This window comes from Rouxiella aceris (assembly GCF_012933545.1).
GTDB lineage: Bacteria > Pseudomonadota > Gammaproteobacteria > Enterobacterales > Enterobacteriaceae > Rouxiella > Rouxiella aceris.
This window is the reverse complement of the sequence record NZ_JAADJU010000003.1, coordinates 288,125-345,795: the sequence shown is the minus strand read 5'-3', so window position 1 is coordinate 345,795 and position 57,671 is coordinate 288,125. Positions and strand designations below refer to the sequence as shown.

The window sequence follows — 57,671 nt, the reverse complement described above, 5'->3', positions numbered from 1 at the left end:
TATTAATACGCCAACAGCCTGGATCAATAATGCTTTTGAAGCCATGCCGACGCTGATTGCCCGCAGCAATACCTTGCGTCAGATTGATGCTTTTCTGGTTATCACCAACAGCAATAATGGTATCAGCCAGGTACTTGACTCGCGGACGGGGAATACCGTCAACCCGGCTATTGCACTGCAGGCAAATCGTCCGCTGTTAGTGGTGCGGCAACAGCATAACCATTATGACGCCTGGCTAAACCACCAGCATAACGTCACTTTTCTGCCGCCGGATATGCAGCATGGCTATTACCGGGTGAATGCTGCCGCTAACCAGTTATTGCCAATAGGCAAGACAGGGTATTGCATGACTGAAGCAGTGGCTGCCGGATTACTGTCAAGAGAGGGAGGCAGTCTGGCGGTGGGCAATATCCAGGAATATGGCAAAAATCTGCGTAATGATATCAGTGCATTAATCCCCACGCTTAGTCAGGCAGAACAGCAAAGTATTTTGGCCGTCACCTGACATCCGCTGATTCAGGAAAATAAATCGTAGAACGCCAGCCACGCGCGCGATAAATATTTCAGATAACCAGTCAGTTATCAAAAAATATTAGCCAGGCAATTGACAGCCCGGCTGGCGAAGGATATAGCTTTTAACAGCAGCGCAGGCAAAAACTCGCTGCTGCCCTTAAGCAGTCATCTTCCACACCAATAAAGTAACACCACCGCAGCTGACAAGATCCAACGGGAGAATAAAAATTGCCTCCCAAACCTCCACAACATACAGATTGAGCTACGATTAGAAGTGGATGCATTTTTAAAACACGTTGATTTATATACAACTGAGTTTGTAAATCCGAATCAAACCGTATGTTGCGTCCGTAACTGACTGAGGGTGCGCTGATGACGACAAAGACCCAGGAACACAAGACTGAAGACAAACGTTTAAGTGATGGACCGGACTGGACGTTTGAATTACTCCAGGATTATCTGGAAGAAATTGACCGGGTTGCCAAAAGCTATCGGCTCGATACCTACCCGCATCAAATAGAAATTATCACCTCCGAACAGATGATGGATGCCTACTCCAGTGTTGGTATGCCCATCAACTATACCCATTGGTCCTTCGGTAAGAAGTTTATCGAGACCGAACAGCGTTATAAGCACGGCCAACAAGGGCTGGCCTATGAGATTGTGATTAACTCCAATCCCTGTATTGCCTATCTGATGGAAGAAAATACCATTACCATGCAGGCGCTGGTTATGGCTCATGCCTGCTATGGGCATAACTCCTTTTTTAAAAATAACTATCTCTTCCGCAGTTGGACCGATGCCAGTTCTATTGTCGATTACCTGCTGTTTGCCCGCCGCTATATCAGCCAGTGTGAGGAGCGCTATGGCCTGGAAGAGGTAGAGCGCCTGCTGGATTCTTGCCATGCGCTGATGAACTACGGCGTTGACCGCTATAAACGTCCGCAAAAGATCTCGCTGCAAGAAGAGAAGGCTCGCCAGGAAAGCCGTGAAGCTTATCTGCAAAGCCAGGTCAACGAGTTGTGGAAAACGCTACCGCGTCGCGATAAAGAAGATGCGCCGGAACAAGTGCGTCGCTTCCCGTCTGAACCTCAGGAAAATATCCTCTACTTTATGGAAAAAAATGCCCCGTTGCTGGAACCCTGGCAGCGTGAGATTTTGCGTATCGTACGTAAAATCAGTCAGTATTTTTATCCACAAAAACAGACGCAGGTAATGAACGAGGGCTGGGCGACCTTCTGGCACTACACCATTTTGAATCATCTCTATGATGAAGGAAAAGTCAGCGATCGCTTTATTCTGGAGTTTTTGCATAGCCATACCAATGTGGTCTATCAACCGCCGTACAATAGTCCTTATTACAGCGGTATTAACCCCTATGCCCTGGGTTTTGCCATGTTCCAGGATCTGAAGCGTATCTGTCAGTCTCCCACCGAGGAAGACAGATATTGGTTCCCGGATATTGCCGGATCTGACTGGCTGGATACCCTGCACTTTGCCATGCGGGATTTTAAAGATGAAAGTTTTATCAGCCAGTTTTTATCACCCAAAGTAATGCGCGATTTCCGCCTGTTTACCGTACTGGATGACGATCGCAATAATTATCTGGAGATCTCCTCGATTCATAATGAGGAAGGCTATCGCGCGATCCGCCAGGAACTTTCCGCCCAGTATAATCTGAGCAATCATGAGCCAAATATCCAGGTATGGAACGTTGATCTGCGCGGCGACCGTTCGCTAACGCTGCGCTATATTCCGCAAGACCGTGCTCCTCTGGATAAAAGCCGTCGCGAAGTGATGAAACACATTCATCGTTTATGGGGGTTTGATGTCTATATGGAACAACTCAATGAAGATGGCAGTATTGAGTTGCTGGAACGCTGTCCGGCACGTCCGACGCCGCTGTGAAAGGCAGTGTTCTGATTAAATAACACCGCACCTGATCAAAAAGAACCGGCAAGCAAAATGCCGGTTGAGTTTGATGACAAAGTCGTCTTGATGATCGAGATACCCGGGCATAGCACACCTAGGGGCGCTCCGGCGGGCAAGCCCGCTACGACCCCAACGGTGCACTCTCCCTAATAACGGACTTTGTCAGCCGTCTGAACCGGCAAGTAAAATGCCGGTTCTTTTTTTTTTGCACAAAACGCAGCCGGCAGCCGCCTATTTTACTAGCGACGCTTATCCGCCAGATCGCTGGGCATGGTACCCTGCATGCTATGCCAAATAGCGCCACTCTCTTTACCGTAATTGCGCACACATTCGACAATCTGCTCAAACTGTTTTTCTTCACAGATTTGTGACAATTTCAGATAAAAATCAATGGCCAGTTTACGTGCTTGCGGATTAGAAAAATAGTAACGCCCAACGCGGGTATAAAGTCCGCGCAATCCATTAATAATCAGCCCATAAATTGGATTGCCCGAAGCAAAGGCCAAACCGCGAAAAATACCGTAGTCGAGTTCGGTAAAGGCTTCGGCGCTGTCTTCGGTGACCGTTGCCTGGGCGAGCACGCGCTGCGTCTCTTCTGGATTGGAACGCATCGCTTTGCGAATAAAGATAGTGGCGATATTGGTGCGCACTGACAGGAGGTTATCAATCAGTTGCGGAACACTGGCGTGATCAAGACGAGCCAGCGTTTCCAGAATATTGAGGCCAGAGGTTTCCCAAAAATTATTCACCTTGGTGGGTTTGCCATGCTGGATTGTTAACCAACCGTCACGGGCCAGACGCTGCAATACTTCACGTAAGGTGGTACGTGTCACGCCAATCAGTTCAGAGAGTTCCCTTTCTGCTGGCAGGATAGATCCGGGAGGAAAACGACTATTCCAAATACTTTCAATGATATATTCTTCGGCAAAACCGGCAGGACTCTGTGCCTTAATAACCATGGTTGAGGCTTTCCGTTACAGCTTCGACAAGCTGCCTTTCAAGAAGTGATAATTCTTCTCATCATACCAGATGAAAATCTCGCGTTACAGCGTCGCTGCGGTACTTATGTTGAAAATGTGCATGGCCTTGCATTTTTTTATAAATCAAATAAAACCAGGCAAGTTTTAACGCCGGGACGCCGCGTGCGTGATAAATTCCGCCGCACTGATGATTGCATAAATTGTATGTTAAACGATGGCAGCAAGTGACCTGCCGCTCGGCGAACGAATTGAATAGTTTTGGCGATCGGATTACGATTAGGTGAATAAAAAGCCATGACTCTTTCACAGATGTTTAGGCGTTGTTGCTAAAGTGGCATAAAAAGTAAGAAAGCACGCAAGACTACGAATTTACGTGCTATTTTTTGCGGATTTTTTCCTTAACTTGCTGGCAGTTCAGATGAATTGGTTTACACTGCCTGTCGATAGCTTACTGCATGGATAATAAACCTATGTTGCAATATCTTAACCGTTGCTCGCAGGGGCGCGGTGCTTGGCTCTTGATGGCATTTACCGCTCTGATCCTTGAGCTGGTAGCACTTTATTTTCAACACGTTATGTTGTTAAAACCCTGTGTCATGTGTATTTACGAACGTTGCGCACTTTTTGGCATCCTGGGAGCCGGTTTGGTGGGCTCTATTGCTCCGTCCAGCTCATTGCGCTATGCCGCTATAGTGATCTGGATTTATAGTGCCTGGGAAGGAATACGTTTGTCATGGCAACACACGATGATCCAGCTTCACCCCTCTCCTTTTGCTACCTGTGATTTTGCCGCCCGCTTCCCAAGCTGGTTACCTTTGGATAAATGGTTTCCAGGCATTTTTGTTGCATCCGGTGACTGTGCAGAAAAGCAGTGGCAGTTTCTAAGCCTGGGTATGCCACAGTGGCTAGTGGTGATTTTCAGCGTATTTATGCTTATTGGCGTTCTGGTGGTTTTTGCCCAGTTTGTTAAACCAAGACGTCGCGATTTATTTGGTCGTTGATACATCCGCTCTCCCGTTTTGAAAAAGCTCCTTTCCTATAAGGAGCTTCAGACTGCTGACAAAGTCTGTTATTAGGGAGAGTGCACCGTTGGGGTCGTAGCGGGCTTGCCCGCCGGAGCGCCCCTAGGTGTGCTATGCCCGGGTATCTCGATCATCAAGACGACTTTGTCATCAAACTCAAGCTCCTTTCCTATAAGGAGCTTTTTTATTGCCTGTTAATCGGCAATTATCTTCCCGGCAGTCTCTCTGCGCGTTATATCCGGCGGTAAAAATCGGCAGATCCTCAGGAACTGTTGCCCCGGCCCGTCCACCCAACTTGTACACATCCCCCTGCCAGGCCAATAACTATTAGGCCACCATCAAAAAATATGAGGGCTTGCCATTATGCACATTACCACTTCTTGTCAACCTGCCCTGACGGCGAGGTTTTCTTCTTGCATGCCTTTACTGTTATCCGCAGATTCAGGTCATCAGAATGGGCAGCAGATGCTTAAGCTGAGTAATGTCAATGTGCTGGATTTGGCCGCGATGAAAAGGTCTCAGGAGTTTGAACTTGAATTACTGATGCAGTTGATCACCGAGCTAACCTTATTGCTGTTTGCTTCTTTTAATCATAATGCCAATCCTGCTTCATCCTGTACGCTCCCCGCCGGGTACTTAAACAACACAGTAAACCCGGTTATCAATTTTGCTACCAACAACCGGTTATTATCTGCTAAATCAGCGCTGGCAACAGCAAATAACCTGTCTCCCTCTGAGAGTAATAAGATCTCTTTTGAAAACCGGTCTACAGAACAGCCAGAAAAACCGGTCATTCATCAGAGTATCACCAAAGTGTTTAATGGATTCAGACAGTCGTATGGCTCACTAAACTGTATCACGGTGTCGGCAATTAAAGCGGCGATGATCAAATTTGGGCAAACCCCGGCAGAGGTTTACCAGCAGGTTACCACTGATAATGAAGGCTTTAACATCACTATGCGTGACGGTTTTACTCTGCGTTTATCGCCAGGTGAACTGCAGCAGGCGACGCGAGCGTCAGGGTTTATCGGCGAGGACAAGAAGATGATCGGCGACGCTAACTTTATGTACGCCGTCAGCGCCAAACGCGCACAGCTGGAAAATAATGATGGCCATGCCAACCGTAGTTATGCCAATGCATTACGCAGCCTGGATGATACCGAGCATAGTGGTGAGGGATTAAAACGCCTGGGATTAACGGCATATATGAGCAAAAGCAGTGCCCAGGCATTAGCTAATGGCACCCTGGGGACACTGGAGCGCAACGGGCACTCCGTGGCGGTGATCAATGGCCGGGAAGAAATCTATGGCACAGTAGGCAATGCGCCCCGCCATGGCTACGCCATCGCTCTGGGTTAAGATCCCCCTGATATCCGGCATGCCTTAAATAAACTCATATAATTGCTGATTAAAGACCCATTGCTTTTATTGACATTTGCTACGCTCTGGCTAACAAACTCCGCGTATCTATTTAAATCTTGCCTACTCATCAGGGAATAAACGCCATGACAGACTATCCTAAGCTCCTTAAGCCGGAAGAGATCAAAATCCACCGTTTTTTCGTGACACCAGTGGCACAAGTTGCCCATCCGGCGGCAGAGATCCTCAATCAGGTATTGAAAGAAGAAATTGCACAAAACCAGGCAGAAAATAGCAATGGCGTACGGCATAGCAACGAGGGTGGATGGCAGTCCACTGCGGATTTCAATCAATGGCCAGGTGAAGGCGCCGTGGCACTGACCGCGTTTGCCAAAGAATTAGCCTACGAATTAACGGCGGTATCGCACCCGGAGCATGGGCTGGTGATGCCGGAATTTGACTGGAATATCAACGCCTGGGTTAATATCAATTATACTGGCAATGCCAATGCACTGCACGCGCATCCGGGGGCATTTTGGTCCTGCGTGTATTGGGTAGATGATGGCAGCAGTGAAGAAGAACCCAATGTTGGCGGCGAACTGCAGTTTCGTGACCCGCGCGGTGTATTGCCGTCAATGTACAATCCGGAACTGAAAATGCGCATTGAAGGCTGCTTAAGTGCCGGTCTTACCACCTCGATCACCCCAAAAAGTGGTTCCATCGCCATGTTCCCTTCATGGCTGCTACACTCGGTCAATCTGTATACCGGAACGCGACCGCGCATCTCCATCGCCTTTAACTTTAGTCTGTAATACTCAACTATTGGCACCAGGCTCTGAGGCGCTTATAGCGCCCCTGGGTGTGCTATGCCCGGGTATCTCGATCATCAAGACGACTTTGTCATCAAACTCAGGCGCTTATAGCGCCGTCAAGTTATTTCACCCAGCCTGGTGCGTTGAGAACAGAGGGATATGGCAAAATCCGCTTCCATGCAGAAACAGAGTTCCGGCATGATCTTGACTCATCTAAACGGAGGTTGTTCAGGTTAATTAGCAGGCGAGTAAGACAGGGGTTATTGGGATAGATTAAAAAAAATACATAACCATATTGAGTGAGTGGGTATTGCCTGCTACAGTTTTGTCGTCATTGTATTTGGCTGTAGTGACTCACATTCTTATAAAAAAGGAGCCTCAGTATGCATATTTCGTCCGTATTACCCGAAGATGCACCAAAAATGCATGACAACACAATTTTGTCTCCAATAACTGAATCTCACTATAAAGCGATTTTACCAGAAGTCTATAAAACAAATGTCGCCACTGTTAATAGCCTGATTAGCAGTATTTTAGACTATAGATTGCCCACGATGACATTACCTCCTGATAATTGGGCTCGGTTTTGTAAGACTTATATTGAGGCGCAATCTGATGCTCTCGTGTGGATAAATCAAGTTATTGCTCGATTTGATAATATCCCACAGGATGTCCAAAGCTACCACCAGGACATTACTATTATACTTGCTGATGCCATTACCATGGCTCAGTGCATGATCGATAATCCAGAACGCCGTCTTATATATGCATCACTGCTCAACCAAGATTTAACCATCATCGCTAATAAATTAAATATGGTACTCGGTTTTGTGAAAGGGACTATTGATGCTTTAAATGATTTTCAGAATGCATTGTCCAAAACAGCAGGAAAATTACACAACCTGGCTACTATAGCAAGTCAAGATGCAAAAGTTGATCAGCAAAAAAACACTGCATTAAAAAAATCAATTAATGATTTGAATGAGAGCGTTATGGGACTCACTACCAGCATTGTTTGCCTGGGTATTGCCGATGCCGCGGCCATTGCTATAGGCAGTCTTGCCACTATACTCGCCTTCCCTATAGGAGGTTTGGCGTGGCTTTTTTGTGCACCCGCAATAATCACCGCATCCGTGTTCATTGATTTAAATTCTAAAAAAATAAAAGCAGAAAAAATTCTTATTGAAACAACACAGAGAGAAATGGATCAACGAGCACAAAATGTGTCAACGCTACATCTATTGGCTCAAACTTATACGGGTTTAGCTAAATCATCTTCCTCTGCCAAAGATAATCTGTATCAGATTTTAGAAAATTGGCATACGTTAGCCAGTGATTTTTCTGAGTCTATAAAGGATATTCACAAAGTCGTGTTAGATGTAAAAAATTGCAATGACCAGGACATTGTTGAAGATTTAACACTGGCAAATGATTGCTGGCAAAAGGCTTACAATGATGCGGGAAGCTTAACGATTAATCTTGACCATTCTGATGCTGAAATTGATATAGGCATGAATGAGCATGATATTAAAAAAGCTTACCAATCAAGTAATGTTGTCGATATTGTCACTTATTTTAATTAATTTTTTAATGGCCGAGCGATATGAACATAATGCAAAAACTCTCAAATAAGCGCCTGACGAACTTTAAGTTGAAAAACCAACAGGACCCGCAAGCGGGGCACTAACGGAACAGATGGGGCACACACCTGCCCAGATAGTTTATCGAGCGTATAAGAAAGTAATAAGAAAAAACAGCAACACAATGAACATGCCGAACGCGGGATTTACGACCAATGCCCCGTATATACCCCGCACAGTATCACAGCGATGAAATTTTTCTTTCACTTCATGCGGTTACTTCGCCCAGCTTGGTTTATTGAGGATATGATCCTGCCAGTCATCCACATCGTCTTCGCGCACGGCAATATTGCGGACCGAAATACGCGCGGTATGCATCGCTGACTTGGAGGCGTTGTGGCGTAAAGGATGCCACGGCAGCAGATCTTTGCCTTCACCAATCAGACGGTAAGCACAGGTTGGCGGCAACCAGTCGAAGGTCGTAAGATTTTCGCGCGTTAACTTGATACAGTCTTCTTCCAGCGTGAAACGCTTTTCATAATTGCGACACTGGCAGGATTTTATATTCAGTTGGTTGCAGGCAACGTTTGTGAAGTAAATTTCTTCCGTGTCTTCATCAATTAATTTGTGTAAACAGCATTGCCCACAACCGTCGCACAGTGCTTCCCATTCGTCATCGGTCATTTCAGGCAGCGTTTTTTGCTGCCAAAAAGCGAGTTGAGACATAGTGACATCCGGTTTTAGTAAAATCAGGCAGACTATATAGACGTTTTAGCGGTCAGATGCAAGCAAAGCCGCCGGCAAAGCACCGGCGACAGCGGCTCAAATTACTCGCGTGGTTAATAATTTCCCGTTAAGGGATATCTCAATCTGATCGCCGGCCAGCATCGGCCCTACCCCGGGAGGGGTACCGGTAATAATAATATCGCCCGCACGCAGCGTAAAGAAACGGCTCATATAGGCAATCAGCGGCACAATAGGCGTAAGCATATCCCGCGTATTGCCCTGCTGGCGTACTTTACCATTGACCACCAGCTTGAGCTCTGCCTGCTGGGCATCGCCAAACTCGGCGGCAGGGATAAATCTCGAGACCGGGCACGAGCCATCAAACCCCTTGGCTTTTTCCCACGGCTGCCCTTGACTGATAAAACCGGCCTGCAATTCCCGCAAGGTAAGATCCAGCGCCACGCCATAACCGGCAATGGCCTCCACGACCCGCTCTTCGCTGGCCTGTTTTAACGGTGAGCCGATGAGGATCGCCAGTTCAATTTCGTGATGGACCACGCCAAACTCGGTCGGGATGGCAATGGGTTGATGAAGATCGCACAATGCCGTTTCCGGCTTGATAAACAGCAAGGGTTCAGCCGCCCTTGCGCTACCCATCTCTTTAATATGTTCTGCATAATTATTACCGACACAGACGACTTTACTGGCCGGAAATTCCAACAGTGCACCTTGCCAGTCACGATGTTGATACATGGGATCCGCTGCCTTATTCGATAGGTTTAGCCGGGTTATCCGCAATACCGTCGGCCATCATGCCAATGCTGATAGCAAAATAGTAAGAGCGGTTCCAGTGCATAAGGGTTCTGAAGTTATCGTAAACCAAAAATGCCCGGCCTTGTTGATCATCTGGGGTGATGATCCAGGCACGCGTCACAGAAGTGGGTAAAGGTTTGCCGTCGGCCGAGACTATTCCCTGTTGCTGCCACTCGCTGACACTGTGCATTTGCGGATTTTTCAGGCCCAGTTGACTGGCATCAAACCCGGACGGCAGTTTGACTTCCTGGCCCCACCCCTCTGCCGATTTCCAGCCTTCGGTAGAGAGGTAATTGGCCACCGAGGCAAACACATCGTCGGTATTGCTCCAGATATCGATCTTGCCATCATTATTGCCGTCCGCGCCATAGCGCAGATAGGAACTGGGCATAAACTGTGACTGGCCCATGGCCCCCGCCCAGGATCCTTTCATCATATCGCTGGTTGCCTTGCCTTGATCAACAATGGTCAGGGCAGCAAGCAGCTCCTGGGTGAAAAAGGCTTCCCGGCGGCCTTCAAAGGCCAGGGTAGCAAGAGCGGAAAATACATCTTCTTTGCCCTGCAGCTTGCCGAAATTACTCTCCATGCCCCACAGGGCGACAATATATTGCGCGGGAACCCCATAGCGGCTGCTGACCTGCTGCAACGCCGTAGCATTTTGCTGATACTGAACTTTGCCCTGCTCTATTTTCGACTCCGGCAGCACACGTTTGAGGTAATCGTCGAGGGTGATTTTGTTTTCCAACTGATTACGATCAGAGCTAATTACCCGATCGATAAAATGAGCGTTGGCAAAGGCCGTATCGATGGTGGCCTGACTGATGCCTTGCTGTCTGGCCTTGTCTTTGAGCTGTTGCACATAGGCAGGAAACTCATCCGGATTGCGCCCTTGTGCAGCCAGGGTGGTTTGCCCCGCCTTTGGCACCAGAGGAGCGGCAGTTGGCGCGGGTAATGGCGCCGGATGATTTATATCACTGGCACAGCTGGTTAACATAATGACACCCATCGCCAGGGTGATAACCGACAATCTCATCGCATGCTTCCTTTTCATGACTGGCAGGTTTTACAGCAGGTGGTATATCCGGGTAGTCAACACCGCCTTGGCCTATGCAAAGTGTACTCTGTCGGATGCCGAGGGTGAATGCCTGCCTGCTGCGGATTATCTTAAAAACGCGCAATCTCGGATTTTGCCTAAAATCCCGGGTTATCGCGCAGGCAACCGCAGCAGCTAAGTGAGTATGAGAGCTAACTCGGTGCAAAAGATGAATAAAAACCGACATCAGCTCGCAAATTTACCGGCTAAAAAGGAGTAATCTGATTAATTATTTGCGGTGTTCAGATGCATATTCAGTAAATTTTCAACAGGCGGTGGAACCTGCAGGTAATATCCTTGTTCAGTCAGCTCTTGTTTAACTTTTTCAATATCTGCAGTGGCCAGTTTTTCTCTGGTTCCCAGATTGACTATCATTGAAAAAATCGGCTGACCAAAACTTTTCATCAGTTCTTCAGGAACCTGGGTGAAATCGTCCTTTTTTTCGACATAAAGGTAGGTCTGGTCGCGTTTGGTACTTCTATAGATCGCACAAAGCATTTTTTTAACTCTATTTTATTGGAACGGTGGCTTGCCTAGATATAACTGTAACTATACCATGCATAACGTACATCGGAATATCGCCCCCCGTGTGGTATTCCGGGGATTTAAAGTTGCTGAGACTGAGTCAGGATAGATGTCACAATCGCCAATAGAACTAAAAGGCAGCAGTTTTACCTTATCCGTTGTGCATTTATATAGTGCACAACCCGAGGTTATTCACCAGGCATTACAGGAAAAAGTGGAGCAGGCTCCGGCTTTTCTGAAAAATGCCCCTGTTGTTATTAACGTTGCAGCACTGAACAGTGATGTAGACTGGAAGAACATTCAACAGGCTGTCATTTCTGCAGGCTTTCGCGTCGTCGGCATCAGTGGTTGCAAGGATGAGCAGCAAAAGCTCGCGATCTCACTTACCGGTTTACCGCTGTTGAGCGAGGGTCGGGCAAATCGTACTGCTGCTGAACCTCCTGCTGCCCCTGTGGTGCCAGATGATGCACCCGCCAAAACGCGGATTGTCAGTACGCCAGTCCGTTCAGGTCAACAAATTTACGCCCGTAACAGCGATCTTATTGTAACCAGCAGCGTGAGTGCCGGTGCCGAGCTTATTGCCGATGGAAATATCCATATTTACGGCACGATGCGCGGCAGGGCATTGGCTGGCGCTGCCGGTGATACGAATTGTCAGATTTTTTGCACGCATCTGGGGGCTGAACTAGTCTCTATCGCAGGGCAGTATTGGTTGAGTGAGCAAATCCCGTCTGATTTTTTTGGACAGGCAGCAAGACTTAGCCTCCTGGATAACGTGTTAACCGTTAAACCTCTATATTAAGTCTCTGCCCGCATGGCTAAAGCGGACAGTCACTACGACCTTTGACAAGGAATCCTTACATGGCACGCATCATTGTTGTTACATCGGGTAAAGGGGGCGTTGGCAAAACCACATCAAGCGCTGCCATTGCTACCGGCCTTGCCCAAAGAGGCAAAAAAACCGTGGTCATTGATTTTGACATCGGTTTGCGTAATCTCGACCTGATTATGGGTTGTGAACGCCGCGTTGTGTATGATTTTGTCAATGTTATTCAGGGTGATGCCACGCTGAATCAGGCGCTTATCAAAGACAAGCGCACCGAAAATCTCTTCATTCTGCCCGCCTCGCAGACGCGCGATAAAGATGCGCTGACCCGTGAGGGTGTCGAAAAAATCCTGACTGAACTGGGCGAAATGGAGTTCGATTTCGTGGTCTGTGATTCACCGGCTGGTATCGAAACCGGCGCGCTGATGGCACTCTATTTTGCCGATGAAGCCGTGATTACCACTAACCCGGAAGTCTCTTCTGTTCGTGACTCGGACCGCATTTTGGGTATTTTGTCATCAAAATCCCGTCGTGCCGAACTGGGCGAGGAACCGATCAAAGAACATCTGTTGCTTACCCGCTACAACCCTGGCCGCGTTAACCGCGGTGATATGCTGAGCATGGAAGATGTGCTGGAAATCCTGCGCATTCCTTTAATTGGCGTGATCCCGGAAGATCAGTCGGTACTGCGCGCATCCAACCAGGGTGAGCCGGTTATTCTGGATCTGGAGTCTGACGCAGGCAAGGCATACGATGACACAGTAAGTCGTTTGCTGGGTGAGGAACGTACGTTCCGTTTTATTGAAGAAGAGAAGAAGAGTTTCCTGAAACGCCTGTTTGGGGGATAAACCATGGCATTGTTAGATTTCTTTTTGTCCCGCAAAAAATCGACAGCCAACATAGCCAAGGAACGGCTACAGATTATCGTAGCTGAGCGGCGTCGAGGGGACAGCGAACCTGCTTATTTGCCGGATTTGAAACGGGATATTTTAGCGGTGATCTGTAAGTACATTCAGATTGACCCTGAAATGCTCCACGTTCAGTTCGAGCAAAAAGGCGACGATATATCGGTGCTTGAACTGAACGTGACCTTACCGGAATCAGAAGAAGCACCTAAATGACCGAGCGGGTTTGATCCTCCCTGTTTCTGACAGGGAGGATAGGCTATGCCTGTAAAACCCGCAGGTTGTTCGCTGTTAATATTGTTGCAGGATAGCCGACAGACGGTCCGCCAGTAACTCACCGCGCCAACCACTGACCAACTCCGGCGGCTGTTCTTTGCTTTTCAGTTGCCAATGCCAGTTCAATACCTGGTTAATTTGCCGACGTGAAGCCAGCAGTTCCACGCTCAAACCTGTTTCTTCGCTCACTGTCTGAATCAACGCCTTGATATCTTTAAACACCTTTTTGTAACCCGGGCGGTCGATAAGATTTGCCAGCGGTGCCGGCAAAGCGGACTCTTCCAGCGCTTCGGCTTCGGCCACCAGAGCCAACAGCGTACGTCCATGATAGCGAATTTCCGGACCGCTCAATCCCAATGATTCCAACTCACCCAGTGAGGTCGGCTGGTAGCGAGCAACCTGCAACAGGTTTTCTTCACGCACCACAAAGTTCACCGCCAAATCGCGCTGACGTGCCTGAGTCAAACGCCATGAGGCCAGTTTTTGCAGGCAAGCGAGTTGACGGGGACGCAATTGCCAGGCGTTGCCAATCTCCAGATAGGCCAGTTCAGGCTGCAAGATTTCGCTACGGCGTCGGCACAGCGCCAGGCATTCATCCAGCGCAGCATCCATCCAGCCAGCATCGCGGGTTTCCTGCTCAAGTTGACGAGCAAGCGGCAACAGATAAAGCACATCAGCGGCGGCATAATCGCACTGCTTTTGTGTCAGGGGTCTGGCCATCCAGTCGGTGCGCGACTCACTTTTATCCAGTTCAATCTGCGTCGTTTCTGCCACCAGCCGGGCAAAGCCGCAGGATAATGGACGTCCGCTAAATGCCGCCAGGATTTGACTGTCGATTAATGGCGTCGGCATCACCCCGAACGCATTAAGAAAAACTTCAAGATCTTCACTGCCAGCATGTAGAAACTTGACCACATTGGTGTTGGTCAGCAAATCGATAAAGGGCTGCCAGGCGGTGATGGGTAAAGGATCGATCAGCGTCAGGGTTTCACCATCAAAGAGTTGGATAAGCCCCAACTGCGGATAGTAAGTACGGGTTCTGACAAATTCGGTATCCAGGGCAACCTGTGGGAATTGCTGCGCCTGCTGACAAACGGTTGCCAGATCTTCATTGCTAACGATCAACTGATAATTCAAAGCGTTTTCTCTTTTCACTGTTAGAAACCGAGTCGGCCAGAGCTCAGCCGCCGGACATAAGAAGGATAAGTATTACTGCTTCGCATAGCGTGCATTATAACGTGAAAACGCCGGACATAGTCCGGCGTTAAAACATGACCCGCGAAAATAGCACGATGACATTAAGCAGCGTTCTGTGCGTCGTCGCGTGCTTTTGGTCGGTCTTGCTGCTCGCGCAACTCACGGCGCAGGATTTTGCCCACATTTGACTTGGGCAACTCGTCGCGAAACTCAATGATTTTCGGTACTTTGTAGCCGGTCAGATTACGCCGACAGTGGTCAAGCAGTTCGTCGGCGGTTAATGACGGATCCTTTTTCACTACGCAGATTTTTACTTTCTCACCGGAAGAGTGGCTCGGCACGCCAATAGCCGCAACTTCCAGCACCTTGGCATGTTGTGATACCACTTCTTCAATTTCATTAGGATAAACATTGAATCCGGACACCAGGATCATGTCTTTTTTGCGATCGACAATGCGCAAAAAGCCTTGTTCATCCACGGTAACAATATCTCCGGTGGAGAGCCAGCCATCTTTTAATACTTCATCCGTCGCCTCGGGACGCTGCCAGTAACCGAGCATCACCTGTGGCCCCTTGACCAACAGCTCGCCCGGCTGTCCCCAGGGCACATCCCGCCCGGCATCATCCACCAAACGGATCTCGGTGGAGGGTACCGGCAAACCAATGCTGCCACTGTAATGTTTGAGATCGTAGGGATTCCCGGCTACCAGCGGCGAGCATTCGGTCAGGCCATAGCCCTCCAGCAGATGCTTGCCTGTCAGTTGTTCCCATTTATCCGCCACGGACTTCTGCACCGACATGCCGCCACCCACCGACAGCCGCAGAGTAGAGAAATCGAGTTTGTGGAAATCCGCATTATTGAGCATGGCGTTAAACAACGTATTGACGCCGCTTATTGCAGTAAAGGGGTAGCGCGCCAACTCTTTGACAAATCCGGGGATATCCCGTGGATTGGTGATCAGCAGACTGCGCCCGCCCAGTTCGATAAACAGCAGGCAGTTCACCGTCAAGGCAAAGATATGATAGAGCGGCAGTGCGGTAACAATCAGCTCTTGCCCAGGTCGCAGCAGCGGTGCATAGGCGGCTTTGGCCTGCTCCAGATTAGCCTGCATATTGCGATGGGTCAGCATGGCGCCTTTGGCCACGCCGGTGGTACCGCCGGTATATTGCAGAAAGGCCAAATCATCGTTGATCACATCGGGTTTGACGTACTGCATGCGCCGTCCCAGCTGGATCACGCTACGAAATGAGATGGCATTGGGCAGATGGTATTTGGGTACCAGACGTTTGATATATTTGACGACAAAATTTACCAGCGTAGCTTTGGCTGGCGAAAGCTGGTCGCCCATCCGCGTCAGGATCACATGCTTGACCTGGGTGTTATAAACAATTTTTTCCAGGGTATGGGCAAAATTGGAGACAATCACAATAGCGCTGGCCGCGCTGTCATTTAATTGATGTTCCAGTTCACGCGGGGTATATAGCGGATTGACGTTCACCACCACCATTCCTGCACGTAATACGCCAAACAGCGCAATAGGGTATTGCAACAGATTGGGCATCATCAGCGCCACGCGATCGCCTTTTTTCAGTCCAAGCTCATTTTGCAGATAAGCGGCAAACGCCCGGCTGCGCTCTTCAAGCTTGCGAAAGGTCATCACCTCGCCCATATTGATAAACGCCGGGCTGTCTGCGTAGCGCAGAGCCGCGTTCTCAAACATCTCAACCAGCGAGCTGTAGCGATTGGGGTCGATGTTCTCGGGAACATCTGCCGGGTAACGTTTTAGCCAGACCTTTTCCAAGGTATTACTCCTGATATCATTATCCAGTGCACACTCAATCACGCAGTTTTACCCTGCGCTTAACAATATTTTAACTCATCTTACCAGCTAAGTTTTAAACAATGCTTAGGTTGAGAGGCTGGTCACTAATTTTTTCCGCTTTCCATAGCGGCCCAGTAAAAAAGACAGACAACGCTGCCAAATAGAGTTACTTCAGACTGCTGACAAAGTCCGTTATTAGGGAGAGTGCACCGTTGGGGTCGTAGCGGGCTTGCCCGCCGGAGCGCCCCTGGGTGTGCTATGCCCGGGTATCTCGATCATCAAGACGACTTGGTCATCAAACTCACTTACAACATTTTGCAGTTGAATCCTCGGTTACGTTGCCCCCATAAATTGCCGCAACCTACCTAAACCTAACGGCAATAGAAATAACAAGGCCCCAAATTGATATCCATCAATCCGAGGCCAGGATAACTTGCGACAACTATTTTTTTACCGATGGCGGCGGTAGCCGCGGATGATCCGGCGGGTGCGACACCGGTGCCCTGCCCGCTGGTACTGTCTGCACAGCCGGTGGCGGTGGACTATTCCGTGACGACGGTCTCGACCCGTGCCGGGCCGGCATCATTCCAGCCGCCCCACTCCGGGCCAAACCCTCGCCCCCAACGTGGATCATAAGGGCCTCCGTATCCCCAACCCCATGGTCCCATGGGTTGAGGTGGCATCACCACCTCTTTGACCTCACGCCAGCGCTTGTAGCTGTTGACGTTAACCGTCACATAGCGGTAATCGCTGTTACCAATGGTGCCGTTTTCCGAACCGCTAATCGGCCCGACGACGGTAACCAGCTGGTTTTTAAAATCAACCGGATCCAGGAAACCGTGGTAATAGGCAGCAATGCGGCCTACAGAAGGTTGTCCCAGAATAGGTGCGGCACTTGAATCAAGCGGCACAACCGCGATTTCAAGACGCGTACGATTTTTATCGTTGGTTACCGCAACCACACGGCCACCAAAGCGTGCTTCCTGACCGACATAAATTTGTGGTGCGCCCTGTACGGCGACCAGATTCATCTGCGGCGTTTCGGTGGTGCCACGGATCGACTCAGGCACCGTCACGCAGCCAGACAGCAGCAGCGCCCCCAGGCCAACAGCAAAGGCCAGACTCTTTTTAGTCGTCAATATCTTACGCATGGAAACTCCCCCAGCTACATTATCTTTTTCGACAGCATATTCCGGCACAAGTGCCCGGCTTAGCGGCCAGGAAGCTTTTTCCAGGTGACCTCATTACGTAAATAAGTCGGCTCAGCCTGTTCGGCACTTACTCTGACGCCACGATCCCAGGCGGCAAGGGCCAGCGGCAGCATATCTTCCGCCTGTGGCAGCAGCATTTTGCCATCAACCAGCTCAACGGCAGTTGAACCCAGCAACTGCGGATAGGTAACCCAGCCGGTGCCCACGGTTGCCCAGCGGCCACTCAGTGCCGCACTGCGTTCGATGAGTTGCTCCGGCTTAAGCACCGCTTCCGAAGCTTCACCCTGCCACTCGCCCTGGGTATCGCGGGTATATTCGCCCCAATAGACTTCCCCCATACGCGCATCAATGGCAGCCAGAACGCGCTGTGCACCGGTTTGCCGGTAAGCGCCCTGGGCCATAGTCTGGAGCGTGGAAATAGGCAGTAGCGGCAAATCGGCACCGAAGGCCAGGCCTTGGGCCATACCAATACCAATGCGCACTCCGGTAAAACTTCCCGGACCACGGCCAAAAGCCAGCGCATCAAGCTGATTGAGGGTCAATCCCGCTTGTGCCAGGATCTGCTGAACCATAGGAAGGATACGTTGCGTGTGCTCACGGGCGCAGAGTTCAAAATAAGCCAGCGTTTCGCCATTGTCGCTAGACGAAGACCGGGTATACAACGCAACTGAACAGGCTTCGGTTGCCGTATCAATTGCCAAAATTCGCGTGGACATGCCAAACCTCAGGCGGGATAAAAATAGGGACCATGTTGATACCCAAAAGATTTTAGCGGGTATTTGCCGATCATAGCACAGCCCACGTCGCTTTCCCTGCAAAAAGCAGCGCCCGCAGCCGATCTTTCCGCTGGCCGGGCGCGGATTGTCTGGCGAGCTACTCCGGGTCGGGCGGAGAGCTTTGCAGAAAATCGATCGCCTGTTGCAGCGAGCGGGTCCGCGGCGTCGGCGGTAGACTGTTCAAGAACACCTCGCCATAAGGGCGCATCACCAGGCGATTATCACAAATCACCATCACACCGCGATCATCGGTATCACGGATCAACCGCCCCACCCCTTGTTTAAGGGTGATCACTGCATCCGGCAGTTGTACCTCGTTAAAGGGATCGCCGCCACGCAGGCGACAATCCTCAATGCGCGCTTTAAGCAGCGGATCGTCCGGCGAGGTAAAGGGCAGTTTATCGATAATTACGCAGGAGAGCGTCTGGCCGCGCACATCCACCCCCTCCCAAAAGCTGCTGGTTGCCACCAGCAAGGCATTGCCCGCTTCGACAAACTGTGCCAATAGCTGACCTTTGCTGGTTTCCCCCTGCAGCAGTACCGGCAGCGTCAGGCTGGCGCGAAACTCTTCGGCCAGTTCACGCATCATCTGATGGGAGGTACAAAGAAAGAAGCAGCGGCCTTTGTTGGCTTCGATCAGCGGCCGCAGCATACGCGCCAGTTGACGCGAACCGCCGCGCTCATTGGGGGAAGGCAGGTAGCGCGGCACGCATAACAACGCCTGATGGGCATAATCGAACGGACTGGCCAGCAGCAAGGTTTCCGCCTGGTCCAGTCCAAGACGCAGGGTGAAATGTTCGAGTTTGTCGTTGACCGACAGCGTAGCGGAGGTAAAAATCCATGCCCCTGGCTTATCGGCCATCAACTCACGAAATTTATCGGTGACTGACAGCGGCGTCAGCGCCAGCAAGAAATGGCGGGCGTTGCATTCATACCAGTAGCTGTAACCGGCAATATTGACGTCCTTAAGACGCTTCAGACGGTTGCGATACAGCGTAGCGCGTTCAAATGCCGCATCCAGCAACGCCGAGCGCCCCAGCGAAAGCTTCATCACGTCGTAACACAGTTCCAGGGCATCATCGAGCAGCACCAGCGCGCGCTGGATGCTGTTATCCACCAGCACATCACGCAGATTACCGCGAAAGCCCGGCTCGCCCAGCGCCAGACGGAAATCCTGCGCGCTCTGACTCAGGCGGTCGGCGCTTTTTTGCAACTGGGCGGAGTCGCGCACTTCGGTGCGGTAGGCAATAGTGATATCTTTTGCCAGATCGAGCAGTTGTCTGCTGGAGAGTTGCTGGCCGAAATACTGGCTGGCAATATCGGGAATTTGATGGGCTTCATCAAAAATCATCACCTCGGCGGTGGGGATCAACTCGCCAAAACCACTCTCTTTTACCACCATATCGGCCATAAACAGATGATGATTGACCACCACTACGTCGGCATCCATCGCTTTGCGCCGCGCCTTGACCACAAAGCACTCTTTGTACAGCGGGCAATCGCTGCCAAGGCAATTATCATTGGTACTGGTAACCAGCGGCCAGACGTAGCTGTCTTCGGCCACTACCGTGCAGGTACTGATATCCCCTTCGTCGGTTATTGAGGCCCAGTGACGCAAGTGCGCCAAATCGCTGAGCGACTGGCTGGCCAGTTCACCACCGGCTAACGACTGCTGGTCAAGACGTTCCAGACAAAGATAGTTGGAGCGCCCTTTCAACAACGCCAGCTTGCCCTTGAATTTCAATGCGCTGGCCACTTTGGGCAGATCGCGGGCATACAACTGGTCCTGCAATGCCTTGGAGCCGGTGGAAATAATCACCTTTTTCCCCGAGCGCAGAGCCGGAGCCAGATAGGCATAAGTTTTACCGGTTCCCGTACCGGCCTCAACCACCAATCCCTGCTTATTGCTGATCGCCAGAGCAACGGCATTCGCCATCAGACGCTGGGGTTCACGGGGTTTGAAACCCTCAATTTTTTGCGCCAGTGCGCCGTCTGTTGCGAAATCGTCTATCACACTATGCCCAAAATATAAGAATTAGCGCTGATTATGCCAATCCTTGCCCTCCGCTACCACCATCTTTCTGATCAGGGTGAGTCCCAGGCGTTCAACCGGCTCGCTCCCTTGCCCGCTGGCAATATGCTACCCTGTGCGCCATCATTCGTCAGCGACCTTCAGGAGCATATTTTATGACCATTCAACGTATCAGACCCGAGCCACGTATGTCAGATATCGTGATCCATAACGGCACGGTGTATTACACCAGCGTCCCGGAAAACCTCGACGCCAATGCCAAAGATCAAACCACTGAAACGCTGGCGATCATCGACGCCGCCCTGGAAGAAGTAGGATCGCATAAAAGCAAAATCCTCGACGCAACCCTGTTTCTGGTTGATGGCAACGATTTCCAGGCGATGAACGAAGCCTGGGATGCCTGGGTATCACCGGGTAATGCACCAGTGCGCTGTACGGTGCAAGCCAAGCTGATGAATCCGCGCTATAAAATTGAAATTAAGATTATTGCCGCGCTGTAGTATCTGGCAATAACAGACCAACGGCGCGGTTTTCAGCGCAAAAAAAAAAGCCTCCACCATTGCCGGGGAGGCTTTATTGCTTAGGCCATCAATCAGGCTTTGGCACCGGCAACCGCTTCGCGGGCCAGATCGGTAATACGCTGGTAATCACCTTTTTCCAAGGCATCTGCCGGAACCAACCAGGAACCACCAATACAAAGCACGCTTTTCAGCGCCAGATAATCACGGTAATTGGCCGGGGTAATCCCACCGGTAGGGCAGAAACGAACCTGAGAGAAAGGTCCGGCGATGGCTTGTAACGCTTTAACGCCACCGTTGGCTTCAGCCGGGAAGAATTTGAATTCACGCAGGCCGGCAGCCAGGCCTTGCATCAGTTCAGATACGGTGCTGATACCCGGGATCAACGGGATAGTCCCGGCATTGGCCGCGGCCAACAGCGCGTCGGTCAGACCCGGGCTGATGGCGAATTGAGCACCAGCTTCCGTAACCTGCTGCAACTGTTCCGGGTTAAGCACAGTACCGGCACCAATAATGGCTTCTGGTACTTCTTTGGCAATGGCTCTGATTGCCTCTAACGCACAGGCGGTACGCAGTGTCACTTCGAGCACGCGAACGCCCCCGGCAACCAGCGCTTTGGCCAAAGGTACAGCGTGTTCCAGTTTGTTAATAACAATCACTGGAACGACCGGACCTGAGGTCAGTATCTGTTCTGCGCTTGTTTTCCAGTTGTTCATCTTTGTCTCCATTCATGCCCGCAGGCATTGATTGTGATTAATGGCGCACTCCTGCCATTGGGCCTGAAAGCTCGCTCAGCTCGACGTTTACCGATCATACCCTTTAGCCTGACTGGCCGGTCTATCCCCGCCATCCGTTGACCAGCAACAGATGACTATTTTCAGCGGTTAAGCGGTCCAGTAAACCTCGACCGGCGTCTGCTGCTGATTCAGTATTGCCCTGACGGGCATCTCATTCTGGTCAGTGCCTTTTACTGCGCGATCGTACACTTCGCGCTTGCTTTCACCGGCCAGCAATAAATAAATGCGCTGACTGTTTAACAACACTGGCAGCGTCAGGGTGATGCGCTCCAGGGGTGCCGTTAATGGCGTAATGGCCATACAACGCTTGCCCGAGTGCAGATCCAGCGCCAGCGCCAGATTGGCACTGCCAGGAAACAGTGAGGCAATATGCCCGTCATCGCCCATGCCCAGCAAGGTGACATCTGCCGGCAAGGGTAAGGTGGATAATGCCTGTTCGATAGCCGCCTGCCCCGCGCTGGCAGAGCCAGCGGGGTTTTTGAGGGCAATAAAGGTGGCTTTCGCCACCTCGCCTTGCAACAGGCTATTACGCACCATTTTTTCGTTACTGGAGCCGTTGTCGCTCGCCACCCAACGCTCATCGCTCAAGGTGATCATCACGCAACGCCAGTCCAACTGCTGACGCGCCAGGTATCTGAACAATTCAAGCGGCGTTCGCCCGCCGGAAACAATCAGGCTGGCCTGCCCGCGCAGCGTGATCGCCTCGCGCAGGGCATCGGCAATTTTGCCAGCCAGGTTTTGATTCAACACCGCCGTACCGGAAAACTCGACGAAATTAGCCATCTGTTGCCCCTTGATACTGACTGTCAGTGAGTCGACTCTGGCTTAACCGAACTCATTCCATGAACGGCCATCACGAGTGATCATCGCCACAGAAGCAACAGGTCCCCAGGTACCCGACTGATAAGGCTTAGGCGCTTCGTTTTCTGCTGACCAGGCATCCATAATGCCATCAACCCATTTCCACGCTTCTTCGACTTCGTCGCGGCGGACAAACAGCGCCTGAATACCGCGCATGGTTTCCAGCAGCAGACGCTCATAGGCATCGGCAATATGTTCCTCGTTAAAGGTCTCGGAGAAACTCAGGTCCAGTTTGGTGGTTTGCAGACGGTGTTTATGCTCCAGCCCTGGCACTTTGTTCAGCACCTGGATTTCGATACCTTCATCCGGCTGTAAACGAATGGTCAGTTTGTTCTGCGGCAACTGTTGGTAAGAGTCGCGGAACAGATTAAGCGCCGGGCTCTTGAAGTAGACCACCACTTCTGAACATTTGGTTGGCAGACGCTTGCCGGTACGCAGATAGAACGGTACCCCGGCCCACTGCCAGTTATCGATATCAACGCGAATAGAGACAAAAGTTTCGGTATTGCTGCTTTTGTTGGCGCCTTCTTCTTCGAGATAACCCGGTACCTTCTTGCCCTGGACAAACCCGGCAGTGTACTGACCGCGCACCGTAGTTTCACGGACGTTGGTCTGATCGATACGACGCAGTGAACGCAATACTTTGACTTTTTCGTCACGAATGCGGTCGGTACTCAAATCCGCAGGAGGCGACATGGCAATCATGGTCAGAATTTGCAGCAGATGGTTCTGGATCATGTCACGCATCTGACCGGCTTTATCGAAATAGCCCCAACGACCCTCAATGCCCACTTCTTCTGCCACCGTGATCTGCACATGATCGATAGTGCGATTATCCCAGTTGGAAGCGAACAGGTTGTTGGCAAAGCGCAGGGCCAAAAGATTAAGAACTGTCTCTTTACCCAGATAGTGGTCAATGCGGTAGACCTGGCTTTCGTTGAAATACTCGGCGACGCCGTCGTTGATTTCACGGGAAGAAGCCAGATCGGTACCCAATGGTTTTTCCATCACAACGCGAGCGGGCTCTTTATTCAGCCCCGCTTCGCCCAGACCTTTACAGATAGCAGCAAAAGTGCTCGGCGGCATGGCGAAGTAGTTGATGGTGGTGCGATTTTTCACATCCAGCATTTTGCCTAAACGGCTGAAATGCTTGATATCATTAACATCAAGATTACAAAATTCCAGGCGAGCGCTGAGCTTGTCCCACAGTTCAGGATCCAGCTTCTCTTTCATAAAGGTGGTCAGCGCTTCTTTTACCACGTCGGTATAAGCCGCTTTATCCCATTCCGCGCGGCCAACGCCAATGATCTTGGTGTCGTCGTGAATATGCCCAGCTTTTTCCAGCTGATACAGGGAAGGTAACAGCTTGCGGCGTGCAAGGTCGCCTTTAGCACCGAAAATTACCAGGTCACACGCCTGGGCTGGTTGGTTTACCGCCATGTTCTTCTCCTTAGAGCAGGATATACCTGTTGTTATGAAAACCGCCTCGGCGTGAGCAATAGTCGCTCAGCGCAAGGTGCCCCGCATGTTTCTCGGGTCTGCCGCGCCACGGTTTTATGACGTTAGGTACAGATTGTAATTTTATTTCAACAATTTTCGCGTTTCAGCAACAATGTACTCTGAACAGGCGGAGTCAGTAAACCAAGATCTATGCCATTAATATATGAATAAAAACCACATATTTTGTCATATTTGCCAACCAGGACGACTTGTCATCGACCCGGGATGTAATTTTATAACGAATATGTACCTTAATTACCATACTGAAACTTAGATCTGGCTCATACTCTGATTAAAAAAGCCTGAATTTGGTCATATTGCCGCTGCCACCTGGTTCAGAGTCGTAGTATATTTTCATCAAACTGACATGATTTCTCCTTTTCGTTGAAATCGATGAAACCTATTGAGTGGTCACCCATGAACACGCTGGATAAAATTCTCAGCTTTTTGGATATCCTTAGCCGATCGGAAAGAAAGGTTGCTGAAGTTATCCTTGCTTCACCGCAGACTGCCATCCATTCAAGTATCGCGACACTGGCCAAAATGGCCGATGTCAGTGAACCTACGGTCAATCGGTTTTGCCGCCGTCTTGAAACCAAAGGTTTTCCCGACTTTAAATTGCAGCTTGCCCAAAGTCTGGCTAATGGAACGCCGTACGTAAACCGCAACGTCGAAGAAACTGACAGCGTTGAGGCCTACAGCACTAAAATCTTTGAATCTGTGCTCGCCAGCCTGGAGCAGGTCAAAAACACCCTGGATATGACGGCGGTAAATCGCGCGGTCGATTTGCTGACGCAGGCCAAGAAAATATCTTTCTTTGGCCTTGGCGCTTCTGCGGCAGTGGCGCATGATGCCATGAACAAGTTCTTCCGCTTCAACATCCCGGTGATCTACTTTGATGATATCGTAATGCAGCGCATGAGCTGTATGAATTCGGGCGAAGGGGATGTCGTGGTGCTGATTTCGCACACCGGCCGCACAAAAAGCCTGGTTGAGCTTGCTCACCTTGCCCGTGAAAACGATGCCACCGTTATTGCCATCACCTCGCACAATAGCCCGCTGGATCAGGAAGCAAGCCTGTCGTTGCTGCTGGATGTTCCGGAAGATACCGATGTCTATATGCCGATGATCTCCCGCCTGGCACAACTGACGCTGATTGATGTGCTGGCCACCGGTTTTACTTTACGCCGCGGGGCAAAATTCAGAGATAACCTGAAGCGCGTCAAAGAATCGTTAAAAGAATCGCGCTTTGATAAAGAGGTTTCTACACCCTCACGGTTTGAATAAATCCGTCAGTAAACGGATGTTTTATACTGTCACGTTTGTTACAGTGTTGTTAAAAAAGGAATCAACCATTGCGCAGCGGGTGTAATTTTACTCCAATTGCGCAAGGCCGATAAAATTGCCGGAATAACAAGCCCTCTGTCGCACGAATGCATTATTTTTGTATTAAAATTACAATCAGCATTCGCTATACCCTGAACCATTGATAGGGAGGGTATATTGTTATTCGGGTTTTCAGCACCAATGCTTCACAAGTCAACGGAGTAAGGCATGTCCAGACGGCTCAGAAGAACCAAAATTGTCACCACCCTCGGCCCGGCAACTGATCGCGATAATAATCTCGAAAAGATTATTGCGGCAGGTGCCAACGTCGTCCGCCTCAATTTCTCACACGGTACTGCCGAGGATCACCAGATCCGTGCCGATAAAGTGCGCGAAATTGCAGCAAAACTCGGACGTCACGTCGCTATTCTTGGCGATCTGCAGGGCCCTAAAATTCGTGTCTCCACCTTTAAGGAAGGTAAAGTCTTCCTCAATATCGGCGATAAATTCCTGCTTGATGCCAATATGAGCAAAGGGGAAGGCGATAAAGAGAAAGTGGGTATCGACTATAAAGGCCTGCCTGCTGACGTGGTTCCCGGCGATGTATTGCTACTCGACGATGGGCGCGTGCAACTGAAAGTTCTCGAAGTTCAGGGCATGAAAGTCTTTACAGAAGTCACCGTTGGCGGTCCCCTTTCCAACAATAAAGGCATCAATAAGTTAGGCGGCGGTCTCTCTGCTGAAGCGCTGACCGAAAAAGATAAAGCCGATATCATTACCGCGGCCAAAATCGGCGTTGATTACCTGGCAGTCTCTTTCCCGCGTACCGGTGAAGACCTGAATTATGCGCGACGTCTGGCTCGCGATGCCGGCTGTCATGCCAAGATTGTCTCCAAAGTGGAGCGTGCTGAAGCGGTGGCCTCAGATGCCGCCATGGACGATATTATTCTCGCCTCCGATGTGGTGATGGTGGCCCGTGGCGATCTGGGCGTAGAAATTGGCGACCCGGAACTGGTGGGTATTCAGAAGAAACTGATCCGCCGTGCCCGTCAACTTAACCGCGCAGTGATCACCGCAACGCAAATGATGGAGTCGATGATCACCAATCCAATGCCAACCCGCGCCGAAGTCATGGACGTGGCCAACGCGGTATTGGATGGCACCGACGCCGTGATGCTCTCCGCTGAAACAGCAGCAGGTCAATATCCGGCTGAAACCGTGGCTGCCATGGCCCGCGTCTGTCTGGGCGCAGAGAAGATCCCGAGCATCAACGTTTCCAAGCACCGTCTGGATATTGAGTTTGATAATATTGAAGAAACCATTGCCATGTCTTCAATGTATGCGGCCAACCACCTGAAAGGGGTTACCGCTATTATCTCCCTGACCGAATCTGGCAGAACCGCGCTGATGATGTCACGTATCAGCTCGGGCTTACCGATTTTCGCCATGTCTCGCCATGAGCACACCCTGAATCTGACGGCGCTGTACCGTGGCGTGACCCCGGTATTCTTTGACATCATCAATGATGGTGTGGCGGTCGCGGTAGACGCGGTGAATTTGCTGCGTGACAAGGGTTATCTGCTGTCTGGCGATCTGGTGATCGTCACTCAGGGCGACGTAATGAGCACCACCGGTACCACCAATACCAGCCGGGTTATGCGCGTGGAATAACATTAAATAGGATACTAGCGGAAAATATCTTTTGGTATTTTCCGCTAAATTTTTTGAACTAACGATACTGAATTAGTGGTAACACTAGGTTAAATCTATCACTCAAGCGCCTAGGCCTGCTGTACTCCAATTTAATAGCAGTTTATTTGGTCTACAGCTATTCATCGACGTGAAAACTTTATTGCCGCAATAAATACTTCAAGCTTACTTCACTATTTCTTGTTTAACTATCACCTCGCGTGGTTTTAACTGCTGAATTGCTCTGCAAATGCAATATGGTATAACAGCCCACGCAATACCCATTGCAGCCCCAGCTGCTTGTTGAGGGGCGCCATTTGCAGCCCAGACCATGATCACACCTTGTATAAAACCTATAACGGAGAAAACAATCGAAACTTTCCACATAATTTTAATCCCATTTTTATAGAAGTATTATCAGCCTTGATATATTAACAATTTTTATGTTTAAGGCAATGAAATACCCTTGTATTGATTGATTAACCTTACAATCAAAGCAAAAAAGAGGCTGCTAGCAATAAAGCAAGAAAAGAAGGAACTCCAAAAGCAAATTTTGATTTGACTCGTAGATACAAAATTGACCAGTAATTACCACAAAGAAAAGCATGACTATTTCCGTGGAAAACAAATAATTTTGGGCTCAGGAAATCGCAGAAACTGTAGGTAACACCTTAAAAAAACAGAAATACTGCGACGCAATGGGGGTTTTTATATCCCCATTGCGCTTAAGCAGATAGTTTCCCATCCTGTCAGGCGGCTAACGTTTATTTGGGGAAAAGCTCATCGCGGGTATAAGGTTCTTGCTCTCCCGGCCTGCGGGTTTTCAGCAGCTTGAGGATCCAGGTGTACTGCTCGGGATTAGGCGCTACCAATAACTCCACCTCTTCATTCATCCGCCGGGCAATAGTGGCATCATCGGCCGTCGGCAGATCATACATCGGTGGGCGAATAAAAATATCCAGACGATGGGTCGTGCCGTTATAAACCGGAAACAGCGGTACAATTTCTGCACGGCAGACTTTCATCAGCCGTCCAATTGCCGGTAAAGTCGCTTTATACGTGGCAAAGAAATCAACAAATTCGCTGTGTTCGGCACCGTGATCTTCATCCGGCAGGTAGTATCCCCAATAGCCCTGGCGCACTGAGCTGATAAATGGCTTGATGCCGTCATTACGAGCATGCATACGCCCGCCAAAGCGCAGACGAACGCGGTTCCATAAATAATCGGTCAGCAGGTTTTTTTGGTTATGAAACATGGCGGCCATCGGATGCCCCTCGGCAGCCATCAGCATAGCGGGAATATCCAGCGCCCAACCGTGGGGGACAAGGAAAATAATATTCTTTTCCTGCGCATGCAGCTCATTGACAATTTCCTTGTTGTGCCAGGTGACACGCTCCAGGACTTTTGCAGAACCGCGACAGGCCAATTCCGCCATCAACACCATGGACTGCGGCGCAGCGGCAAACATATCGTCGATGATTTTTTCACGTTCGGCCAGTGACAACTCAGGCAGGCAGTAAAGCAGATTAATGCGGGCACGGCGACGAGCCCCTTTGGCCAATTTCCCGGCCAGTCGACCCAGCCCGCCTAAAAACGGGTCACGCAGCGCCGGTGGGACATAAGCCATTGCCGCCATTGCCCCCACGCCCAACCAGACCCCCCAATAGCGAGGATGATAAAAGGCTTTCTGGAAATGCGGTATAAACATGTCCTGCGGATTTTTTTCTGATTGCATGCGTTAACTCATAACTTAAATACTAATTATAAAAATCAATCGCTCAATGATAAGTGCAGCGAATTATTTTGCAATACAAGTTATTGCCCACAGTGTGCGGGCGATAACATTCAACCAGAAGAGTTACGTCTGGTCTCAGGCGTCAGAGGGTAAGCTGCGGCATAATTTGACGCACTGTAGCCAGATACTGCTTAAGATCGCTACCGTTTAGGCCTTCGGAGCGTGGCATCTTCGCAGTAAGCGGATTTACCGCCACGTTGTTGATCCAGATTTCATAGTGCAGATGAGGCCCGGTTGAGCGGCCACTATTACCCGACAGGGCAATACGTTCGCCGCGTTTCACTTTTTGCCCCGTTTTCACCAGCGCCTTGCTTAGGTGCATATAGCGTGTCGTATATTGCCGCCCGTGGCGTAAAGCGACATAAGTGCCAGCATTGCCGCCGTTATTGACCACCACCACTTCACCGTCCCCCACCGCCAGCACCGGGGTACGCATGGGTACGGCAAAATCGACTCCGCGATGCGGCGCAATACGCCCGGAAACCGGGTTAAGTCGACGCGGATTGAAGTTTGAGGAGACGCGATACTGACGTAGCGTAGGAAAACGCAGAAAGCCGCGCGCCAGTCCGCTGCCTGCGCGATCGTAAAATTTGCCGTCTTCGGCACGAATGGCATAGTAATCCCTGCCGCCGCTGCGTAAACGCACCCCGGCAAGTTGGCTTTGTTCATTTTTACCGTTCAATACTTCTCGAGACATCAATACCGAAAACTGGTCGCCTTTGCGCAGCTTTTTAAAATCCAACTGCCACTGTAACGCCTTAACCACCGCGCCAATTTCGGCATTGGTCAAACCGGCTGCTTTGGCACTGCTGACAAAACTGCCATCAAGGGTGCCTTTAAGCACCTGATCTTGCCATTCGCCGGCCATGGTTTGCATGGAGGCTTTAAAGCCCTGGTCAGTGCGATCGTAAGTGGCCGTTTCGCGTCGCGATTTTTCCCAGGTCAACCGTTGCAACTCGCCCTCATCATTGACCGTCCAGGAGAGCTGCTGCCCTACTTTCAGGCTGCGTAATTCGCTGTTTTGCGCGGCCAGAGTGCTGATATCCGCCATATCAATGCCGAACTGATTGAGAATACTGCTGAGCGTATCGCCGGTAGAAACCACATATTCGTGGATACCCTGCTCGTTCTCGGTTTTGTCATCGAGTTCATCTTGCGGAATATCGGCAGCAGGCGGGGGCTGGTCGAGGGGTTCGCTGGCTTCCGGCAGCAGCGAATTGGCCTGTTCGGGTAGCGATGAACTGGCCTGTTGGCTGTCTAGCTGGATTTTCTTTACGATGGATTTTTCCGGGTAATCGTCTTCGCTGTCGTGATGAGCCACAGGCCGCCAAACGGCGATGGCCAAGGTGATGATTGTCAGGGACCCCAACATCACGCGGTGGGGTCTGGGTAGATTGTTGTAGGCCAGAGCAATGGATCGGGCAATGAGCTGCACTTGGTACTGTCCTTATTAGCTTACTCCAGGCAGCCTACGTACTGAGAAGTCAGATGTGACAGGAAGTTCACATAACTGTCCCTGGTCAGTGCGATCCCGCTCCCCAGCGGATCCAATGTGCCCATCCGCACTGTTGTTCCCTGGGCAACAGCATTAATTACGGCTGGCCTGAATTGTGGCTCAGCAAAAACGCATACCGCTTTTTGCTCAACCAACTGTGTTCGAATTTGATGTAGTCGCTGTGCACCAGGCTGGATTTCGGGATTGATGGTGAAGTGGCCCAATGGCGACAACCCATAATGTTTTTCAAAGTAGCCATAGGCATCATGAAAAACGAAATATCCCTTCCCCTGAACAGGTTGCAGCATCTTACCAAGCTTTATGTCAGTTTTTGTCAATCCTTCTTCAAACTGACGCAGGTTAGCGTCTAATTGGTCTTTCTTTTTAGGCATTAGTTCCAATAATTTGCCATAAATCGCCTCAGCAGCCTGTTTGGCTATCACCGGTGACATCCAGAGATGCATATTATATTGTCCATGATGATGGGCATCACCTGATGCATTCGCCCCATGGATATCATGTTCATCGTCGTCTTCCCCCGCCAACAGCAACGGTTTTACCCCCGCCAGGGCACCTATTTCCACCACCCGGTTCGGTGGCAACTGGGCTACCGATTTGCTCATAAAACCTTCCAGATCCGGCCCCACCCACACCAGCAGATCGGCGCTGCGCATGCTCTTGAGATCGGAAGGTCGCAACGCATAGTCATGGGGCGACGCGCCGTCAGGAAGCAATACCTCTGTTGGCGTGACACCGTCAGCAATGGCGGCGGCGATAAACCCCAAAGGTCGCACGGAGGTCAATACGGCAGCATTGGCATTGACCAGTCCCCCCAGTAAAGACAGCGCAACAAGGGAATTCAGCAACAAAGATTTTTTCAGTTTCATAATAGGCTTACTCATTTTTATCGTTGTTAAGCCTGTTTTTCAGACTTTGTGCCAGCGGGCGGCATCTATGTTCAAGTTAAATTTTCGCACTCAATCAGTTTTTAGACGGGTTTCATGGTTATTTTGACGAAAACGCAATATTATAACATCCGATTTGTTCTGCAAGACGTAACTGAATATGTCCATTCTCGCTTCACTGAAAAATATCTCTGTAACTTTTGGCAATCGCCAGGTACTTTCAGATATCTCCCTGTCGCTACAGGGCGGAAAAATTCTGACCCTGTTGGGACCCAATGGTGCAGGAAAGTCAACGCTGGTACGTGTGGTACTGGGCCTTGTGGCGCCCACTCGCGGTACATGCTGGCAGATCCCCGACTTGAAAATTGGCTATGTTCCGCAAAAACTTTATCTCGACGCCACCCTGCCACTGACCGTCGGCCGTTTTATGCGTCTGAAACCCGGTGTCAAACGACAAGATATTCTGCCGGCGCTAAAACGCGTGCAGGCCGGGCATCTGGTCGATCAGCCAATGCAAAAGCTTTCCGGCGGTGAAAACCAGCGCGTTCTGCTGGCCCGCGCCCTGCTGAACGCCCCTCAGCTCTTGGTGCTTGACGAGCCAACCCAGGGTGTCGATGTCAATGGTCAGGTCGCGCTGTATGATCTTATCGACAAACTGCGCGCCGAAATGGGGTGTGCGGTGTTAATGGTCTCCCACGATTTGCATCTGGTGATGGCCAAAACCGATGAGGTATTGTGCCTGAATCAACATATTTGCTGCTCTGGCTCGCCGGAGGTGGTGTCCAGCCATCCGGAATTTATTGCCATGTTTGGCACCCGCGGTGCAGAACAACTGGCAATTTATCGTCATCGCCATAATCATCGCCATGATTTACAAGGCAAGATTATCTTGCGCCACACCGGAGGACGCGACTGATGCTCGAACTGCTGCTTCCGGGCTGGCTGGCGGGCATGCTGCTGGCCAGCGCGGCTGGGCCTTTGGGGTCTTTTGTGGTCTGGCGTCGTATGTCGTACTTTGGCGATACCCTGGCTCATGCGTCGTTATTGGGCGTAGCCTTTGGCCTGCTGCTCAATATCAATCCCTTCTATGCGGTGATTGCGGTGACACTGTTACTGGCCCTGCTCCTGGTGCTACTGGAGCGCAAACCGCATCTGCCGGTTGATACGCTGTTGGGTATCATGGCACACAGCGCCCTGTCACTGGGTCTGGTGGTGGTAAGCCTGATGTCCGGAGTGCGGGTGGATCTGATGGCCTACCTGTTTGGTGATTTGCTGTCGGTAACGCTCAGCGATATCTGGATGATTGCTGTCGGTGTCGCGGTGGTGATTGCGGTACTGTGCTGGCAATGGCGAAATCTGCTATCAATGACCATCAGCCCAGAACTGGCGCATGTTGATGGCGTCAATCTGCAACGCTCACGCATTATTCTGATGCTGGTTACCGCTCTGACCATCGGCCTGGCAATGAAATTTGTCGGCGCTCTGATCATTACCTCGTTACTGATTATCCCGGCGGCTACCGCTCGCCGTTTTGCCAAATCCCCGGAACAGATGGCGGTGGTCGCCACTTGCAGCGGCATGATCGCCATTACTGGCGGACTGGGGCTTTCGGCATTCTATGATACCCCCGCCGGCCCTTCGGTGGTGCTGTGCGCGGCGCTGATGTTTATGTTCAGCCTGTGGAAAAAACAGCTCGCCTGAAAAAACACAATCCCTTCCGCTGCTGCCCGGCTTAACCTGGACCGGGTAGCAGCGGAAAGTTTATTCCGGTCGGTTCAAGCCAAAATGTTTATAGGCATGGTTGGTAGCCATACGACCACGGGGGGTTCGCTGTATAAAGCCCTGCTGGATCAGGAAAGGCTCAATCACATCTTCGATGGTTTCTCGCTCCTCGCCAATAGCCGCTGCCAGGTTATCGAGGCCCACCGGCCCACCGCTGAACTTATCAATAATTGCCAGCAGCAGTTTGCGGTCCATATAATCAAAACCTTCGGCGTCGACGTCGAGCATATCCAGGGCGCCATTGGCCACGTCGGCGTTAATGGTGCCATCGCCCTTCACTTCGGCAAAGTCGCGCACCCGACGCAGCAAGCGGTTGGCAATACGCGGCGTGCCGCGCGACCGTCGGGCAATTTGATGTGCCCCCTCTGTCGATAATTGCAGCCCCAGACATAAGGCACTGCGACCAACGATATGCTGCAAATCGGCTACCTGATAAAACTCCAGGCGTTGCACAATACCAAAGCGGTCGCGTAGCGGTGAAGTCAGGGATCCGGCACGGGTGGTGGCACCGACCAGAGTAAAGGGCGGCAGATCCAGTTTAATGGAACGCGCCGCCGGCCCTTCGCCAATCATGATATCCAGTTGATAGTCCTCCATCGCCGGATAGAGAACTTCTTCCACCACCGGTGACAAACGATGGATCTCATCGATAAACAGTACATCGTGAGGCTCAAGATTGGTGAGCATCGCTGCCAAATCTCCGGCCTTCTCCAACACCGGGCCAGAAGTGGTACGTAAATTCACCCCCATTTCATTGGCTACGATATTGGCCAGCGTGGTTTTACCCAGACCGGGAGGACCAAAAATCAGCAGGTGATCCAGCGCATCGCCGCGCTGTTTGGCCGCCTGAATAAAGATCTCCATCTGCGAACGCACATGCGGCTGCCCGACATATTCGGACAGCAACTTAGGGCGGATCGCTCTGTCGATAACTTCTTCTTCACCGGTGACAACGGCAGAAATAAGACGGTCAGCTTCTATCATCTGTTACCTCACAGAGCCGCGCGCAGCGCTTCTCTAATCAATGTTTCGCACTCTGCGCCCGGTTTGGCGATTTTACTGATCATCCGGCTGGCTTCCGGCGGCTTGTAGCCCAGGGAAATCAATGCTGCCACTGCTTCGCCTTCGGCATCAGTCTCTTTGATTTTGCTCGCCGAGGCTGGCAGGGTGATATCCGTCGGACTATTAAACAGATCACCATTGAGACCCTTGAAGCGGTCTTTCATTTCGACCACCAGACGTTCGGCAGTTTTTTTGCCAACGCCCGGCAACTTGATAAGCGTGGTCACTTCTTCTTTTTCGACGGCGCTGACAAACTGCTGCGCCGACATGCCGGAGAGGATGGCCAGCGCCAGTTTTGGTCCCACGCCATTCACTTTAATCAGTTCACGAAACAGCGCCCGCTCCTGTTTATCATTAAAACCAAACAGTAGCTGGGCATCTTCGCGGACGATAAACTGAGTAAAAATAATCGCCTCTTGTCCCAGCTCTGGTAACTCATAAAAACAGGTCATTGGCATATGAACTTCATAGCCCACACCGTTGGTTTCCAACAGCACCAGGGGTGGCTGTTTTTCCAGAATAACGCCTCTGAGACGACCTATCACAGTTACCTTCCTTTCGGGATTTACCCCGCCATCCGGCGGACGCAGGGACTGATAAATTTTATGGTTTATATCATAGAAAAGAGCTGGATAGATATCCAGTCTTAATTATCGCAACCTGCCGCGAGCCAATTGCAGTTTATCAACGCTTAAGCGAATGGCATTTTGGCTGATATGACAATGGGTAATGGCAATAGCCAGCGCATCGGCGGCATCGGACTGCGGGTTGGCTGGCAGCTTGAGCAATGAGCGCACCATATGCTGCACCTGGCTTTTTTCTGCCGCACCGGTACCGACCACGGTCTGTTTAACCTGACGCGCGGCGTATTCAAACACCGGGAGATCCTGATTGACGGCAGCAACGATGGCGGCACCGCGCGCCTGGCCCAGCTTTAACGCCGAGTCGGCATTTTTGGCCATAAATACCGATTCAATAGCGAAAAAATCCGGTTGAAACTGGGTAATAATTTCGGTGACACCGGCATAAATAAGTTTTAACCGTCCCGGCATATCATCTACCACCGTACGGATACAGCCACTGCCGAGATAGCTGAGTTGCCTTCCCTGTTGGCGAATAATGCCATAGCCGGTAACGCGTGAACCGGGGTCAATCCCCAGAATTATAGCCATAGCCTATCAACACCTTGTCTTGTTATAACGCAAAGAAAGAGTTCTGCTGGCAAGTTTGTCGTGATTTGGGAAAAAATACAAACCGGACTGAGGGTGTCCATCAGGCCAGCCGGAAACGCGCGCTTGTCGCGTTCCCGGCTGAGAAGAAAATTACAGGGTTTCTGCAATCTCATCGGAGATTTCACCGTTGTGGTAAACCTCCTGAACGTCATCACAATCTTCCAGCATATCGATCAGACGCAGCAGTTTAGGAGCGTTCTCTGCATCCATATCGGTTTTGGTAGCCGGGATCATGCTGACTTCGGCATCATCGGCGACAAAACCTGCTGCCGTAAGCGCATCTTTGACATCGCCAAGAATTTCCCAGGCGGTATAGACATCAATAGCACCGTCGTCATAAGTCACGATATCGTCAGCACCGGCTTCCAATGCCGCTTCCATAATCACGTCTTCATCCTGTCCAGGAGCAAAAGTCAGTACCCCTTTTTTGGTAAACAGGTAGGCAACGGAACCATCGGTACCGAGATTGCCACCGGTTTTATTAAAGGCATGACGGACTTCGGCCACGGTACGGTTACGGTTATCACTCAGACATTCCACCATGACAGCTGTGCCACCCGGGCCGTAGCCTTCATAAATGATGGTTTCCATATTGGTGTCTTCATCGCCACCAACGCCGCGAGCAATGGCACGATTAAGGGTATCGCGCGTCATGTTGTTTGACAGCGCTTTGTCAATCGCGGCACGCAAACGCGGGTTAGAAGCCTGATCGCCACCGCCCAGTCTCGCAGCAGTCACCAGCTCGCGAATGATTTTAGTAAAAATCTTACCGCGTTTGGAATCCTGTGCTGCTTTGCGGTGTTTCGTGTTGGCCCACTTACTGTGACCTGCCATAAAAAATCTCCATAAGCCTTAACAGGCTGAGCTCATCTTTAGATAATCAATAGTCATGTATCCTGCATCCGTCAATGCGCATGCCTCGGTACAGACCTAATAAGTAACAAATTCTTCAATTGCCTGTTGATTGCTCGGTGACTTGGTAAAAGCCGCTGCTGCCGCTTTGTCCAACCACCGATAGGCATGATGCTCCGTAAGAACAACCTCGCGTTCTTCAGGCAACGCCAGCGCAAACCAATGCTCTTTGTTCCAGGTGACACCGGGCGCATAGCGATAGCGCAAGTGCGCAAAAAGCTCAAACTCTACGCAGCGCTGGCAATCCTGCAGCACCAGATTTTCACCGGCAATATCGATGCCGACTTCTTCCAGCACTTCACGCTGCGCAGTTTGCGCGGGTGACTCCCCGTCTTCGAGACTGCCGGTTACCGACTGCCAGAATTCCGTGTCGTCACGCCGCTGAAGCATCAGCACCCGGCCGTTGTTGCTGGCATAGATGACAACCAGTATCGACTCAGGACGCTTATAGCTCATTAGTTATTCTCTGATTCTGTGTCAGGCGTCGCTTTTTTGGCAATAACGCTAATGCTCAGCTCTTGCAACGACGCCGGATTGGCAAAACTTGGTGCTTCGGTCATCAGACAGGCTGCCGCCGTGGTTTTAGGGAAGGCGATAACGTCACGAATATTATCGGTTCCGGTCAACAACATCACCAGACGGTCAAGACCAAAGGCCAGACCGGCATGCGGTGGCGTACCATATTTCAGGGCATCGAGCAGGAAGCCAAATTTTTCGCGCTGTTCATGTTCGTTAATGCCGAGAATGCTGAACACCGCCTGCTGCATTTCACCACGGTGAATACGCACAGAGCCGCCACCGACTTCATAACCGTTGATCACCATATCGTAGGCATTGGCGATAGCCGAGGTCGGGTTGGCAGTCAGTTGTTCGGCGTTCATCTCTTTTGGTGCCGTAAACGGATGGTGCATGGCAGTCAGACCACCGTCGTCGGTATCTTCGAACATCGGGAAGTCAATAACCCACAGCGGAGCCCAGGAGGCTTCCTGGGTGATTTTCAGATCGCGACCCACTTTCAGACGCAGAGCGCCCATCGCATCGGTAACAATTTTAGCACTGGCAGCGCCAAAGAAAATCATATCGCCGTCTTGGGCCTGAGTGCGGGTAACCAGTGCGCTCAGCAGATCGGCGTTGAGGAATTTGGCGACCGGGCTCTGGATCCCTTCCATTCCCTTGCTCAGGTCATTGACCTTGATATAGGCCAGACCTTTGGCACCATAAATCTCGATAAATTTGGCGTACTCGTCAATCTGCTTGCGGCTTAACTGGGCACCGCCAGGCACACGTAGCGCAGCCACGCGGCCTTTAGGATCGTTGGCCGGATCGGCAAAGACTTTAAATTCGATGGTTTTGAACAGATCGGCAACGTCAACCAACTCCATTGGGTTACGCAGGTCCGGCTTGTCAGAACCATAGCGACGCATGGCTTCGGCAAAGGTCATTACCGGGAAAGCACCAAGATCGACGCCTTTCACTTCCTGCCACAGTTCGCGCGCCAGCTTCTCCATAATTTCACGCACTTGTTCTGCGCTCATAAAGGAGGTTTCAACGTCGATCTGGGTAAATTCAGGCTGGCGGTCAGCACGCAAGTCTTCGTCGCGGAAACATTTGACGATTTGGTAGTAACGATCAAAGCCGGACATCATCAGCAGCTGTTTAAACAACTGGGGAGACTGCGGCAGCGCGTAGAATTTTCCTTTATGTACGCGGCTTGGTACCAGATAGTCACGGGCCCCTTCCGGCGTGGCTTTGGTCAGCATTGGCGTTTCGATATCGAGGAAATCATGGCCATCCATAAAACGACGCACAAAGCTGGTGATACGTGCGCGAGCTTTCAGACGATTGGCCATTTCCGGACGACGCAGGTCCAGATAGCGATATTTCAGACGTGCTTCTTCGGTATTGGTCTGGTTAGAGTCCAGCGGCAAAGGTTCTGAACGATTGATAATGTTCAGCGCGCTGGCAAAAACTTCGACTTCACCGGTAGCCATATCTTTATTGAACTGGTTTTCAGGACGCGCACGCACGATACCGGTCAGCTGCACACAAAACTCATTACGCAGTTCTGATGCCAACTCATACGCTACACTTTGGTCCGGGTCGAAAAACACCTGCACAATGCCTTCACGGTCACGCAGGTCAATAAAGATCAAACCACCCAGATCGCGACGACGGTTAACCCAACCGCATAAAGTCACTTCCTGACCAACGTTGGACGAATTCAGCTTGCCACAATATTCAGTACGCATAACGGTATCCCTTTGCGCTCACTACCTGCGAGACGCGGATTAATATGGGTCGAAAAAAGGGGGACATTATAAAGGAAATTCGCCGACAGGATAAGAGCGAACACGCAGGAGATGCGCCTGAAATTCGCTTCGGTGATTTATCACACAAAATTTAACAAAATTATCAACAAAAGCGCCCTATTCCTGGCATAAACTGCTCACACATTTTGTCCCCTGTGTAATGACTTGTTGGCAAACGGCCATCAAGAATGGGGTGTTTATTATTTTTACATGGGTGAGCTTACTATTATGTCGATAAAACTTGATCCAAAAACCACTGCGCTGGTGCTGATTGATTTACAAAAAGGCATTCTGCCTTTTGCTGGCGGTCCACACAGTGCACAGCAGGTACTGGATAACGCGAGTGAACTGAAGGCACGTTTTAATCAGCTGGGTGCACCGGTATTTATGGTGCGTGTTGGCTGGTCAGCCACTTTTGCAGAAGCCTTGAAACAACCGGTGGATGTCTCCGCCGGTGGCGGCAACTTGCCAGCCGACTGGTGGGAGTTCCCGGAACAACTCAAGGTTTCCGATCAGGATCTGCTGGTCGTTAAACGCCAATGGGGTGCGTTCTACGGTACCGATCTCGAGCTGCAACTGCGTCGTCGCGGCATTAAAAGCATTGTGCTGGCCGGGATCTCCACCAATATCGGTGTGGAATCTACCGCGCGTAATGCCTGGGAACTGGGCTTTGAATTAGTGTTCGCCGAAGATGCCTGCAGCGCGCATAACAACGATCACCATCAGTCCAGCATGCAGTTTATTTTTCCACGTATTGGGCGGGTGCGTTCCACTGCCGAGGTGCTTGCTGCTATTGCTGGCTAAGATTACCCTGCATCAGTCAGCTAACGCCGCCTGTGGGCGGCGTTGTTATCTGTGCAATACTGATTTCAAGACCTGCAATTAGCCTGGGAAAAGGGGCAGCAGATGTATATCGGACTTCCACAGTGGCACCACAACGCCTGGAGCAGTATCGGTCTGCGAGATTTGGCCGACTACGCCCGCTATTTTAATTGCGTTGAAGGCAACACCACCTTCTATGCGCTGCCTAAAGCGGAAGTGGTGCTGCGTTGGCGGGAAATGACCGACGATCATTTTCGCTTCTGCTTTAAATTTCCGTCAACTATCAGCCACCAGGCAGCACTGCAAAACTGCCAGCAGGATCTCGACGCCTTTTACCGCAGCCTCGCCCCGCTCGATTGCCGAATTGGTCAGCTTTGGTTACAGCTCCCCGCCACTTTTTCACCGCAAAATTTGCCGCGACTATGGCAATTTCTCGATGCATTACCCACAGGCTTTGACTATGGCGTAGAAGTCAGGCATCCGCTATTTTTTGCCAAAGGCGAAGAGGAACGTGCACTTAACCGCGGTCTGCATCAACGAGGGATTAATCGCACCCTGCTTGACAGCCGTCCGGTGCATCATGCCACCAGCACTACGGCCGCCGTGCTCGAGGCGAAACGTAAAAAACCCCAACTGCCGGTACATGCTATCGCCACCGCCAGCAGGCCGATGGTGCGCTTTGTCGGCGGCGATGACCTGGCAGCGAATTTGCGCTGGTTTAGTCAGTGGACGCCGAAACTGGTGGACTGGCAACAACAGGGACATGCTCCTTATCTGTTTATCCATTCACCAGACTGCAGCGATGCTCCGCAACAGGCTAAGGCGCTGTGGCAAGCCTTGGGGTATCAGATCCCCACACTGCCACCGGCACCGGAATGGCCGCAACAGGAGAGTCTATTCTGAGCACTGCCGGCATTAAGCCCGCGCCAGGGGCATTTTTTTCGGGTATCCGGTGGGGGTGATCTGATAAACTCCGCCCCCATAGCAGCAAACCCGATGCATTTTGCACCCTCTTTTACTCTTTTTTTGGTCTGACTCAGCATTATGACTAACCAAGATAAACTTTTTTCTGCACCGATCGACAAACTCGGTGACTGGACGTTTGACGAACGCGTTGCCGAAGTCTTCCCCGATATGATCCAACGCTCGGTGCCGGGATATTCCAATATCATTTCGATGATTGGCATGCTGGCCGAACGCTTTGTGCAGCCTGACAGCAAGGTTTACGATCTGGGCTGTTCACTGGGCGCCGCCACGCTGTCAATGCGCCGCAATATCAAAGTCAGCGGTTGCGAGATCATCGCCGTCGATAACTCACCGGCAATGGTCGAACGCTGCCGCCGTCATATTGATGCCTTTCGCGCCGAGACCCCGGTACAGGTGATCGAAGCCGATATCCTCGACGTTGAACTCAAAGACGCCTCAATGGTGGTACTCAATTTTACTCTGCAGTTTCTGCAGCCTGCCGACCGTCAACGCCTGTTGAACCAAGTTTATCAGGGGATGCGTCCGGGGGCGGCGTTGGTGCTGTCGGAGAAATTCAGTTTTAACGACGCCGATGTCGGCGAGTTACTGTTCAATATGCATCATGATTTTAAACGTGCGAACGGCTATAGCGAGCTGGAAATCAGCCAGAAACGCAGCATGCTGGAAAACGTGATGCTGACAGACACTGTTGAAAGCCATAAATTGCGCCTGCAACAGGCCGGTTTCGAACATGCCGAAGTCTGGTTCCAGTGCTTTAATTTTGGTTCATTGATTGCCATCAAGGCAGGAGCCGCATCGTGATTGAATTTGGTGATTTTTATCAGTTAATCGCCAAAGGGCCCCTTAGCCCCTGGTTGAATACCCTGCCTTCGCAGCTGACTGCCTGGCAAAAAGAGTCGCTGCATGGCAAATTCAAAATGTGGTTTAACGCCGTTGAGCGTTTACCGCTGCTGCAACCGGAGCGCCTGGATTTATTGCACAGCGTTAGCGCCAATATGCAAATTCCTCTGCCACAGGGCCAGCGGGAAGGCGTAGAAAACCTGCTGCGCAACTTGATGCCATGGCGTAAAGGCCCCTTCTCGCTGTATGACGTTGAAATAGAAACCGAATGGCGTTCAGACTGGAAGTGGGATCGCGTACTGCCGCATATCTCCTCACTGGCCGGGCGTACTATTTTGGATGTTGGCTGTGGCAGCGGTTATCATATGTGGCGCATGATTGGTGCCGGTGCACAGTTGGCAATTGGTATCGACCCAATGCAGCTGTTTCTCTGTCAGTTTGAAGCGGTGCGCAAGTTATTGGGTGGCGATCAGCGCGCCCATTTATTGCCGCTGGGTATTGAACAACTGCCGGAACTTAACGCCTTTGACACCGTCTTTTCCATGGGCGTGCTCTATCATCGCCGTTCCCCACTCGACCATCTATTCCAGCTTAAGAATCAGTTGGTCAACGAGGGCGAACTGGTGCTGGAAACGCTGGTAGTAGAAGGCGACAGTCAGCAGGTACTGGTCCCCGGCGATCGCTACGCGCAGATGGGCAATATTTATTTTATCCCCTCCGCCGAAGCACTGAAAGGTTGGCTGATAAAATGTGGTTTTGTCGATGTGCGCATTGCCGACGTCAGCGTGACCAGTATGGAAGAGCAACGCAGAACGCCGTGGATGACCAGCGAATCGCTGGCAGAGTTTCTCGATCCTGACGACAGCAATAAAACCATTGAAGGCTACCCGGCACCGCGCCGCGCCCTGCTTATTGCGCGCAAACCCTAATGTCCCCTCGCTCTCCCGATAGTCGGGAGGGCAGTTTATAACTATTTATCACTGCGCATTGGTAGCGTTCGGGTTTTTATTTAATTGATTTTAAGAATTCTCCCATCTTTATTGCGGGCATTAATCTGTTATAAGATATTTTGTGCCGATTCACATTAATACCAGGTAGGTAACACTTTTGATAGGTACGGCAAAACATGTAATAATTCCATACAGACATTATTAACTTTAATGGCTATGCCTGGTTACGGCAGTTGTGCCACCTCACTATAATAATAAAATATCGCCAACTCAGCGCAACTTTATAATAATAAAAAAAGTTGCCGAATATCGATCCCTCATTTTATTTCTTTTCAAGGAAAAGTGCTAATGCCCAGGACAAGCAGAAAAAGAGTCTCCATATCAGACTGTGAATGCTATGAAACTATTTATATTGTTAAACATGCTTTAACAAAAGGTATCGTAAAAATGGAAGGCCGAGTGCTGGATTCGGGCATGGTGATATACGCCGAGCAGCATGCAAGAAAGTTTCATACTGCCGGTCCCACCGTATATGCTTTAACACTTAATGATGCGATCAAAAGTGCCGAAGCGATGCGTTTAAAAAAGATAGCCAGTTTAGAGAAGCAAATAAAGGCGCTTAAAGAGTTAAGCTTCACTAAATAGTTTCAAGATGAGTTCTTGTGACCTAAAGCAAGCTTAAAACAACCCCCTCGCTTGTCTCAGGTTTAGTGCGGGTGTACCAGGAACTCCGGAGTACGCATTTTAGGCACCCATTCAGCCGTCTGGCTTAGTAAAATCGGATGGCTGAATAACGAGACAGCACGCGTTTAATATTAACCAAGAGCAAAAGCCCAAATCATTACTGTCATTTAAATTTAGGAAAATTTTTAATTCCAGGAAAAAAATAATATAAGTATTGCCTATGGCAGACAGTGGCGCGACAAAATCCGATTTCATCTTCCCGTTCTCTCAGGCCAGTCCTCATTGATGACATCCATACCGTGACCACGGGTAAAACAGTCATGGCTTATCGCACGCAGGCGGCATAATTCGCAAATCAACGTTCCGACTTCAGCTTGCTTTAGAACGACCAGGATTCCACTGTCGGTAAAGGTGATTTTTTTCCTGGCCTTCGCCATGGCTGTGATTAAGAGAACCCCACACTTATTAACCCTATCATTTAGAGGGTAATCGCCTCTCCATACATTAAATAAAATGATGCAGACAACTATTTCAGAAAAGAAGAATGCAGGCTCTGAATCTCAGTTACACAGCCATCTCAAGGTCAACCAGTGCTTAATGCAAATAACCACATACATTATGCGGCTTAATTACCTATTGGTTAATAAAATTAATTAAAGATAAAAGCTTTGCTACCGATACCAACAAAAGGGAGGAGCTAAGACGTAATTTACTTAGTGAGTTTATAGTAACCATAAAAACCACTTTACATCTCTTTGTAAGACATTTTGCTATATAAAACACCTGAGGAACAAAAACATGAACTATATAAGAGATATTAAAATAAGAACGGCGCTTATCCTTATCCTCTCTATTTTCTCACTGCTGTGGGCTGGGGCCGCCGGGTTCGCTTTATACTCTCTTAAAGAGTTAAAGCTTGAACTGGGTGTGACCAATATTCAACAGCAAAATGGTGACATCATTAACGGGGCTAATGCGCAATACTACCGTGTGATCACGGCGCTGGAGCGTGCAATGGTTGGTCTGGGAAAAAACGACACTGTTTTTTTTGACGCTGAGATAAAAGCCACGCACGCAGAATTAGACAATCTTAAAAATGGACTGAGCCAATTCAAAGCCATTGACCATGGGAACCTTGATTCGACAACGATAGATGACATTTACAATAGTTCCTTTAATCTCTATAACAACGCTGTGTTACCTCTGGCTGAAGCGGCAAATCAACAAAAAATTAGTGATTTTGAAAAAATTAAAAATGATAAATATTTGCCCCTGCGTCGTGACTTCAGTAGCGCAATAGACAAGTACAATGCAAAAATTGAGTCACTAAATAGTGATGCAAATCAAAGAATTACCCAGTGGGTTGCCTGGTGCCAGTATATACTGATTGGTGCGCTGTCCCTTGGTGTGGTGATTATGCTTGCTACTGACCGTTACCTGGTAACCTACCTGGTCAGGCCGGTTAATACAGTGAAAGCTCATCTTGAATCTCTTGCACTTGGCATCCTTGACCACAAAATTATTGACCTGGGCAGAAATTGTATCGGGCTGTTGACCCCATCTATCGATAAAATGCAGGACAACTGGGCGAAAACTGTGCGTGAAATCCGCAATAGCGCAGATTCGATTTACAAAGGCTCCAGCGAGATATCTACGGGAAATGCCGATTTATCTTCCCGGACTGAAGAACAGGCTTCAGCACTGGATGAAACGGCTTCTAGCATGGAACAACTTGGTTCAACAGTTAAGCAGAATGCGGATAACGCACATCAGGCGAGCACGCTGGCGGATCAAGCCACCAAGGAAGCGCATCAGGGTGGCGTTATTGTCAATGAAGTCGTTACCACCATGACCAAAATTAACAGCAGCTCCCATAAAATCGTCGATATCATTAGCGTCATAAACAGTATCGCCTTTCAAACCAATATTCTTGCATTAAACGCAGCAGTAGAAGCAGCACGTGCTGGAGAACAAGGTCGAGGATTTGCGGTTGTTGCCAGCGAAGTAAGAAATTTGGCGCAGCGCAGTGCACAGGCGGCAAAAGAAATTGGTGTATTGATTAACGAATCTGTTGAAAATATTCAATCCGGGTCTGAGCAAGTGACGCGAGCCGGTGATGCGATGGAGAAAATTGTCAGTTCTGTCAGCCATGTAAATGACATTATGAGTGAGATAGCCTCAGCATCAAGTGAACAAAGTAAAGGGATCAGCCAAATTGGTACCGCGGTCGTTCAAATGGACAGTGTCACACAGCAAAATGCGGCATTAGTGCAGCAATCCGCTACTGCGGCGGCATCACTCGAAGAGCAGGCCCGCCTTCTTACAGAAATTGTCTCCATCTTTAAAATTGAAGGAGAAGAACATAATTCAGCAGCCAATGTTCTTCTCAGGCCAAAGCAGTTAACCAAGGTTAATAAGAAAGCGTTAGTTGCAGATACGGGTACCTGGACAAAATTTTAGGCTCATTTAATCCTTCTCAGGTTAACTGAGAAGGATTAACAATCTTGCGCGAAAGTTGATATTTGCTATCAACCTCCAACGACAAATTATTTGGTTTCTCGGACTTTTAAGCAAACAGGTATAACGATAATGTTGGCAAAAACGAGCAGGACATTTTTAAGTAAGGGCTATATTTAGTTTCTCAAGCAGTACGGGATTAATGATTTAATAAAGTGTGCCTTTATTTATCAATATAACCAGAGCATATTCCCCTCCGTTCAGAACGTTCATTATTATAATACGCAATTTAACTGCCCTTTTAGTGGACCTGCAAAGCCGTCTGCCGCTCATCTATTCATTTGTAGATAACAGATCGAAGATCAGCATGTCGTGCGTGAACTACAGGTCAGCGAAACTGTTGCAGGCATGGTCGGGGCATGTTGTGTGGAATAAAAGAAGCCCCGCCAAAATGACGGGGCCTGGTACTTGCGCAGGGCGACGCAAAAGGGTCGTTGGACCCGGTAAAACATGGTGCATAACCCGCTCAACCTGTGACTAAGAAATTGGTTACGCCGTACGGCTAAGCGGGCCATCAAATTCCAGAACATTCTTCATGGCGGCCACTATATCGCCATCAACGCAGTAGCGGCTGAACTCATCAAAGTCGGTGTCTGAACTCATGGTTACGCCCGCTTTGCGGTAACGCATGGCAGATAACACCTGTCGACCTGCTGAACTGTGTAATTCTGTCAGACCGATATCGACGAATTTCTGAAGGTTGGTTAAACGAACCCCGGCACCCGCCATAATGATTGGACCACGGGTCAGGGTGTTTAGTTCACGTAATAACGCGATACCCACTTCAGCATTCTGCTGTTGTCCTGAGGTCAGAATGCGCGCCACACCGAGTTGAGTCAATTGCTCTAGTGCGACCTTGGGATTAAGGCACATATCAAAAGCGCGATGGAAGGTCACCGCCATGCCGCTGCACAGGGTCATTACTTCGCGCATACGGGGTAAATCGATATGCCCTTCAGCATCGAGCATGCCTACCACCACGCCGGGAAAGCCGAGATCGCGCACGCAGGCGAGATCATTTTTTAATACGTCAAACTCACTTTGATTGTAGCAAAAATCACCACCACGCGGCCGAACAATGGGGTGAACAGGGATAGTGATCTTTTCCCTGGCAAGTTTTAATGTTCCATAGCTTGGCGTTATGCCACCATCCGCCTGGCTGGCGCACAGTTCAACACGGTCCGCGCCGGCAAGTTCTGCGGTTATTGCACAGTCCACGCTATAACAGCACACTTCTAACTTAGTCATGTGATCTCTCCTGATAACGGCCCAATGCTACAACACTTGTTTGTAAGGGGCTATGTCGCGTAGGCTTTGGCATGAGCATTCCCGCCCAATCGCCTGTTTAGGAAGGCTAACTATGACATTCAATTTTGATCAATGGGTCGACCGCAGTCACAGTGACAGCCTTAAATGGCACAAATATCGTGATGGTGACGTGATCCCACTGTGGGTGGCCGACAGCGATTTTCAGTCACCACCGTCGGTTATTAGCGCGCTACAGCAACGCGTGGCGGAAGGCGTTTTTGGTTATGGCGTGCCACCGGCTGAATTGCTCGATCTGGTGGTCAGCCGTATGCAGCAAAAATATAACTGGGCCATCCAGCCGCAGTGGATAGTCTGGCTGCCGGGGCTGGTATGTGGCCTGCATCTTGCGGTGCGTGCTTTAACCACACCTCAGCAGAGCTGCATTATGCCCTCCCCGATCTACCCGCCGTTTATGCAGGCGGCACAAATTGATGGCCGAAGCTGGCATGCGCAGAAGGTCGAGCAGCGGCAGCAGCGCTGGGTTCCCACGGTAGAGCAGATTGAACCGCCGCTCAACGGCAATGAAAAGCTGCTAATGCTGTGCAATCCCTATAACCCTGGCGGCACGGTTTTTCGCCGTGAAGAACTGCTTGAGCAGCTCTCTTTTGCCCAACGGCACAATCTGATTGTCTGTTCCGATGAAATTCATTGCGATCTATTACTGGAACCGGGAGCGCGTCATATCCCCTTTGCTTCTTTAAGCGAGGATGCCGCCGAACGCAGTATCACCCTGATGTCACCGTCAAAAACCTTTAATATTGCCGGTCTCGGCGCGTCGCTGGCGATCATTCCCAATAACAAGCTACGTAAACAGTATAGCAGCGCCGCGCGTGGCACTATTCCCGACGTCAATATTCTCGCCTACGTCGCCGCCACGGCGGCCTACCGCGATGGTGAGGAGTGGCTGGCAGCGCAACTAGACTATTTACGCGCCAACCGCGACCTGGCGGTTGCCCGCATCAACGCCATGCCAGGTTTGCGCATGCTGCCGATTGAGGGTACCTATTTGGGCTGGATTGATACTAAGGCGGCGCAGCTAAACGATCCCTACCAGTTCTTTTTACAGGCTGGCGTTGCCCTGTCGAACGGCAAGGATTTTGGCGATAGCAAGTTTGTACGTATCAATCTTGGTTGCCAGCGCGCGCTGCTGGATAAGGCACTGGACCGCATGGCCGCGGCCTTGGCTGCGCGTTAATCCGGCTGAACTTCGCTGGCCACAATCTCCCGCAGACTATAAGGATGAAACTTGATGGTGATAGTGCCATCGGTAATGGCCAGCGTTGGATTGGGCAATCGTTCGTTTTCGCCCTGGGGCGCACTCTGTTTTATTTTGATCCCCGGGGCAACCAAGGCTTCATCAGCCAGAAGCGCCAGAGCGCGCGGATAAAAGTCCTGCGGGCCACCGCTTAATACCAACTCGACATGTTCCCAACCTTCGTGCGGGTAACGTTTATCGCCGGGGTAAGGCAGCTCGATAACGTCAATCTGCCAGGGACCTACCGCCAGCGGCTGCGCCAAAGTAAACAGACAGATTGGTCGGCCGTTGATTTCAGTCTCGTTAAGCAAGGTGGCGCACTGCATAAAACCCTGGCGCCAGCGGTCAGCAGTGGCATTTTGATGACAGCGCAGCGAAATATGGTCGGCATAAAACGCGGGCAAATCAAGGTGCAATTTTTGCGCAAAGGCGGCCAACAGTTGATTAAAACGCGGCAGGTCGGCCACCAGGTCCTGTAATTGCGCGACAGCGCTGAGGGTTGTCATACTCTTGTCCTTTATTGCTGACAGCGGGGGCCTTAATTTACACAGGCTGCCAGTACGATGCCAGTCCCCTGCCGAAAACGATGAAAGATCGCCGGGCAATCACTTCCCCCGTGCTGACTCAAGTTAGCGAATATGATATAAATACGCATCATTTTATGCACGGACTGGCTGGGGGCGAATAAGTGCTCAAGGCCGATCCCTGCCGATCATTCCAGATGACATCGTTATGGTGTTATATGTTCAGTTATTTAAGGTAATCCGGTGAATATACAGGCCCTTCTCTCAGAAAAAGTTTGCCAGGCACTCGTTGCCGCAGGTGCCCCCTCAGACAGCGAAGCACAGCTTCGTCAGTCTGCCAAAGCACAATTTGGTGACTATCAGGCCAACGGCGTGATGTCCGTCGCTAAAACATTGGCAATGCCACCACGACAACTGGCGGAAAAGGTTGTGGCGCTGTTGGATCTTGCAGGCATTGCCTCTAAAGTCGAGATTGCCGGTCCGGGTTTTATCAATATTTTCCTGGATAAAACCTTTGTTGCCGCCCACGCTGACGCGGCACTGGCAGATGCCAAACTGGGGATCGCCCCGGTTGAACCACAAACTATCGTCATTGACTACTCCGCGCCTAACGTGGCCAAAGAGATGCACGTTGGCCATGTGCGCTCAACAATTATTGGCGATGCCGCCGCCCGTACCAATGAACTGCTAGGCCATAAAGTGATCCGCGCCAACCACGTGGGTGACTGGGGTACACAGTTCGGGATGCTGATTGCCTATCTCGAAAAAGTACAAAACGAAAGCGCAGGCGAAATGAAACTCTCCGACCTGGAAGAGTTTTATCGCGCCGCCAAGAAAAACTATGACGAAGACGAAGAGTTTGCCCTGCGCGCACGCGCGTATGTGGTGAAACTTCAGGGCGGCGATGACTACTGTCTGCAAATGTGGCGCAAGCTGGTGGATGTCACCATGGCGCAAAACCAGATCACCTACGACCGTCTGAATGTCACCCTGACCCGCGATGACGTTATGGGTGAAAGCCTGTATAACAGCATGCTGCCGGGCATTGTCGCCGATCTGCAAGCCAAGGGGCTGGCGGTTGACAGTGAAGGGGCCGTGGTTGTCTATCTTGACGAGTACAAGACGAAAGACGGCGATCCTATGGGGGTGATTATCCGTAAAAAGGATGGTGGTTACCTGTATACCACCACCGATATCGCCTGTGCCAAATACCGCTATGAAACTCTCGGTGCCGACCGCGTTCTCTATTACATCGACTCGCGTCAGCATCAGCATCTGATGCAGGCCTGGACTATCGTGCGTAAAGCCGGTTATGTACCCGACTCCGTGGCGCTGGAACACCACGCCTTCGGCATGATGCTGGGCAAAGATGGCAAGCCGTTCAAAACCCGTGCCGGTGGCACCATCAAGCTGGCCGATCTGCTTGATGAAGCGCTGGTGCGCGCCCGTGAACTGATTATGTCTAAAAGCCCGGAACTGCCGGAAGATGAGCTTAACAAGTTGATTAATGCCGTCGGTATTGGCGCAATCAAATACGCCGATCTGTCGAAAAGCCGTACCACCGACTATATCTTCGACTGGGATAATATGCTGGCCTTTGAAGGCAATACTGCGCCTTACATGCAATATGCCTATACCCGCGTGGCTTCTATCTTTAAACGCGCCGATATTGATGTTGCCAGTCTGACTGAGCCGATGGTGCTGTCCGAAGATCGCGAAGCGGCGCTGGCTACACGTCTGCTGCAATTTGAAGAAGTACTGACCAGCGTGGCGCGCGAAGGGACACCCCATATGATGTGTGCTTATCTCTACGACGTAGCCGGGTTGTTCTCAAGTTTCTATGAGCACTGCCCGATCCTTAACGCCGAAGACGCCACCACGCGTAACAGCCGTTTGAAACTGGCATTGCTGACGCAAAGAACGCTGAAAACCGGCCTTGATACCCTGGGTATTGAAACCGTAGAACGTATGTAACCTCTCTCCTGCCGCTATGCCCCTTGTGGCCTGGCGGCATTTTTTTGCCCACGCACTAGTTCACCACCTTATCTGGCCACTGTGATCGAACCACCGCCAATCTCCCCTGACTTATCAGTAGCGCATCTTATTGCCGCCGACAAAAAGTGACAGCGTCACTTGTTTCCAATCCCCCCATATCGCCTGGCAAAAAAAAAGGCCGCTAATAAGCGACCTCAGACTGCTGACAAAGTCCTTTATTAGGGAGAGTACACCGTTGGGGTCGTAGCGGGCTTGCCCGCCGGAGCGCCCCTAGGTGTGCTATGCCCGGGTATCTCGATCATCAAGACGACTTTGTCATCAAACTCAGGCCGCTAATAAGCGACCTGTAAGAGGGTTTTGGCATTCTTAACTGCGGGCGTAATCTTTAAGTTTAAAACCCAGCAGACCGAGCGCGGCAAAGTAGACCACCACACCCACCACCACCACAGCAGCCAGACGCAGTAAGCGCATGGTCATATTGCCCACATCCCAGGCAGGCATCACATAAAGCATGCCGACTAACGCTACCGACATGGCGACTACCGCCACGACCAGACGGATAAGAAAACTGCGCCAGCCGGCCTGTGGCTGAAAGATATCCTGTTTACGCAACTGCCAGTAAAGCAACGAGGCATTCAGGCAAGCGGCAAGCCCGATGGATAATGACAGTCCGGCATGTTTCAGTGGGCCGATAAAGGCCAGGTTCATCACCTGGGTCATAATCAGCGTAATAATGGCGATTTTGACCGGCGTTTTAATATCCTGGCGGGAGTAAAAACCCGGGGCCAGCACTTTTACCACAATCAGCCCCATCAACCCGACAGAATAGGCCACCAGCGCACGTTGCGTCATCGACGCATCAAAGGCATTGAACTTGCCATACTGGAACAGGGCAACGGTCAGTGGTTTGGCAAGGATCCCTAGTGCCACCGAACTCGGCAGGGCCAGCAAAAAGCACAGACGAAGCCCCCAGTCCATCAGACGGTTATATTCCTGGTGGTTACCGCTGGAGAAGCTGCGCGCTAGCGAAGGCAGCAGGATGGTGCCCAGCGCCACGCCGAGCACACCGGAAGGAAACTCCATCAGACGGTCAGCGTAATACATCCAGGACACCGAACCCGACACCAGAAACGAAGCAAAGATGGTATTGATAATCAGCGATATCTGGCTGACAGAGACGCCGAGGATCGCCGGCCCCATCTGCCGCATTACCCGCCAGACGCCCGCATCTTTCAGATTCAGCCGCGGTAAAACCAGCATGCCGATTTTTCTCAAATGAGGCAATTGATAGCCGAGTTGCAATACTCCCCCTGCCACCACGGCCCAGGCCAACGCCATAACTGGCGGATGAAAATAGGGAGCGGCAAATAGCGCAAACAGGATCATGCTGACGTTAAGAAAGGTCGGTGCAAACGCCGGAATGGAAAAACGGTTCCAGGTGTTAAGGATCGCCCCGGCCAACGACGCCAGGGAAATTAATAAAATATACGGGAAAGTAACGCGCAACAAGGCGCTGGTCAGGGCAAACTTGTCCGGGGTATCGGCAAATCCCGGCGCAGTAATATAGATCACCCAGGGTGCGGCCAGCATACCGGCTACCGTCACCAAGGCCAGAACCAGGGTTAGCAAACCGGAAACATAGGCAACAAAAGTGCGAGTTGCTTCTTCACCCTGCTGGCTTTTATACTCGGCAAGGATCGGCACAAACGCCTGTGAAAATGCCCCTTCGGCAAAAATACGCCGCAGCAGGTTCGGCAGCTTAAAAGCAACGAAAAATGCATCGGTAACCATACCAGCGCCAAAAACCCTGGCAACTATGGCATCGCGAGCAAAACCCAATACCCGCGAAAACATCGTCATGGAGCTGACGGCAGCTAAAGACTTCAATAGATTCATGTGACTTTTTCTTATGACCGGAAAACCCCGAGTAGCAGGCACCGGCAAGGTTTATAACCACCGTTGGGGCAAAGCCTGGCTTCACTGCAACGGGTATGGATAGTAGGGCTGACCCCTGGAATGACCGCTATAGTCTACGTATCAAAAACACAATAGCTACAGGCAGTTGTTATATATTGTTTCTTGCCTGGCGTATTTACTGTGCCGTCAGCAGCCGGGCAATAAATCGCTGCGCGAGGATCGCCTGCTCCCCGCTGGTTTCAGGTGCGGTCTGATTACTGACACAATCAATAAAATGGCTGATTGCCCCCTCAAAACCACGCTGTGCCAGAGTGGTTTGCCAGCCGGGAACCGGGAGTTCGCTAAGGCTACCTCCCTGCTCCTGCTGCCATTGGCGCATTTCGCTAACCTGATACCAGGCCCCCATATCCACCGCCTGCACCACTTCGCGCTGCGTACCGGCGCGACGATGCATGGCGGTGGTGACCCGCGTCTGGCCACAGGCAAACTGATGCTCGGCATAGACCAGTTGCTGCTGTTCGTTGCAGTCAATTTGGCCGTCAATCAGTTTGGCCTGGCCATTGGCCAGCCACAGGGCGGTATCAACTACGTGCAAATAATCATCCAGCAGCGTAAATCCCACGGTCTGTGGTCCTATGCTGTCACTACGATGTTTGTCCATGCGGATTGACGACGGCGCGCTCAGGCTCTGCTTTAGTTGACGATACAGTGGTGCAAAACGCCGGTTAAACCCTACCATCAGCATTTTCCCACGCCGTTCGGCTAGCTCCAGCAGTTGCTCGGCCAGCTCCAGATTGGCGGCCAGCGGTTTATCGACATAAACATGCACCCCGGCGTTCAATAACTGACTGACCACCGCAAAGTGTGACTCGGTGCTGCTATGCACAAATACCGCATCACAGGCGTTGGCCAGGGCATCAAGCTGCGCAAAACAGGGGAAGCGATAGCTATCGCAGATCACCTGCGCCCGCGGCTGATTGGGGGAAAACCCGCCGCTAAGTGTCCACGCTTTTGCCTGACTGAGCACCGGCAGATAGGCTTTTTGCGCAATGCCGCCCAGCCCCACCACGCCAATCCGAAGTTTTCTCATTTTGCTTTCCTTAATCGGCCAGCCTGGCCAGCAGATGGTCGAGACGCTGTTTCAGCTCCGCCACTTCCGTTTCCAGTACGCTGACTCGCGCAACCAGTTCATCGTCGGTGGCCTGGCGCAGGCCGCCGCCAGTCAGGGACACCTCTTCGTCATCCGCCACGTCACTGACTTCGCCACTAAACAGGTGCATATGGCGGCTTTCTCGTTTGCCAGGTTCGCGGGCCAGGCGGACACAAAAAGGGCCGTCTTCACGCGTAGCCAGGGTTTGTAAGGTATTTTCAACCTCCGACACATCACTAAAATCATGCAGCCGATTGCTGCGGGTGCGCAGTTCGCCCGGGGTTTGTGCGCCGCGTAACAGTAGCGTGGTGATCACCGCAACTTCTTCGGCGGAGAATTTGAGATTGCCAAATTCCGAATTACAAAAACGGTGCTCATACTTCATGGTACGGCTGCCGCTAACGGAACGAATAAGGTGTTTACGCAGCAGCAAGTCAAGGGTCTGCTGCACCTCGCTCTCGCTCAACTCCATGACCGGCTCGCGATTGGTCTTTTGATTGCAGGCGGTGGTCAGGCTATTGAGGCTAAGAGGATATTGTTCTGGCGTGGTGAGCTGTTTTTCCAGCATACAGCCGATCACTCGCGCCTCTTTGTCACTAAATAGATATTTCATCATCATCCTCTTTACACTTAACGCGGTGGCAGCCACTGAGGGTCAGTCAATGCCATCAAAACGTGGTCCTGCCATTTACCGTCAATCAACAGATAATCTTTGGCATAACCTTCGCGTTCAAATCCCAGACGCTCCAGCAGATTGCCGCTACGATGATTGTGGGGCATATAGTTGGCCATAATGCGGTGTATTCGCTGCTGACGCTGCATATAACGGATCAATGTCTGCAATGCTTCATACATTAACCCTTGCCCCTGCCACTGCTGCCCAAGGGAATAACCCAGGAAACAGGCATGGAAGGAGCCGCGGAGAACATTACTGAAATTGGCCACCCCGCGGATATGATTTTCATCAGGATCGAGCAAAACAAAATAGTAGGCGGTGCCCTGTTTCTGCATTTCGTTAATCAGACCGAGGCGTGCCTGCCAGCCGGAAGGATAACAATGACTTTCATCCCGGATAGGTTCCCAGGGTTTTAAAAAGGCGCGGTTTTCTGCATAGTATTCCGCAAGTCGATGGGAGTCGCGTTCATAAACCAGTCGCAACACCATACGATCCGAAGTTAGCCGCACTTTTGGTGCCGCCGAACGATAGCCAAACATCCCTTCTCTCCTGATTATATAGGGCTCGATAAGAACATTTTGTAGGAACCGACGTGGCGTGTTCCGATGCTGCGATACTTTCGCCACCGCCCTTTACTGCATGATAATCGAGGCGCGCATATTGTGTTAAAGACAGCATGCGTGTCACCGCAGAATCTTTCATAGATATATCTTATGTTTTCAGCGGTGGCGCATTGATTCTGCCAGCCTAAACGCATCTTTACGATAAAAAAATATTATCTATAGCGCCCTATCTAATTAATGGTTTCCGGTGCAGACTAGGTAAGCTTCTTTTATCTGCTAGCATCGTTGGAATGGATGCCTGTTAATTGCTCAGGGTGACGCATGTCTCTGGTATCGCAAGCGCGTAGCTTGGGAAAATATTTTGTTCTGCTCGACAATGCCTTGGTGGTACTCGGCTTTTTTGTGGTCTTTCCGCTGATCTCCATTCGCTTTGTTGATCAACTCGGTTGGGCCGCTATGGCCGTCGGGCTGGCATTGGGTCTGCGTCAACTGACGCAACAGGGACTGGGGATTTTTGGCGGTGCCATTGCCGATCGTTTTGGTGCCAAACCGATGATCGTTACCGGCATGCTGTTACGTGCGGCAGGATTTGCGGTGATGGCGCTGGCCGATAGCCCGTGGATCCTGGTGTGTTCCTGCATTTTATCCGGGCTCGGCGGTACACTGTTTGACCCGCCGCGTACGGCGCTGGTGATTAAACTGACCCGTCCCCATGAACGCAGTCGTTTCTACTCGCTGTTGATGATGCAAGACAGCGCAGGTGCGGTGATTGGCGCGCTGATTGGTAGCTGGCTGCTGCAATATAACTTCCATTATGTCTGCTGGGTTGGCGCCGGAATTTTTATTCTTGCCGCTGGCTGTAATGCCTTTTTCCTTCCTGCTTACCGTATCTCCACCACGCGCACCCCGATGGCTGAAGGCATGATGCGGGTAATGCGTGACAAACGCTTTATCAGCTATGTGCTCACCCTGACCGGCTATTACATGCTTACCGTCCAGGTAATGTTAATGTTGCCGATTGCGGTCAATGATATGGCCGGTACGCCAACAGCGGTAAAATGGATGTACGCCATTGAGGCGGCGCTATCGCTGACGCTGCTCTATCCTGTTGCTCGCTGGAGTGAAAAGCGCTTCAGTCTGGAACAGCGCCTGATGTGTGGCCTGCTGATTATGACCCTCAGCCTGCTGCCGGTGGGATTGGTTCATGGACTTAATCCGCTGCTGTTACTGATCGGTTTTTTCTACATAGGTTCAATTATTGCCGAACCGGCGCGAGAAACCCTGAGTGCTTCGCTGGCTGATGCCCGGGCGCGCGGCAGCTATATGGGATTTAGCCGTTTGGGCCTGGCGCTGGGCGGCGTGATTGGCTATACCGGCGGCGGCTGGATGTATGACACCGGGCGTGCGCTGCAACTACCTGAACTGCCTTGGTTTTTATTAGGCATTGTCGGGCTGATCACCCTCACCGGCCTTTACTGGCAATTTCATCTACGTCGCATCGAACCGGCAATGCTTGGGGGCAGCTAACCGTCTTCGTCTCCTGCCGGTTTGATCTCGTCCCCCTTGTTGACCATACTCAGAGACAGAAACTTGTCTGGTAAACGACAAGTTTTACGGCGAAATATTCTTCCCTTCTCACTCTGGCCGATATTAAAGGAGCGACGTATCATGAAGTTATTCGTTTATGAACACTGTCCCTACTGCGTAAAAGCCCGCATGATCTTTGGATTAAAAAATCTGCCAATCGAAGTTAACGCCCTGCTTAATGATGATGAAATCACCCCGCAGTCAATGGTCGGTAAAAAAGTGGTGCCGATCCTGCAAAAGGCCGACGGTAGCTGTATGCCGGAAAGTATGGATATCGTGCACTATATCGATAATTCTGACCGTAAACCGTTGCTGAACGGGCCGACCAATCCGGCGATTACTGCCTGGCTGCGTCAGGTTGCCGAGTACACCGCCAAACTATTGCTGCCCCGTTTTGCCCGCGCGCCCTTGGGAGAGTTTGCCACCGCGCAGGCCCGCGAGCATTTTACCGCCAACAAGCAGGCGCAGATCGGTGATTTTCAAGACCATCTGCAACACTCCGACGGTCTGGTAAAAAAAATCAGTCAAGATCTGCGCGCTCTCGACAAATTGATTAAACAACCCAACGCCTGTAACGGCGAGCTATCGCTCGATGATATCCACCTGTTCCCGCTACTGCGTTCGTTATCCATCGTCAAGGGGGTCGATTATCCGCCCCGGGTGCAGGCTTACCGCGACAATATGGCCAAACAGACACAAATCAATCTGTTGACCAGCATGGCCAGTTGATCTGCTATTTCTCGAGGCCGCATAAAAGTGCGGCCCTTATTCCTTGCCTACCCGTGACTTTTGCCAATCAGCGTTGTCTGATTGGCAATTGCCGTCGTCTGTTGCATAACAGTAGCTGATTGACACTTTTTGGCAAAAAAATGCCATTACATTGAAAGTATTCCGTTTAAAATCCGGGCATAGTAGTCGGCGCGGCGAATTGTCGTCGTTTTATCTGCTGGATTTCGCTGCCGTGAATGAATCACGCGTTCAGCGTTTATATCGATCCTTTGACAACTTTAAGAGGAAGTCATGAGAAAGCTATTTTTGGGGGCCGCTGCCCTGATCTTTACCGGCCTGCTTGCCGGCTGTAATCATTTGACGCAATACACGCTCAGTGAGCAGGAGGTCAATGATTACCTGAAAAAACACGACAACTTCCAGCAACAGCTGGGCGTTCCCGGGCTGGTTGACGCCCGCCTGACCCTGAGCAACCTGAGCAGCCAGATTGGCCGTGCGGAACCGGGCAAGGTCACGCTGACAGGAGATGCCGATATCGATGTCACCTCCTTATTTGGCCCGCAAAAGGCCAATATGACGGTA

At 50.8% G+C, this 57,671-nt stretch carries 54 protein-coding genes (2 of these 54 running past the window's edge); 25 read left to right on the top strand and 29 right to left on the bottom strand.

What is annotated here, in order from left to right:
* Positions 1 to 505 carry the end of an SET domain-containing protein gene (locus GW590_RS07630; protein WP_169402413.1) on the top strand. 4,829 nt of this gene lie to the left of the window's left edge, so 505 of the gene's 5,334 nt are visible here — the last part of the coding sequence; the start codon falls outside the window, past its left edge; the stop codon is at positions 503 to 505.
* Between the two features lie 380 nt (positions 506 to 885).
* Positions 886 to 2,421, top strand: coding sequence for a SpoVR family protein (locus tag GW590_RS07625; protein ID WP_169402412.1), 1,536 nt, complete (start codon positions 886 to 888; stop codon positions 2,419 to 2,421).
* A gap of 263 nt (positions 2,422 to 2,684) precedes the next feature.
* Here GW590_RS07625 and fadR read toward each other — a convergent pair whose 3' ends face one another.
* Entirely contained in the window at positions 2,685 to 3,404 is a 720-nt protein-coding gene (gene fadR, locus GW590_RS07620) for a fatty acid metabolism transcriptional regulator FadR (RefSeq protein WP_169402411.1), read from the bottom strand.
* A gap of 491 nt (positions 3,405 to 3,895) precedes the next feature.
* Here fadR and dsbB point away from each other — a divergent pair, with 491 nt between their 5' ends.
* From dsbB to GW590_RS07600, 4 genes are all read left to right on the top strand, one after another.
* Positions 3,896 to 4,426, top strand: coding sequence for a disulfide bond formation protein DsbB (gene dsbB / locus GW590_RS07615; RefSeq protein WP_169402410.1), 531 nt, complete (start codon positions 3,896 to 3,898; stop codon positions 4,424 to 4,426).
* Between the two features lie 486 nt (positions 4,427 to 4,912).
* Positions 4,913 to 5,806, top strand: coding sequence for a hypothetical protein (locus tag GW590_RS07610; RefSeq protein ID WP_169402409.1), 894 nt, complete (start codon positions 4,913 to 4,915; stop codon positions 5,804 to 5,806).
* Positions 5,807 to 5,952: 146 nt separating this feature from the next.
* The gene (locus tag GW590_RS07605; RefSeq protein ID WP_169402408.1) at positions 5,953 to 6,618 is read left to right on the top strand and encodes a TIGR02466 family protein; all 666 of its coding nucleotides are present in this window, start codon (positions 5,953 to 5,955) and stop codon (positions 6,616 to 6,618) included.
* 383 nt (positions 6,619 to 7,001) lie between these two features.
* Positions 7,002 to 8,201, top strand: a complete 1,200-nt coding sequence (locus GW590_RS07600; protein ID WP_169402407.1) for a hypothetical protein — start codon at positions 7,002 to 7,004, stop codon at positions 8,199 to 8,201.
* A gap of 273 nt (positions 8,202 to 8,474) precedes the next feature.
* Here GW590_RS07600 and GW590_RS07595 read toward each other — a convergent pair whose 3' ends face one another.
* The 4 genes from GW590_RS07595 to GW590_RS07580 form a co-directional block, all read right to left on the bottom strand.
* Positions 8,475 to 8,924: a YcgN family cysteine cluster protein gene (locus tag GW590_RS07595; protein WP_169402406.1), complete on the bottom strand. Its 450-nt coding sequence runs from the start codon at positions 8,922 to 8,924 to the stop codon at positions 8,475 to 8,477.
* A gap of 96 nt (positions 8,925 to 9,020) precedes the next feature.
* On the bottom strand, positions 9,021 to 9,677 hold the full coding sequence (locus GW590_RS07590) for a fumarylacetoacetate hydrolase family protein (protein WP_169402405.1): 657 nt from the start codon (positions 9,675 to 9,677) through the stop codon (positions 9,021 to 9,023).
* A gap of 13 nt (positions 9,678 to 9,690) precedes the next feature.
* Positions 9,691 to 10,770 carry a lytic murein transglycosylase gene (locus tag GW590_RS07585; protein ID WP_169402404.1) on the bottom strand — a complete coding sequence of 360 codons (1,080 nt, stop codon included), beginning with the start codon at positions 10,768 to 10,770 and terminating at the stop codon, positions 9,691 to 9,693.
* 285 nt (positions 10,771 to 11,055) lie between these two features.
* Positions 11,056 to 11,328, bottom strand: a complete 273-nt coding sequence (locus GW590_RS07580) for a YcgL domain-containing protein (RefSeq protein WP_169402403.1) — start codon at positions 11,326 to 11,328, stop codon at positions 11,056 to 11,058.
* Positions 11,329 to 11,464: 136 nt separating this feature from the next.
* Between GW590_RS07580 and minC the strand changes: the two genes are divergently transcribed.
* The 3 genes from minC to minE are packed head-to-tail and all read left to right on the top strand — an operon-like array spanning position 11,465 to position 13,302.
* Positions 11,465 to 12,157, top strand: coding sequence for a septum site-determining protein MinC (gene minC / locus GW590_RS07575; RefSeq protein ID WP_169402402.1), 693 nt, complete (start codon positions 11,465 to 11,467; stop codon positions 12,155 to 12,157).
* A 59-nt stretch (positions 12,158 to 12,216) separates the two neighbouring features.
* A complete protein-coding gene (gene minD / locus GW590_RS07570) occupies positions 12,217 to 13,029 on the top strand; it encodes a septum site-determining protein MinD (protein WP_169402401.1) in 813 nt (270 codons plus the stop codon).
* A gap of 3 nt (positions 13,030 to 13,032) precedes the next feature.
* Positions 13,033 to 13,302 carry a cell division topological specificity factor MinE gene (minE, locus tag GW590_RS07565; protein WP_169402400.1) on the top strand — a complete coding sequence of 90 codons (270 nt, stop codon included), beginning with the start codon at positions 13,033 to 13,035 and terminating at the stop codon, positions 13,300 to 13,302.
* A 75-nt stretch (positions 13,303 to 13,377) separates the two neighbouring features.
* On the opposite strand, the gene rnd is transcribed toward minE, so the two are convergent.
* The 5 genes from rnd to GW590_RS07540 form a co-directional block, all read right to left on the bottom strand.
* Positions 13,378 to 14,499 carry a ribonuclease D gene (rnd, locus tag GW590_RS07560; RefSeq protein WP_169402399.1) on the bottom strand — a complete coding sequence of 374 codons (1,122 nt, stop codon included), beginning with the start codon at positions 14,497 to 14,499 and terminating at the stop codon, positions 13,378 to 13,380.
* Between the two features lie 161 nt (positions 14,500 to 14,660).
* Positions 14,661 to 16,361, bottom strand: coding sequence for a long-chain-fatty-acid--CoA ligase FadD (gene fadD, locus GW590_RS07555; RefSeq protein ID WP_169402398.1), 1,701 nt, complete (start codon positions 16,359 to 16,361; stop codon positions 14,661 to 14,663).
* A 563-nt stretch (positions 16,362 to 16,924) separates the two neighbouring features.
* The gene (locus GW590_RS07550) at positions 16,925 to 17,533 is read right to left on the bottom strand and encodes a Slp family lipoprotein (protein WP_169402397.1); all 609 of its coding nucleotides are present in this window, start codon (positions 17,531 to 17,533) and stop codon (positions 16,925 to 16,927) included.
* A 59-nt stretch (positions 17,534 to 17,592) separates the two neighbouring features.
* Positions 17,593 to 18,309 carry a tRNA (adenosine(37)-N6)-threonylcarbamoyltransferase complex dimerization subunit type 1 TsaB gene (gene tsaB / locus GW590_RS07545; protein WP_169402396.1) on the bottom strand — a complete coding sequence of 239 codons (717 nt, stop codon included), beginning with the start codon at positions 18,307 to 18,309 and terminating at the stop codon, positions 17,593 to 17,595.
* A gap of 157 nt (positions 18,310 to 18,466) precedes the next feature.
* Positions 18,467 to 20,383: an ATP-dependent DNA helicase gene (locus tag GW590_RS07540; protein WP_169402395.1), complete on the bottom strand. Its 1,917-nt coding sequence runs from the start codon at positions 20,381 to 20,383 to the stop codon at positions 18,467 to 18,469.
* 173 nt (positions 20,384 to 20,556) lie between these two features.
* Between GW590_RS07540 and GW590_RS07535 the strand changes: the two genes are divergently transcribed.
* The gene (locus GW590_RS07535) at positions 20,557 to 20,901 is read left to right on the top strand and encodes a RidA family protein (RefSeq protein WP_169402394.1); all 345 of its coding nucleotides are present in this window, start codon (positions 20,557 to 20,559) and stop codon (positions 20,899 to 20,901) included.
* Positions 20,902 to 20,993: 92 nt separating this feature from the next.
* On the opposite strand, the gene GW590_RS07530 is transcribed toward GW590_RS07535, so the two are convergent.
* The 3 genes from GW590_RS07530 to zwf all read right to left on the bottom strand — a co-directional run bounded on the left by GW590_RS07530 (position 20,994) and on the right by zwf (position 24,017).
* Positions 20,994 to 21,635 (bottom strand): bifunctional 4-hydroxy-2-oxoglutarate aldolase/2-dehydro-3-deoxy-phosphogluconate aldolase, encoded by a 642-nt coding sequence (locus GW590_RS07530; protein ID WP_169402393.1) that lies wholly within the window; start codon positions 21,633 to 21,635, stop codon positions 20,994 to 20,996.
* A 168-nt stretch (positions 21,636 to 21,803) separates the two neighbouring features.
* Entirely contained in the window at positions 21,804 to 22,499 is a 696-nt protein-coding gene (gene pgl / locus GW590_RS07525; RefSeq protein ID WP_169402392.1) for a 6-phosphogluconolactonase, read from the bottom strand.
* Between the two features lie 42 nt (positions 22,500 to 22,541).
* Positions 22,542 to 24,017, bottom strand: a complete 1,476-nt coding sequence (zwf, locus tag GW590_RS07520) for a glucose-6-phosphate dehydrogenase (protein ID WP_169402391.1) — start codon at positions 24,015 to 24,017, stop codon at positions 22,542 to 22,544.
* Between the two features lie 477 nt (positions 24,018 to 24,494).
* On the opposite strand from zwf, the gene GW590_RS07515 reads away from it, so the two are divergent.
* Both GW590_RS07515 and pyk read left to right on the top strand, forming a co-directional pair.
* Positions 24,495 to 25,364 carry a MurR/RpiR family transcriptional regulator gene (locus tag GW590_RS07515; RefSeq protein ID WP_169402525.1) on the top strand — a complete coding sequence of 290 codons (870 nt, stop codon included), beginning with the start codon at positions 24,495 to 24,497 and terminating at the stop codon, positions 25,362 to 25,364.
* Between the two features lie 267 nt (positions 25,365 to 25,631).
* Complete coding sequence (pyk, locus tag GW590_RS07510; protein ID WP_169402390.1) at positions 25,632 to 27,074, top strand: pyruvate kinase; 1,443 nt, start codon at positions 25,632 to 25,634, stop codon at positions 27,072 to 27,074.
* Between the two features lie 782 nt (positions 27,075 to 27,856).
* Here pyk and lpxM read toward each other — a convergent pair.
* From lpxM to znuA, 3 genes are all read right to left on the bottom strand, one after another.
* Entirely contained in the window at positions 27,857 to 28,828 is a 972-nt protein-coding gene (gene lpxM, locus GW590_RS07505) for a lauroyl-Kdo(2)-lipid IV(A) myristoyltransferase (RefSeq protein ID WP_169402389.1), read from the bottom strand.
* A 142-nt stretch (positions 28,829 to 28,970) separates the two neighbouring features.
* On the bottom strand, positions 28,971 to 30,323 hold the full coding sequence (mepM, locus tag GW590_RS07500; RefSeq protein WP_169402388.1) for a murein DD-endopeptidase MepM: 1,353 nt from the start codon (positions 30,321 to 30,323) through the stop codon (positions 28,971 to 28,973).
* A 20-nt stretch (positions 30,324 to 30,343) separates the two neighbouring features.
* Positions 30,344 to 31,270: a zinc ABC transporter substrate-binding protein ZnuA gene (gene znuA / locus GW590_RS07495; RefSeq protein WP_408014915.1), complete on the bottom strand. Its 927-nt coding sequence runs from the start codon at positions 31,268 to 31,270 to the stop codon at positions 30,344 to 30,346.
* Between the two features lie 178 nt (positions 31,271 to 31,448).
* Here znuA and znuC point away from each other — a divergent pair, with 178 nt between their 5' ends.
* The gene (gene znuC / locus GW590_RS07490; protein ID WP_169402386.1) at positions 31,449 to 32,204 is read left to right on the top strand and encodes a zinc ABC transporter ATP-binding protein ZnuC; all 756 of its coding nucleotides are present in this window, start codon (positions 31,449 to 31,451) and stop codon (positions 32,202 to 32,204) included.
* The gene (gene znuB / locus GW590_RS07485; protein ID WP_169402385.1) at positions 32,204 to 32,989 is read left to right on the top strand and encodes a zinc ABC transporter permease subunit ZnuB; all 786 of its coding nucleotides are present in this window, start codon (positions 32,204 to 32,206) and stop codon (positions 32,987 to 32,989) included. Before znuC ends, znuB begins: the two co-directional genes overlap by 1 nt.
* Positions 32,990 to 33,049: 60 nt before the next feature.
* Here the strand turns inward: znuB and ruvB are convergent, their stop codons facing one another.
* From ruvB to aspS, 6 genes are all read right to left on the bottom strand, one after another.
* A complete protein-coding gene (gene ruvB / locus GW590_RS07480; RefSeq protein ID WP_169402384.1) occupies positions 33,050 to 34,054 on the bottom strand; it encodes a Holliday junction branch migration DNA helicase RuvB in 1,005 nt (334 codons plus the stop codon).
* Between the two features lie 8 nt (positions 34,055 to 34,062).
* Positions 34,063 to 34,677: a Holliday junction branch migration protein RuvA gene (gene ruvA / locus GW590_RS07475; protein WP_169402383.1), complete on the bottom strand. Its 615-nt coding sequence runs from the start codon at positions 34,675 to 34,677 to the stop codon at positions 34,063 to 34,065.
* A 105-nt stretch (positions 34,678 to 34,782) separates the two neighbouring features.
* Entirely contained in the window at positions 34,783 to 35,304 is a 522-nt protein-coding gene (ruvC, locus tag GW590_RS07470) for a crossover junction endodeoxyribonuclease RuvC (protein WP_169402382.1), read from the bottom strand.
* 150 nt (positions 35,305 to 35,454) lie between these two features.
* Positions 35,455 to 36,198 (bottom strand): YebC/PmpR family DNA-binding transcriptional regulator, encoded by a 744-nt coding sequence (locus GW590_RS07465; RefSeq protein ID WP_169402381.1) that lies wholly within the window; start codon positions 36,196 to 36,198, stop codon positions 35,455 to 35,457.
* A 96-nt stretch (positions 36,199 to 36,294) separates the two neighbouring features.
* Entirely contained in the window at positions 36,295 to 36,732 is a 438-nt protein-coding gene (gene nudB, locus GW590_RS07460) for a dihydroneopterin triphosphate diphosphatase (RefSeq protein WP_169402380.1), read from the bottom strand.
* On the bottom strand, positions 36,732 to 38,525 hold the full coding sequence (aspS, locus tag GW590_RS07455) for an aspartate--tRNA ligase (RefSeq protein ID WP_169402379.1): 1,794 nt from the start codon (positions 38,523 to 38,525) through the stop codon (positions 36,732 to 36,734). The genes nudB and aspS overlap by 1 nt, the downstream gene beginning before the upstream one ends.
* A 288-nt stretch (positions 38,526 to 38,813) precedes the next feature.
* Between aspS and GW590_RS07450 the strand changes: the two genes are divergently transcribed.
* The 6 genes from GW590_RS07450 (at position 38,814) to GW590_RS07425 (ending at position 45,328) form a co-directional block, all read left to right on the top strand.
* A complete protein-coding gene (locus tag GW590_RS07450) occupies positions 38,814 to 39,389 on the top strand; it encodes a hydrolase (protein ID WP_211186678.1) in 576 nt (191 codons plus the stop codon).
* A 102-nt stretch (positions 39,390 to 39,491) separates the two neighbouring features.
* Positions 39,492 to 40,310 (top strand): DUF72 domain-containing protein, encoded by an 819-nt coding sequence (locus GW590_RS07445; RefSeq protein WP_169402378.1) that lies wholly within the window; start codon positions 39,492 to 39,494, stop codon positions 40,308 to 40,310.
* A 141-nt stretch (positions 40,311 to 40,451) separates the two neighbouring features.
* Entirely contained in the window at positions 40,452 to 41,195 is a 744-nt protein-coding gene (cmoA, locus tag GW590_RS07440; RefSeq protein WP_169402377.1) for a carboxy-S-adenosyl-L-methionine synthase CmoA, read from the top strand.
* Entirely contained in the window at positions 41,192 to 42,163 is a 972-nt protein-coding gene (cmoB, locus tag GW590_RS07435; RefSeq protein ID WP_169402376.1) for a tRNA 5-methoxyuridine(34)/uridine 5-oxyacetic acid(34) synthase CmoB, read from the top strand. The genes cmoA and cmoB overlap by 4 nt, the downstream gene beginning before the upstream one ends.
* Before the next feature lie 369 nt (positions 42,164 to 42,532).
* On the top strand, positions 42,533 to 42,829 hold the full coding sequence (locus GW590_RS07430; protein ID WP_169402375.1) for a hypothetical protein: 297 nt from the start codon (positions 42,533 to 42,535) through the stop codon (positions 42,827 to 42,829).
* Positions 42,830 to 43,666: 837 nt separating this feature from the next.
* Positions 43,667 to 45,328, top strand: a complete 1,662-nt coding sequence (locus GW590_RS07425) for a methyl-accepting chemotaxis protein (protein WP_169402374.1) — start codon at positions 43,667 to 43,669, stop codon at positions 45,326 to 45,328.
* Positions 45,329 to 45,874: 546 nt separating this feature from the next.
* Here GW590_RS07425 and cutC read toward each other — a convergent pair.
* Positions 45,875 to 46,633, bottom strand: coding sequence for a copper homeostasis protein CutC (gene cutC / locus GW590_RS07420; protein WP_169402373.1), 759 nt, complete (start codon positions 46,631 to 46,633; stop codon positions 45,875 to 45,877).
* Between the two features lie 112 nt (positions 46,634 to 46,745).
* Between cutC and GW590_RS07415 the strand changes: the two genes are divergently transcribed.
* The gene (locus GW590_RS07415) at positions 46,746 to 47,888 is read left to right on the top strand and encodes a MalY/PatB family protein (protein WP_169402372.1); all 1,143 of its coding nucleotides are present in this window, start codon (positions 46,746 to 46,748) and stop codon (positions 47,886 to 47,888) included.
* On the opposite strand, the gene GW590_RS07410 is transcribed toward GW590_RS07415, so the two are convergent.
* Positions 47,885 to 48,454, bottom strand: coding sequence for a VOC family protein (locus GW590_RS07410; protein ID WP_169402371.1), 570 nt, complete (start codon positions 48,452 to 48,454; stop codon positions 47,885 to 47,887). The two genes, GW590_RS07415 and GW590_RS07410, sit on opposite strands and share 4 nt — an antisense overlap.
* Before the next feature lie 261 nt (positions 48,455 to 48,715).
* On the opposite strand from GW590_RS07410, the gene argS reads away from it, so the two are divergent.
* A complete protein-coding gene (gene argS / locus GW590_RS07405) occupies positions 48,716 to 50,446 on the top strand; it encodes an arginine--tRNA ligase (RefSeq protein ID WP_169402370.1) in 1,731 nt (576 codons plus the stop codon).
* Positions 50,447 to 50,833: 387 nt separating this feature from the next.
* Here argS and murJ read toward each other — a convergent pair whose 3' ends face one another.
* The 4 genes from murJ to rimJ form a co-directional block, all read right to left on the bottom strand.
* On the bottom strand, positions 50,834 to 52,363 hold the full coding sequence (gene murJ / locus GW590_RS07400; RefSeq protein ID WP_169402369.1) for a murein biosynthesis integral membrane protein MurJ: 1,530 nt from the start codon (positions 52,361 to 52,363) through the stop codon (positions 50,834 to 50,836).
* A gap of 196 nt (positions 52,364 to 52,559) precedes the next feature.
* Positions 52,560 to 53,474 (bottom strand): Gfo/Idh/MocA family protein, encoded by a 915-nt coding sequence (locus GW590_RS07395; protein WP_169402368.1) that lies wholly within the window; start codon positions 53,472 to 53,474, stop codon positions 52,560 to 52,562.
* A gap of 10 nt (positions 53,475 to 53,484) precedes the next feature.
* Positions 53,485 to 54,147 carry a DUF480 domain-containing protein gene (locus GW590_RS07390; RefSeq protein WP_169402367.1) on the bottom strand — a complete coding sequence of 221 codons (663 nt, stop codon included), beginning with the start codon at positions 54,145 to 54,147 and terminating at the stop codon, positions 53,485 to 53,487.
* 17 nt (positions 54,148 to 54,164) lie between these two features.
* Entirely contained in the window at positions 54,165 to 54,749 is a 585-nt protein-coding gene (rimJ, locus tag GW590_RS07385) for a ribosomal protein S5-alanine N-acetyltransferase (protein WP_169402366.1), read from the bottom strand.
* Positions 54,750 to 55,094: 345 nt separating this feature from the next.
* Here rimJ and mdtH point away from each other — a divergent pair, with 345 nt between their 5' ends.
* Positions 55,095 to 56,300 carry a multidrug efflux MFS transporter MdtH gene (gene mdtH / locus GW590_RS07380; RefSeq protein WP_169402365.1) on the top strand — a complete coding sequence of 402 codons (1,206 nt, stop codon included), beginning with the start codon at positions 55,095 to 55,097 and terminating at the stop codon, positions 56,298 to 56,300.
* On the opposite strand, the gene GW590_RS07375 is transcribed toward mdtH, so the two are convergent.
* Positions 56,297 to 56,443 (bottom strand): hypothetical protein, encoded by a 147-nt coding sequence (locus GW590_RS07375; RefSeq protein ID WP_169402364.1) that lies wholly within the window; start codon positions 56,441 to 56,443, stop codon positions 56,297 to 56,299. The two genes, mdtH and GW590_RS07375, sit on opposite strands and share 4 nt — an antisense overlap.
* Here GW590_RS07375 and grxB point away from each other — a divergent pair.
* Together grxB and GW590_RS07365 are read left to right on the top strand one after the other, a co-directional pair.
* A complete protein-coding gene (gene grxB, locus GW590_RS07370) occupies positions 56,442 to 57,089 on the top strand; it encodes a glutaredoxin 2 (protein WP_169402363.1) in 648 nt (215 codons plus the stop codon). The two genes, GW590_RS07375 and grxB, sit on opposite strands and share 2 nt — an antisense overlap.
* Before the next feature lie 291 nt (positions 57,090 to 57,380).
* On the top strand, positions 57,381 to 57,671 hold the 5' portion of the coding sequence (locus tag GW590_RS07365; protein ID WP_169402362.1) for a lipoprotein. 273 nt of this gene lie beyond the right edge of the window; only the first 291 of its 564 coding nucleotides appear in the window; it begins with the start codon at positions 57,381 to 57,383; the stop codon falls past the right edge of the window.

Bases quoted from the DNA above. Each gene is read 5' to 3' on its own strand.
- GW590_RS07625 (WP_169402412.1), top strand. From the start codon at position 886: ATGACGACAAAGACCCAGGAACACAAGACTGAAGACAAACGTTTAAGT.
- fadR (WP_169402411.1), bottom strand. From the start codon at position 3,404: ATGGTTATTAAGGCACAGAGTCCTGCCGGTTTTGCCGAAGAATATATC.
- dsbB (WP_169402410.1), top strand. From the start codon at position 3,896: ATGTTGCAATATCTTAACCGTTGCTCGCAGGGGCGCGGTGCTTGGCTC.
- GW590_RS07610 (WP_169402409.1), top strand. From the start codon at position 4,913: ATGCTTAAGCTGAGTAATGTCAATGTGCTGGATTTGGCCGCGATGAAA.
- GW590_RS07605 (WP_169402408.1), top strand. From the start codon at position 5,953: ATGACAGACTATCCTAAGCTCCTTAAGCCGGAAGAGATCAAAATCCAC.
- GW590_RS07600 (WP_169402407.1), top strand. From the start codon at position 7,002: ATGCATATTTCGTCCGTATTACCCGAAGATGCACCAAAAATGCATGAC.
- GW590_RS07595 (WP_169402406.1), bottom strand. From the start codon at position 8,924: ATGTCTCAACTCGCTTTTTGGCAGCAAAAAACGCTGCCTGAAATGACC.
- GW590_RS07590 (WP_169402405.1), bottom strand. From the start codon at position 9,677: ATGTATCAACATCGTGACTGGCAAGGTGCACTGTTGGAATTTCCGGCC.
- GW590_RS07585 (WP_169402404.1), bottom strand. From the start codon at position 10,770: ATGAGATTGTCGGTTATCACCCTGGCGATGGGTGTCATTATGTTAACC.
- GW590_RS07580 (WP_169402403.1), bottom strand. From the start codon at position 11,328: ATGCTTTGTGCGATCTATAGAAGTACCAAACGCGACCAGACCTACCTT.
- minC (WP_169402402.1), top strand. From the start codon at position 11,465: ATGTCACAATCGCCAATAGAACTAAAAGGCAGCAGTTTTACCTTATCC.
- minD (WP_169402401.1), top strand. From the start codon at position 12,217: ATGGCACGCATCATTGTTGTTACATCGGGTAAAGGGGGCGTTGGCAAA.
- minE (WP_169402400.1), top strand. From the start codon at position 13,033: ATGGCATTGTTAGATTTCTTTTTGTCCCGCAAAAAATCGACAGCCAAC.
- GW590_RS07550 (WP_169402397.1), bottom strand. From the start codon at position 17,533: ATGCGTAAGATATTGACGACTAAAAAGAGTCTGGCCTTTGCTGTTGGC.
- tsaB (WP_169402396.1), bottom strand. From the start codon at position 18,309: ATGTCCACGCGAATTTTGGCAATTGATACGGCAACCGAAGCCTGTTCA.
- GW590_RS07535 (WP_169402394.1), top strand. From the start codon at position 20,557: ATGACCATTCAACGTATCAGACCCGAGCCACGTATGTCAGATATCGTG.
- GW590_RS07530 (WP_169402393.1), bottom strand. From the start codon at position 21,635: ATGAACAACTGGAAAACAAGCGCAGAACAGATACTGACCTCAGGTCCG.
- pgl (WP_169402392.1), bottom strand. From the start codon at position 22,499: ATGGCTAATTTCGTCGAGTTTTCCGGTACGGCGGTGTTGAATCAAAAC.
- zwf (WP_169402391.1), bottom strand. From the start codon at position 24,017: ATGGCGGTAAACCAACCAGCCCAGGCGTGTGACCTGGTAATTTTCGGT.
- GW590_RS07515 (WP_169402525.1), top strand. From the start codon at position 24,495: ATGAACACGCTGGATAAAATTCTCAGCTTTTTGGATATCCTTAGCCGA.
- pyk (WP_169402390.1), top strand. From the start codon at position 25,632: ATGTCCAGACGGCTCAGAAGAACCAAAATTGTCACCACCCTCGGCCCG.
- lpxM (WP_169402389.1), bottom strand. From the start codon at position 28,828: ATGCAATCAGAAAAAAATCCGCAGGACATGTTTATACCGCATTTCCAG.
- znuA (WP_408014915.1), bottom strand. From the start codon at position 31,270: ATGAAACTGAAAAAATCTTTGTTGCTGAATTCCCTTGTTGCGCTGTCT.
- znuC (WP_169402386.1), top strand. From the start codon at position 31,449: ATGTCCATTCTCGCTTCACTGAAAAATATCTCTGTAACTTTTGGCAAT.
- znuB (WP_169402385.1), top strand. From the start codon at position 32,204: ATGCTCGAACTGCTGCTTCCGGGCTGGCTGGCGGGCATGCTGCTGGCC.
- ruvB (WP_169402384.1), bottom strand. From the start codon at position 34,054: ATGATAGAAGCTGACCGTCTTATTTCTGCCGTTGTCACCGGTGAAGAA.
- ruvC (WP_169402382.1), bottom strand. From the start codon at position 35,304: ATGGCTATAATTCTGGGGATTGACCCCGGTTCACGCGTTACCGGCTAT.
- GW590_RS07465 (WP_169402381.1), bottom strand. From the start codon at position 36,198: ATGGCAGGTCACAGTAAGTGGGCCAACACGAAACACCGCAAAGCAGCA.
- nudB (WP_169402380.1), bottom strand. From the start codon at position 36,732: ATGAGCTATAAGCGTCCTGAGTCGATACTGGTTGTCATCTATGCCAGC.
- aspS (WP_169402379.1), bottom strand. From the start codon at position 38,525: ATGCGTACTGAATATTGTGGCAAGCTGAATTCGTCCAACGTTGGTCAG.
- GW590_RS07450 (WP_211186678.1), top strand. From the start codon at position 38,814: ATGTCGATAAAACTTGATCCAAAAACCACTGCGCTGGTGCTGATTGAT.
- GW590_RS07445 (WP_169402378.1), top strand. From the start codon at position 39,492: ATGTATATCGGACTTCCACAGTGGCACCACAACGCCTGGAGCAGTATC.
- cmoA (WP_169402377.1), top strand. From the start codon at position 40,452: ATGACTAACCAAGATAAACTTTTTTCTGCACCGATCGACAAACTCGGT.
- GW590_RS07430 (WP_169402375.1), top strand. From the start codon at position 42,533: ATGCCCAGGACAAGCAGAAAAAGAGTCTCCATATCAGACTGTGAATGC.
- GW590_RS07425 (WP_169402374.1), top strand. From the start codon at position 43,667: ATGAACTATATAAGAGATATTAAAATAAGAACGGCGCTTATCCTTATC.
- cutC (WP_169402373.1), bottom strand. From the start codon at position 46,633: ATGACTAAGTTAGAAGTGTGCTGTTATAGCGTGGACTGTGCAATAACC.
- GW590_RS07415 (WP_169402372.1), top strand. From the start codon at position 46,746: ATGACATTCAATTTTGATCAATGGGTCGACCGCAGTCACAGTGACAGC.
- GW590_RS07410 (WP_169402371.1), bottom strand. From the start codon at position 48,454: ATGACAACCCTCAGCGCTGTCGCGCAATTACAGGACCTGGTGGCCGAC.
- murJ (WP_169402369.1), bottom strand. From the start codon at position 52,363: ATGAATCTATTGAAGTCTTTAGCTGCCGTCAGCTCCATGACGATGTTT.
- GW590_RS07395 (WP_169402368.1), bottom strand. From the start codon at position 53,474: ATGAGAAAACTTCGGATTGGCGTGGTGGGGCTGGGCGGCATTGCGCAA.
- GW590_RS07390 (WP_169402367.1), bottom strand. From the start codon at position 54,147: ATGAAATATCTATTTAGTGACAAAGAGGCGCGAGTGATCGGCTGTATG.
- rimJ (WP_169402366.1), bottom strand. From the start codon at position 54,749: ATGTTTGGCTATCGTTCGGCGGCACCAAAAGTGCGGCTAACTTCGGAT.
- mdtH (WP_169402365.1), top strand. From the start codon at position 55,095: ATGTCTCTGGTATCGCAAGCGCGTAGCTTGGGAAAATATTTTGTTCTG.
- grxB (WP_169402363.1), top strand. From the start codon at position 56,442: ATGAAGTTATTCGTTTATGAACACTGTCCCTACTGCGTAAAAGCCCGC.
- GW590_RS07375 (WP_169402364.1), bottom strand. From the start codon at position 56,443: ATGATACGTCGCTCCTTTAATATCGGCCAGAGTGAGAAGGGAAGAATA.